The organism is Bradyrhizobium sp. CFUWI (assembly GCF_056429085.1).
The window spans coordinates 57,672-109,245 of record NZ_JBWJZE010000022.1; the positions used below are offsets into that span (position 1 = coordinate 57,672).

The following is a 51,574-nucleotide window of genomic DNA, read 5'->3' on the forward strand; positions in this document are numbered from 1 at the left end:
TATGGCGGCCTGTCCTCGCCGGCGATGATCGAGCATCTGAAGAAGCTCGGCGTCACCACGGTCGAGCTGCTGCCGGTGCACAGCTTCGTCGACGACCGCATCCTGGTGGAGAAGAAGCTGGCCAATTACTGGGGCTACAACACGCTGTCCTTCTTCGCGCCGGAGCCGCGCTACGCCCAGGACAATGCGCTCGATTCCTTCCGCACCACGGTGGCCCGCCTGCACGATGCCGGCATCGAGGTGATGCTCGACGTCGTCTACAATCACACCGCCGAGGGCAATCATCTCGGACCGACGCTGTGCTATCGCGGCATCGACAACGCCTCCTATTACTGGCTGAACCGCGAGAACCCGCGCTATTACGACGACTTCACCGGCTGCGGCTCGTCGGTGAACCTCACTCACCCGCGCGTGCTGCAGATGGTGATGGACTCCTTGCGCTACTGGGTCGAGGTCTGCCATGTCGACGGCTTCCGCTTCGACCTCGCCACCACGCTGGCGCGTGGGCCCAACGGCTTCGATCGCGGCATTTCGTTTTTGACTGCAATTCGCCAGGATCCGGTGCTGGCGACCGTCAAGCTCGTCGCCGAGCCCTGGGACCTCGGCCTCGGCGGCTACCAGGTCGGCGCATTCCCCTCGCAATGGTCGGAATGGAATGATCGCTATCGCAGCGCCATGCGCCGCTACTGGAGCGGTGAAGGCAGCCTGATCGGCGACATCTCCAGCCGGATGACGGCGTCGTCCGACCTGTTCAACCATGACGGACGGCGGCCGCGCGCCAGCATCAACCACATCACCGTGCACGACGGCTTCACCCTCGCCGACCTCTTCAGCTACAACGAGAAGCACAACGAGGCCAACGGCGAGGACAATCGCGACGGCTCCAACGACAACCACAGCAACAATTGCGGTGTGGAGGGACCGACCGACGATCCTCAGATCCTCGGCCTGCGCCGCCAGCTTCGCAAGAACGTGCTGGCCTGCCTGATGCTGGCGCAGGGCGTTCCGCTCATCCTCGCCGGCGACGAGGTCGGCAACTCGCAATCGGGCAACAACAACGCCTATTGCCAGGACAACGAGATCGGCTGGGTCGGCTGGGCCAATCTCGGCAAGGAGGGGGACGACATGGTCGATTTCGTCGCCCATCTCGCCGAGATCCGCCGCCGGTTCTCGCAGCTTCGCAGCCACCGCTGGCTCGATGGCCGCCCCGCCGACGGCGTCTCCTACGGCGCGTTGTGGCTGACGCCTGCCGGCGACGAGATGACGGAGAGCGACTGGAAATTCCCGGAGGGAAGATTCCTCTCCTACGTGATGGGACCGATGGAACCCGGCGGAGCCGCGATCTTTATCGTACTGAACGCCGCCCCCGAAGAGATCGCATTCAAATTGCCGAAGATGACCGAGTACAAGAGCTGGCAGCAGATCCTGAACACGACGGATGCCAAGCTGAACACGATCGACTTCCCGCCCGGAAGCGACAGCAAGGCGCCGCCGCGCTCCGTGCTCGCCTTCGCGGGGGCGCTATGAGGCCATCCTTCGGGGCGAAGCCGACGAAGGACGGCGTGTCGTTCCGCCTGTGGGCGCCTGGCGCGCGCCGTGTCGACCTCCTGCTCGACCGACGACACGCGATGCAGCGCCGGCAGGATGGCTGGTACGTGACCGAGATTGCCGGCCTCGCCGCCGGCAGCCCCTACAAGTTCAGGATCGACGACGAGATCGACGTGCCCGATCCGGCTTCGGCTTTCCAGCCCGACGACGTGTTCGGCCCGAGCGAGGTGATCGATCACGATGGCTTTTCATGGCGCGCGCGCGATTGGCGCGGCCGTCCCTGGGAAGAGACGGTGCTGATCGAGACCCATGTCGGCACCTTCACCTCCGAAGGCACTTACCGCGCCATGATCGACAAGCTCGATCATCTCGCCGCAACCGGCATTACCGCGCTGGAACTGATGCCGCTGGCGGATTTCGCAGGACGCCGCGGCTGGGGCTATGACGGCGTGCTATGGTATGCGCCCGACAGCGCCTATGGCCGCCCCGAAGACCTGAAGACGCTGATCGACGAGGCGCATCTGCGCGGCCTGATGGTGTTCCTCGACGTCGTCTACAATCATTTCGGCCCGGAGGGGAATTATCTCGGCCGCTATGCGCCGGCCTTCTTCACCGATGCGCACACGCCCTGGGGCAGCGCGATCGATTATCGCGTGCCGCAGGTGCGCGCGTTCGCGGTCGAGAATGCGCTGTGCTGGCTCAGCGACTACCGTTTCGACGGCCTGAGGCTGGATGCCGCCAATCACATCATGGCGGTGCCCGGCGAGCAGTCGATGCTGCAGGACCTCAGCGTTGCCGCCGGCGAGCTCGCCAAGGCGACCGGACGCCACATCCACCTCGTGCTGGAGAACGGCGACAATCGCGCCAGCCTGCTCGACGCCGCACAGGAGCCGCCGAACGGCAAATATCGCGCGCAGTGGAACGACGATTATCACCACGTCTGGCACGTGATGCTGACCGGCGAGCTCGCCGGATATTATGCGGATTATCAAACGCCGCGCCTCGATCTGGCGCGTGCGCTGGCGTCAGGCTTCGTCTATCAGGGCGAGGTCTCGGAGTTCTGGGGCAAGAAGCCGCGCGGCGAGCCGAGCGGTCAGCTGCCGCCGGCGACCTTCGTCAACTTCTTGCAAAACCACGACCAGATCGGCAACCGCCCGCTCGGCGACCGGCTCGAAAGCCTGGCATCGCCGCAGCAGATCGAAGCAGCGCTCGCGGTGACCCTGCTCGCGCCGATGGTGCCGATGCTGTTTCAGGGCGAGGAATGGGGCTCGACGGTGCCCTTCCCGTTCTTCTGCGATTTCCAGGGCGGGCTCGCCGACGCCGTCCGCAAGGGGCGCAAGCAGGAATATGCGTGGGCCTACGAAAAATACGGCGACGAAGTGCCCGACCCGCTCGATCCCGCGACGCTGCAATCGGCGGTGCTCGACTGGACCGGCCGCACGCCGCAGCAGGACGCGCGGCTTGCGCTGGTCCGAGAGCTGCTCGCGCTGCGCCGCAAGCAGATCATGCCGCGGCTGAAGGGGGCCAGCTTCGGCGAGGCCGAGGCGGCCGACAACGGCCTGCTCACCGCGCATTGGCGCATGGGCGACGGCATGACGCTGCGGCTCCTCGCCAATCTCTCGGACAAGGAGATCGCGCGTCCCGAAGCTGCCATGGGCACGCCGATTTGGGGAGAGGCAAGCGGCGACCGGCTGCAGCCCTGGTCAGTGGTCTGGCATCTCGGAGGTTAGCATGCCTCCTGCCATTCCGCTTGCGACCTACCGGCTCCAGCTCACCGCGGATTTCGGCTTCGACAAGGCCGCCGCCGTCGTGCCTTACCTCAAGGCACTGGGGATCACCCATCTCTACGCCTCGCCGGTGATGAAGGCGCGCAAGGGTTCGACCCACGGCTACGACACTGTCGATCACAGCCAATTCAATCCGGAGCTCGGCGGCGAAGCCGATTTCACACGCCTGAGCGAGGCACTCAAGGCGCACGACCTCGGCCTCATCATCGACTTCGTGCCGAACCATGTCGGCGTGCATTTCGCCGACAATCCGTGGTGGCTCGACGTGCTGGAATGGGGCCAGGCCTCGCCCCACGCCGTTTCCTTCGACATCGACTGGGACCTGCTGCCCTATCGCGCCCGCGGCGGCGTGCTGCTGCCGATCCTCGGCAAGTCCTACGGCGAAGCGCTGGAGGGCGGAGAGATCGAGCTCCGCTACGATCCGGATCAGGGCAGCCTCTCCGCCTGGTATTTCGAACATCGCTTGCCGATCGCGCCGGAGCGGTACGGCGAGATGCTGCGCATGATCGTGAAGGACGCGGATGCCGCGGAGACGGAAGCGGGCAAACGCCTGCTCTCGCTCGCGGCGCGCTACACCGGACTGCGCCGTCCCAGCCGCAAGGAAGCCCCCGCGTTCAAGGCCGAGCTCAAGGAAATTGCGGGCGCCGCCGGGATCATCACGCGCGGTCTTGCCGCCTATCGTGCCGCCAAGGATCGTCCCGCGCAGACGCTGGCGTTACATCACCTGCTCGAGCGGCAGCATTACAAGCTTGGGCACTGGCGGCTCGCCTCCAGCGACATCAATTATCGCCGCTTCTTCGACGTCAACGGACTCGCCGGTCTGCGCGTCGAGGATCCCGGCACGTTTGCCGCCACGCACCGGCTGGTGAAGCAGCTCATCGCCGACGGCAAGCTGCAGGGCATCCGGCTTGATCACATCGACGGCCTGCGCGACCCCGCGCAATATTGCCAGCGGCTGCGCCGCCTGGTGCGCGACGCGCAGGGCAACACCAAGCCGTTCTACACGGTGATCGAGAAGATCCTGTGCGAGCACGAACGGCTGCCGCACTTCGCGGGCGTCCAGGGTACCACCGGCTATGAATGGATGAACGTCATTTCCCAGGTCCTGGTCGATGAGAAGGGCATGGCGGCGCTGGACGAGACCTGGCGGCAGGTCAGCAACCGGCCACCGCGGCTTGCGCCTTATGTGAAGGACGCCAAGCGGCGCGTGCTGGAGACGCTGCTCACCAGTGAATTCACCGTGCTGACGCGCCTGCTCGCGCGGATCGCCAACGGGCATTACTCCACCCGCGATTTCTCCGCCGACAGCCTGCGGCAGGCGCTCGAACTCTATGTGCTGCATTTCCCGGTGTACCGCACCTATCTGACCAACAGCAGCCCGACGGCCTCCGACCGCAAGCTGATCGACGACACCATCGCGCACGCCCGCGCGGAATGGTTCGCCGCGGACGAAGGCATCTTCGATTTCCTGCGCGATGCCCTGACCATGGACCTGCTCAAGTCCGGCCGCCCTCCGCACAGCGCCCCGCGGGTGCGCCGCTTCGCGCTGAAGGTGCAGCAATTCACCGGGCCGATGATGGCGAAGTCGCTGGAGGACACCGCATTCTATCAATTCCACCGCCTGCTCGCGCTGAACGAGGTCGGCGGCGATCCCGCCAGCAACGGTCTTACGGTTTCCGCCTTCCACCAGACCATGCAGACCCGCGCCAGGGAATGGCCGCTGGGAATGACGGCAACCGCCACGCATGACACCAAACGCGGCGAGGATGCCCGCGCGCGAATCGCAGCGCTCAGCGAAATTCCGGGCGAGTGGACCAGCGCGGTTTCGCGCTGGAAGGTGTTGAACGCGCCGCACCTCACGCTCGAGGGCAATTACCGAGCGCCCTCGGCGACGTTCGAATACATGCTGTATCAGACCCTGCTCGGCGCCTGGCCGCTGGTTGAGACGATCGACGCCGGCTTCGTCGAGCGTATCCAGGCCTATGCGCTGAAGGCCGCGCGCGAGGGCAAGGAAGAGACCAGCTGGCTCAACCCGCATGAAGCCTATGAGAGCGGCATCAAGAGCTTCATCGACAAGATCCTCGACCCCACATTGTCAGGCGAATTCCTGGAGGCGCTGCAAACGCTGGCCCGCCGCGTCGCACTGCTCGGCACGTTGAATTCGCTGAGCCAGCTCACCCTCAAGGCTACGCTGCCCGGCGTGCCCGACTTCTATCAGGGCACCGAGTTCTGGGACCTGTCGCTGGTCGACCCCGACAACCGCCGCCCGGTCGACTTTGGCGCGCGGCAGGCGGGGCTGAACTCGCTGGACGACCCGGACTGGAGCGGCCTCATGACGCGCTGGCCGGACGGCCTGATCAAGCTGGCCTGGACACGGCGTCTTCTCGAGCTGCGCAATGCGCTCGCCGACGTCTTCGCTCAAGGCGATTACCAGCCGCTGGCGGTGCACGGCGCCGATGCGGACCATGTCGTCGCCTTCGCCCGCCGCCATGGCCGCAGCGCGGCGATCGTCGTGGTCGGGCGTCACTTCGCGCCGCTCACGCAAGCGGGCCGGGGATGGCCCGCGCCGGAGAGCTTTGACGCCACCATCGACCTGGCCGGCTACACCGTGCCCGGCCTTGCCAATGGTGAATTGCCGCTGGCGCAGGCGTTCCGGGATTTTCCCGCCTTCGTCAGCGAAGCCCGCACGGCAAGCGCCATCAGGCCGGCGCGACAGCGCGTGCGCGCCTGAAATTACTTCCCCCCATCCTTGGTCAGCAGCAACTGCCCGCGCTTCTTGATCGTGGCCTGCGCCATCTCGGCAAAGCGCTGCAACAGCCAGGGCAGCACCACCTCGACCCGGACTTGATCGTCGCCGACATCGACCTGCCCCGTCGCAATCTGCCCGAGCGCGCGAATCCGGAACGCCATGCTGTCGCCGGTCCAGCGCTCCTCCTCGACCTGCATTACGGGAATGCTGGCCGCGGCTCGGCCGAGCCCGGTCTTGAGGCGGCGCACCGCCTCCTCGCGGCCGAGACGGTGCGGAATTGAAACGACAAGCGGTGCTGACATGGCCCTCCCCCTACAGTGACTGATCCTCACATAGTCAACGCCGTCCGTCTGCACAAAGGTTCCATGCAAGTTGATCCGCCAACCGTGTTTCAATGCGGGAACTTTACAACCTGCGGCAAGTTGCCTCCGCACAACGGGACAGGTTGCAAGGACCCTTCAAGGAAGGGCTGGAGGAAATTCGCATGTCTATCGGTACGATCATTCTGATCATTCTCGTGATCGCCCTGCTCGGCGGCTTCAGCGGCATCGGCGGCGGCCCGTTCTACGGCACCGGCTATTACGGCGGCGGCGGCCTCGGGCTCGTCATCGTCATCCTGCTGATCCTGCTGTTGATGGGCCGGATCTAGCGGCATCCACGATGTCGTCGGGTGGGCAAGGCGCTCAGCGCCGTGCCCACCTGTTCATCGTCTCGAAAGAGATCGTGGGCACGCTTCGCTTTGCCCACCCTACGTCTTCCCCGCGAGCTTCTTGATGGCGGCTTTGATCGGTGTCGCCGCGTCGTCATAACCCTGCCACGCCTTCGACCGCGACAGCAGGCCCGGCACGGTCCGCAGCGTATAGCGCTTCGGGTCGAGATCGCCCTTCACCTGCGACCAGGTCAGCGGCATCGATACCGTGGCACCCACTCGCGCCCGCGGCGATAGCGGGGCCACCGCCGTCGACATGCGGTCGTTGCGGAGATAGTCGAGGAAGATCTTTCCCTCGCGCAGCTTCTTCGACATGTTGAGCAGATAGCGCCCGGGATCATCGTCGGCCATCCACTGGCAAACGCCCTGCGCAAAGGCCTTGGCCTCCTTCCAGCTCACCTTGTCGCGGGCGCCGTGAAGCAGCGGTACCACGACATGCAGGCCCTTGCCGCCGGTGGTCTTGCAGAAGCTCTCCATGCCCAGGTCGGCGAGCCGCTGCCGCATCTCCCTGGCCGCCTCGACCACGTCGGTGAACGCGACGTCCGGCGCCGGATCGAGATCGAACACCAGCCGGCCCGGCGTGTCATAGGCATAAGGCGCGCAATTCCAGGGATGCAGCTCGACGCCGCCGATCTGCGCCACGGCCGCGAGTCCCTCGATCCGGTCGATCTGCAGATAAGGCTTGCGGTCGCCGGAGACGCGCGCGAGCTCCAGAAGGTTGGACGTGCCCTGCATGGCGTGGCGCTGGAAGAAGCATTCGCCCTTGATGCCGTCCGGCGCGCGGATCAGCGAGCACGGACGGCCCTTCAGGTGCACGATCATCCACGCGCCGACGGCTTCGAGATAGCGCGCGAGATCGAGCTTGGTGACGGGAGCACCCTCGCCGTCATCAGGCCAGAGCTCCTTGTCCGGCTTGGAGATGATGACGCCCATCACCTCCGCGGTGCCGGCGTCCTTGGATCGCTTGGCTGTCTTCGCAGCTCGCTTCCCGGCTGTAGGTTCGGCAAGCTCCGTATCGACGGGCCTCTCCGCCTCTACCTCCCTGGCCGGCTTGTCCTGCCGCAGCCCCTTGAACGCGGCCTGGCGGATATTGCCGTCGGCGGTGAAGCCGGCGAACTCGATCTCGGCGACGAGCTCCGGCTTCAGCCAGTGCACCTCGCGCGTCTTCTTCGGGGCATTCTTGCCGCCGAACGGGCTTTCCTTGGCCGCCATCGCCTTCAACGACGGCATGATGTGCTTGACCTTGTCCGCGCCGAAACCGGTGCCGACCACGCCGACGAAGGCGAGATGATCGCCGCGCTGCACGCCGGCCATCAGCGAGCGGAATTTGCCGTTCGTGGTCTTGTAGCCGCCGATCACCACTTCGTGGCCGGCGCGACATTTCGACTTGACCCAGCTCTCGGTGCGCCCCGAACGATACGGCGCATCCAGCTTCTTCGACACCACGCCCTCGAGCTCGAGCTTGCAGGCCGATTGCAGCACGGCATCGCCGCCGCTCTCGAAATGCTCGACATAGCGGATCTGGGTCGATTTCCGCTTGCGGGCTTCCAGCAGCTGCTTCAGCTGCGCCTTGCGCTCGCCGAGCGGCAACCGCCGGTAATCCTCCCCTTCGGCGAACAGCAGGTCGAAGGCAAAGAAGATCAGCTCCTCGGTCTTGCCATCGGACAGCGCAGCCTGCAGCGAGGAGAAATTCGGTGCGCCGTTGTGGTCGAGCGCGACGATCTCGCCGTCGATCATCACGTCCGGCAGCGCGGCCGCCTCCTTGGCGATGGCGCCGAACTTGCCGGTCCAGTCGAGACCCTTGCGCGTCTTCAGCGTTGCCTCGCCGTCCTCGACCCGGAGCTGCACGCGATAGCCATCGAACTTGATCTCGTGGCACCAGCCCTCGCCGGCCGGCGGCCGCTCGACCAGCGTGCAGAGTTGCGGCGCCACGAAGTCCGGCATCTCAGCGACCTTCTTCGCATTGGTCGCCGTCGTGGCCTTCTTCGCCGCCTTGGCCTTGGGGATCTTGCCGGCCTTCAACGCCGCGCGCGGTGCCGGCTTGACCGTGCGCCCCTTCGCGTCCTCGGCACGGTTGGACTGCCAGACGGCATCGGCCTTGGCCCTGGCGCCCTTCGCCAGCATGAACGGCTTTGGCGCGCGACCCTTGCCTTCGGCGATCTGCTCCATCGCCCGGCCGGAGGCGACCGACTTGTCCTCGTCGAGGATGTCGTTGTCCTTGCCCTCGCGGGCATATTCGTCGCGGTGCTTGATCAGCAGCCAGTTGGTGCGCTTTTCGCCCCCGCGGTTGCGCATGCGCACAAGCACCCAGCTGCCCTGCAGCTTGTCGCCATGCAGGGTGAACTTCAGATCGCCCTTCTTGAATCCGGCTTCGGGGTCCTCGGCCTCCCAATAGCCGCGATCCCACAGCATCACCGTGCCGCCGCCATACTGGCCTTCCGGAATCGTGCCTTCGAAATCGCCGTAGTCGAGCGGATGATCCTCCACCTCGACCGCCAGGCGCTTGTCATGCGGATCGAGCGAGGGGCCCTTGGTCACCGCCCAGGACTTGAACACGCCGTCGAATTCGAGCCGGAGGTCGTAGTGCAGCCGGCTCGCATCGTGCTTCTGGATCACGAAGCGCCGCTGCTGCGATGGCGCTACCGCGGTCTTGCCCGACGGCTCGGGTGTCTTTTCGAAATCACGCTTCTGTCGGTAAGTGGAGAGTTTTTGCAGCACGACCGGTCCCGCTTCTCTTTCGGCATTGAGCCTATCACGGCCAAAGTCCCGCCCGGAACCAAAACCCTGTGGGAGGGTTGGGGTTCCAAAACGCCTTGAAAACGCTGGAGAATGGAATGGCCCCGCGCGCCTATTGGAAGGGAACGTTGAAGCTGTCGCTGGTCAGCTGCCCGGTCGTGCTCTACCCCGCGACCACGGCGGCGGAGAAGACGCGGTTTCACCTGATCAACCGCGAGACGGGGAACCGGCTCAAGCAACAGATGATCGATTCCGAGACCGGCGACGTCGTTGAGAGCGACCAGAAAGGCCGCGGCTACGAACTACGCAAGGGCAAGTACGTCGAGATCGAGCCGGAGGAGCTCGAGGCGGTCCAGATCGAGAGCAACCACACCATCGACATCGAGAGCTTCGTGCCGCGCGAGGAGATCGACCAGCGCTATCTCAACCATCCCTATTACATCGCGCCCGACGGCAAGGCCGCGGTCGACGCCTTCGCGGTGATCCGCGACGCCATGAAGGACCAGGACCGCGTGGCGCTCGCCAAGATCGTGCTCACCAACCGCGAGCATATCATCGCGATCGAGCCGTTCGGCAAAGGCCTGCTCGGCACCACGCTGCGCTTTCCTTACGAGCTGCGCGACGAGGACCAGTTCTTCGACGACATCAAGAGCCCGAAGATCACCAAGGACATGGTCGAGCTCGCCGGCCACATCCTGCGCACCAAGGCGGCGCATTTCGACCCCGGCAAGTTCAAGGACGAATACGAGACCGCGCTGAAGGCGCTGGTGAAGCGCAAGGCCAGCGGCAAGACGATCGAGCTGCCCGAGCCCGAGGAGCGCCCCAGCAACGTCGTCAGCCTGATGGACGCGCTGAAGCAGAGCCTGAAGGGACGCGGCGGCAAGAAGGCGGCAGCGAAATCTCATGCGCGCCGTGCGACCGGGCGACATCGCGCCGCGAAGAAGGCGCACCGGTCGACGGCGAGGCATCGGAAGGCGGGCTAGCTCGTCATTCCGGGGCGATGCGTCAGCATCGAACCCGGAATCCATCATGCCAAGCGTGACGGGCGGAGAAATGGATTCAGGGCTCGCGCTGGCGCGCGCCCCGGAATGACAGACATCGTAGGGTGGGCAAAGCGAAGCGTGCCCACGTCTTCTCTCTTTGGAATCACTGAAAGATGGTGGGCACGGCGCCTTGCGCCTTTGCCCACCCTACGGTCCGTGGAACGTCAATCCCCCGCCTTCAGCCGGTACCCGATCCCCGTTTCCGTCAGCACATATTGCGGCCGTTCCGGATCGGCCTCGATTTTCTGGCGGAGCTGGCGGACATAGACGCGCAGATATTGCGCGTCGGTCAGTTCGTCCCACAGCTCCTTCAGCAGGAACCTGTGCGTGAGCACCTTGCCGGCATGCTGAACCAGCACGCGCAACAGGTCATACTCCTTCGGCGACAGCTTCACCTCGCGGTCGCCGACCTTGACGATGCGGCGGACGAGATCGACCGAGATATCTCCGGTGCGGAACACCGGACGTTCGCCCTTGACCTGGAGCTGGTGGCGCAGCGCGGCGCGCAGGCGGGCCAACAGCTCGTCCATACCGAACGGCTTGGTCAGATAATCGTCGGCGCCGAGATCGAGCGCCTGCACCTTGCCGGCCTCGTCGCCCCGGCTCGACAGCACCACGATCGGCACCCCCTCGTCGCGGGCGCGGATGGTGCGCAGCAGTTCATGCCCCTGAATGTCGGGCAGGCCGAGATCGAGAATGATCAGCGCCGGCGCTTCCTCGAGCTTCTCCAGCGCGATCTTGCCGTTCGACGCCTCCAGGATTTCGTAGCCTTGCGTCGTCAGCCCCATCCGCAGCAATTTGCGGATCGGCGGCTCGTCGTCGATGACCAGGACCTTGATCGGCGCAGCGTTCATGCGGCGGTATCCAATGTGCGGCTCTCTGCCGGAACGGGAAGACGGACGGTAAGGACAGCGCCGCGCCGGTCGCTGCGGTTGGCGGCCGAGATCGTGCCGCGCATCGCTTCGACGAAACCGCGGGAGATGGCGAGGCCGAGCCCGGTGCCGGGACGGACATGATCGCCCTTCTGCACGCGGTAGAACTTGTCGAACACACTGTCGAGTTCGTCGGGCGGAATCCCCGCCCCCTCGTCCACGATCTCGAGCACGACATGATCGCGGTCGCGCCGGCCGCGGATCGAGACCGTCGTGTCGAGCGGCGAATATTTGGCGGCATTGTCGAGCAGGTTGAACAGCACCTGCTCGAACAGCACGGCATCGAGCTGGAGCATCGGCAGATCGGCAGCCAGCACCAGCTCGACCTTGTGGCCGTTGAGGATCTTGGCTGCGCGCCGCAGCGCGCTGCCGACGATCTCGCCGAGATCGTGCAGCGCGGAGTTGGGGACGATGGCGCCGGATTCGAGCTTGGTCATGTCGAGCAGATTGGCGATGAACCGGTTGAGCCGCTCGGATTCGTCGATGACGGTGGCCAGCAGGTCGCGCTTCTCGGTGTCGGACAAGGCCCCGGCAAGATCGCGCATGGTCGAGGCCGCTCCCAGCACCGAGGCAAGCGGCGTCTTCAGATCGTGCGAGATCGAGGTCAGGAGCGCCGAGCGCAGCCGCTCGGATTCGACGGTGCGCTTGACCCGGTCCATATCCTCGACCAGCAGCACGCGCTCGATCGCGAGCGCGCCCTGGTCGACCAGCGCATCGAGCAGACGGCGCTGGTCCGGCGTCAGCAGCGGGCCGGTGCGGTCGTTGTCGATGCCGATGACACCGATCGGGCCGCGCCCGGTCCGCATCGGCAGGAACAGCCGCTTTGCACCCGGCAACGTATCCGAGCCACGACCGGCGGGGCGGTCGTTGCTCCAGGCCCAATTGGCCGCGGCGAGATCGGCCTGGTCGAGGTCATCTTCGGGCGGGTAGCCGGATTTCACCGTGAGCAAGCCTTCTTCCGGCAGCAGAAGCACGACCCGGACCTTCAGCATCAACGCGATCTGGTAAGCCGTCGCCCACAGCACGTCGTCGAGCGTCGCGGTGCCGGCGAGCTTGCGGCTGAAAGCGTAGAGCTGCTCGGTCATCCTGATCCGGCCGATGGCGGCGTCGGCCTGGGTGCGCACGCGCGCGGCGACATTGGAGACGATCATCGCCACCACCATAAACAGCACGAAGGCGGCGACGTTGGTCGGGTCGGTGATCGTGAAGGTGTAGATCGGCGGTAGGAAGAAGAAATTGTAGGACAGCGAGGCGGCGACTGTCGCCAGCAGCGACGGCCATAGGCCATAGCGCACGGCAACCGCGACCACCGCCGTCAGCAGCACGAGATCGACGTTCTCGATGCCGAAACGGGGCTGGATCAACTCGGCAGCGCCGAGGCCGATCAGCACGATCCCGAGCGCCTTCAGATAGGGCAGCGGATCGAACGGCTCCGACCGCGCGGCGGTCTGCACCGCAGTCTTGGGCGCGGCCTCGCCGGGCATCTCGTCGCCGGCGATGACGTGGACGGTAATGTTGCCGGCGCGGCGCACCAGGTCGTGCACGACCGAGCCGCGCGTCATCTCGAACCAGCGCGAGCGCGTCGACTTGCCGATCACGATCTGGGTGACGTTATTGCCTTGCGCGAAATTGACGACGTCATCGGCGATACGGCGGCCGACCGCGGGAATCGTCAGCGCCTCGCCGCCAAGCGATTCCGCCAGTCGCAGCGTATCGGCCAGCCGGTCTCGCTCCTGGTCGGACAATTGCAGCGAGCGCCGCGTCTCGATCGAGAGCGCGGTGAACGGCGCATGCAGCCGGTCGGCCAGGCGCTTGGTGTAGCGCACGAGGCCAGCGGCGCGTGGATCCTCGCTGACGCAGACCAGGATGCGTTCGCCCGCAGCCCAGGGACCGGCAATGGCATTGGCCTGCATGTGGGTGAGCAGCTGCTCGTCGACCCGCTCGGCGGTGCGCCGCAGTGCGAGCTCACGCAGCGCGGTGAGATTGCCCGGCGAGAAATAATGCTCCAGCGCCCGCTCGGCCTGCTTGGGCACATAGACCTTGCCCTCCTTCAGGCGCTGGATCAGATCGTCTGGCGTCAGGTCGATCAGCTCGATCGCGTCGGCGCGGTCAAATACCGAATCCGGCACGGTCTCACGGACCCGAACATGGGTGATCTGGGCGACAACGTCGTTCAGGCTCTCGATGTGCTGGATGTTGACGGCGGTGTAGACGTCGATGCCGTGGGACAGCAATTCCTCGACGTCGAGATAGCGCTTGGGATGGCGGCAAAGGGGCGCGTTGGTGTGGGCGAGCTCGTCGACGAGCGCAATCTGCGGCCGGCGCGCGATCACCGCATCGAGATCCATCTCCTCGACAATCTGGCCACGGTACTCCAGCCTCTTGCGCGGGATCACTTCGAGGCCGCGCACCAGTGCCTCGGTCTCGGCGCGGCCGTGGGTTTCGACGAACCCGACCACGACATCGATGCCGGCCTTACGCTTGGCATGGGCGCTTTGCAGCATCTCGTAGGTCTTGCCGACGCCGGGAGCGGCGCCGACGAAGATCTTCAGCTTGCCGCTCGCACTCTCCTCCCGGCGCGCGGCTTCCAGCAGCGCTTCGGGAGAGGGACGTTGTTCGGGATCGCGGCGCTCTCGGACCATCTCGCCAATATAATCATCTGCGCGCCGCGAGCCTAGACTGCTACTTCGCGGCCATGCGATCGAGCGCGAGATTCAGCGCCAGAACGTTAACCCTGGGTTCGCCGAGCAGGCCGAGCAGACGGCCTTCGGTGTTGGCGGTCACGAGCTGCTTGACCTGATCCTCAGGCAGATTCCGCGCCTTTGCCACGCGCGGCACCTGGAATTGCGCCGCATCCGGCGAGATATCAGGGTCGAGGCCGCTGGCCGAGGTCGTCACCAGGTCGACCGGCACGGCCGCGTTCGGATTCTCGCCCCTGAGCTTGTCCACATCTTCCTTGAGCCGGTCGGCCAGCGCCTTGCTGGTCGGGCCGAGGTTGGAGCCGCCCGAATTGGCGGCGTTGTAGGGCGCCGACACGGTCTTGGTCGAATCATTCGGGTCCGGCGCAAGCGTCGCCGAGAGACGGCCATGGAAGTACTTGTCGTCCTTGAACTCCTGCCCGATCAGGGCGGAGCCGATCACCTTGCCGTCCTTCTCGATGAGGCTGCCCTGCGCCTGCACGGGAAACAACGTGCCGGCAATGGCGGTCATCGCGAGCGGATAGGCAAGGCCGGTGATGGCGGTGAGCGCCAGCAAGAGGACGATGGCGGGGCGGATTTCTCTAAGCATCTGAAGTTTTCCTTTCTTTCGTCATTGCGAGCGAAGCGAAGCAATCCAGGGGCGTTCTTGGGAGGCAGTCCGGATTGCTTCGTCGCTTCGCACCTCGCAATGACGGCGTTATGCCAAGTGCAAGGCAGTCACGACGAGATCGATCGCCTTGATGCCGATGAAGGGAATGACGATGCCGCCGAGCCCGTAGACCAAGAGGTTGCGCCGGAGCAACGCACCGGCACCGACCGCGCGATAGGCGACGCCCTTCAGCGCGAGCGGGATCAAGCCGATGATGATCAGCGCGTTGAAGATGATCGCCGACAGGATGGCGCTCTGCGGGCTGGACAGGTTCATGACGTTGAGCACGCTGAGCTGGGGGTAGAACGCCAGGAACATCGCCGGAATGATCGCAAAGTACTTGGCGACGTCGTTGGCGATCGAGAACGTGGTCAGCGCGCCGCGCGTCATCAACAGCTGCTTGCCGATCTCGACCACCTCGATCAGCTTGGTCGGGTTGGAGTCGAGGTCGACCATGTTGCCGGCCTCGCGGGCGGCCTGGGTGCCGGTGTTCATGGCGACACCGACGTCGGCCTGGGCGAGCGCCGGCGCGTCGTTGGTGCCGTCGCCGCACATGGCGACCAGCTTGCCCTTGGCCTGCTCGTCGCGGATCAGCTTGAGCTTGTCCTCCGGGGTGGCCTGCGCCAGGAAGTCGTCGACGCCGGCCTCCGCCGCGATCGCGGCCGCCGTCATCGGATTGTCGCCGGTGATCATGATGGTGCGGATGCCCATGCGACGCAGTTCTGCGAAGCGCTCGCGAATGCCGCCCTTGACGATGTCCTTGAGCTGGACGATTCCGAGCAGCTTGCCGTCCCTGGCGACAGCCAGCGGCGTGCCGCCCGACTTCGACACGTCATCGGCAATGGCCTGGATCTCGCGGCCGAGCTCGGAAAGCGCGGCAGGCTGCAACGCCCGCGCGGCGTTGCCGGAAGCGACCGCGGTCGGCGCGCCGCCGCCGACATAATTCAGCATGGCATCAACCGCACCCTTGCGCACCGACGAGCCGCCGGCATCGACGCCGCTCATACGGGTCTGCGCGGTGAATGGGATGAAAGTAGCACCCAATTCGGCCATGTCGCGGCCGCGGATACCGTACTTCTCCTTGGCCAGCACGACGATGGAGCGGCCTTCCGGGGTCTCGTCGGCGAGCGAGGCGAGCTGGGCGGCGTCGGCCAACTCCTGCTCGGTCACACCGCGCACCGGACGGAAGGCAGTGGCCTGCCGGTTGCCGAGCGTGATGGTGCCGGTCTTGTCGAGCAACAGCGTGTCGACGTCGCCGGCGGCCTCGACGGCGCGGCCGGACATCGCCAGCACGTTGAAGCGCACCAGGCGGTCCATGCCGGCGATGCCGATCGCCGAGAGCAGCGCCCCGATCGTGGTCGGGATCAACGTCACGAACAACGCGACCAGCACGACCACCGAGATCGAGCCGCCGGCATAGGCCGCGTAGCTCGGGATGGTCACGGTAGCGAACACGAAGATGATGGTGAGGCCGGCGAGCAGAATGTTGAGCGCGATCTCGTTCGGCGTCTTCTGCCGCTCGGCGCCCTCGACCAGCTTGATCATGCGGTCGATGAAGGTCGAGCCCTGGGCTGCCGTGATGCGGACGCGGATCCAGTCCGACAGCACCTGGGTGCCGCCGGTCACCGCCGAACGGTCGCCGCCGGATTCGCGGATCACGGGCGCGGACTCGCCGGTGATGGCAGCCTCGTTGACGGAGGCGACGCCCTCGACCACCTCGCCGTCGGAGGGGATGGTGTCGCCCGCCTCGACCAGCACGAGATCGCCGACCTTCAGGCTCGTGCCTGATACGAGCTTGTAATCGCGGCTCGCGCCGCTCAGGAGCTTGGCCTGGCTCTCGGTGCGGGTCTTGCGCAGCGTCTCGGCCTGCGCCTTGCCCCGGCCCTCGGCCACTGCTTCAGCGAGGTTGGCGAACAGCACGGTGAACCACAGCCAGAGGATGATCTGGAAGGTGAATCCGAGATTTTCTCCCCCGGTCAGGAGATCGCGCAGGAAGATCACCGTAGTCAACGCAGCGACGATCTCGACCACGAACATGACCGGGTTCTTGATCATGGCGCGCGGATCGAGCTTGGCGAAAGCCGCGCCGATCGCCGGCATCACGATCCTGGGATCCAGCATCGCCGACACCGGCATGCGCTTGTTGGGTTTATGGACGGATTCCATGGAGGTCACTCCGAAAGAGCTGGATCAGAACAGGTTGCCGGCGTTCATCGCGAGATGCTCGACGATGGGGCCGAGGGCGAGCGCCGGGAAGAACGTCAGACCGCCCATGATCAGGATGACGCCGACGACGAGGCCTACGAACAGGCCACCGGTGGTCGGGAACGTGCCCATCGACGGAGGGATCGATTTCTTCGCCGCGAGCGAGCCCGCGATCGCCATCGCCGGCACGATCATGAAGAAGCGACCGACGAACATCGCGCTGGCGAGCGTGAGATTGTAGAAGAAGGTGTTGCCGGTGAGGCCGGCGAAGGCCGAGCCGTTGTTGGCCGTCCCCGAGGTGAAGGCGTACAGCACTTCGGTGAAGCCGTGCGGTCCGGCATTCGCCATGGAGGCGACTGCCGCCGGATAGACCACGCCGACGGCGGTCCAACCGAGAATCATCAGCGGCAGGACGAGAATGGCGAGCATCGCCATCTTGACCTCGCGCGCCTCGATCTTCTTGCCGACATATTCGGGGGTGCGGCCGACCATCAGGCCGGCGACGAAGATCGCGAGGACGACGAACAGCAGCATGCCGTACATGCCGGCGCCGACGCCGCCGACGATGATCTCGCCGAGCTGCATGTTGATCAGCGGGATCATGCCGCCGAGCGCGGTGAAGCTGTCGTGCATGGCGTTGACCGCACCGCAGGAGGCGGCCGTGGTGATCACGGCGAACAGCGAGGACGCGACGATGCCGAAGCGGACCTCCTTGCCTTCCATGTTGCCGCCGGTCAGGCCCAGCGCGTGCATGGTCGAGGTGCCGTTGGCTTCGGCCCAATAGCAGACGCCGACGCCGGCAATGAACAGCAGGCCCATCACGGCGAGGATCGCCCAGCCCTGGCGCTGGTTGCCGACCATGCGGCCGAACACGTTGGTCAGCGCGGCACCGAGCGCGAAGATCGACAGCATCTGCACGAAGTTCGACAGCGCGGTGGGATTTTCGAAGGGATGCGCGGCGTTGGCATTGAAGAAGCCGCCGCCATTGGTGCCCAGCATCTTGATCGCGACCTGCGAGGCGACCGGGCCGACCGCGATGGTCTGCTTGGCGCCTTCGAGCGTGGTGGCCTCGACATAGGCCCCGAGCGTCTGCGGCATGCCCTGCCACACCAGGAACAGTGTGTAGACGATGCAGATCGGCAGCAGGATGTAGAGCGTGCAGCGAGTCACATCGACCCAGAAATTGCCGACCGTACGAGCCGAGGCGCGGGCAAAGCCGCGGATCAGCGCCACCGCGAGCACGATGCCCGTCGCCGCCGACAGGAAATTCTGGTGCGTCAGGCCGACCATCTGGGTCAGATAGGACAGCGTGCTCTCGCCGCCGTAGTTCTGCCAGTTGGTGTTGGTGATGAAGGAAACCGCAGTGTTGAAGGACAGATCTTCGGCGACGGCGCCCTGTCCGGCCGGATTGAACGGCAGCACGGCCTGGAGCCGCATCACGCCGTAGATGATGAGGAAGCCGCCGACATGGAATAGCAGCATGGCGACCGTGTAGGTCAGCCAGTGCTGCTCGCGCTTCTCGTCGACACCGGAAATCCAATAGATGCCGGCCTCGATCGGGCGCAGGACGGGCGACAGGAATGTGCGCTCGCCGTTGAACACGCGCGTCATGTACCAGCCGAGCGGCTTGGTCAGCGCGACGATAATGACGCAAAAGAGAATGATCTGGAGCCAACCGATCACAGTCATGGAATCAACCCTTCAGGCCTGGTTCCCGACGCAAAAGCGGCAGGAGCACCGAAAGCAGGCAAGCGACGAGTACAGCGTCCGCCAGCAACAATTCGACGAGCAGCAGCACGGGTCAGAACCGCTCGGGCCGCAGCAGCGCGTAGGTGAGATAGAGCAGGAGGCCGAACGAGACGGCGCCGGCGAGCGTATAGTCGAAGATCATGGCCCGCTCCGTCACAGCCGTTCGCAGGCGTAGGTGTAGCCGATCGCGAGCGCGAAGAAGCCGAAGCCCAGCGCCAGCATCAGAAGGTCCATCATGACGATACTCCTCAGTTGAGACGTTTCCGGCATAGCCCGTCTCCGGATTCCGGCAGGCCGCTTGCTGCGATCGAAGGCGGCGCGGCCGGGGACTTCACCGCACTGACTTGCCACCGCGCACATAGGTTTTCGAGATGGAGCCTATGGCGACGTTATAGGAATCTCATAAAGGGCGGCTCGCCATGACCGGCGGCGACGTGACACCGGCAATGCATTCCAGGCGGTCGTTCCCGGCCGGCAGCGCAGCGGCGCGGCCCACCATCGCTCTCGCAATCGTGGTTACAGCAAGCCGTGTCCAAGGTCTTTTCAAAAAGCCCTTCTTCTATAAGTCCCCACCTTCGGCAGAGATGACAGTCGAAGATCCGGCGCGCCTGGACGGAAGACTCCGTGCACTTATGAAATCCCTATATCTCTCGCCCGATCCCTATCTCGTTTTCAAATGCCCTCCGGGCCATCTTGGAGAAGCCGGCCGACTGACCGACGCCAACTCCAGGAGGCCTGACATGACCGCTGCTCTCCGACGCTACGATCCGCCATCACTCGGCGACCGCTTGCGCAATGCGCAGGCGATGACGCGACCGTTGATGATCGAGATCATCGAAACGGCCTGCCGGCGCATCCCCTCGCTCGGCCCGACCGAGCGTACGGCGCGTCTCACCCGCTTGATCGACGCCGAGGCATGGGCCGATGCGGCGCTGGCGCTGATGGAGCTGGAGCTGCCGATGTGGCAGGTTCGTCGCATCGCCTATGACGAGGGCGAGTGGCATTGCGCGCTCTCGCGCGAGCGAGAGCTGCCGGACTGGCTGGACGCCGCGGTCGAGGCGCGCCACGCCGACCTCGCGCTCGCCCTGCTGTCGGCGTTCCTCGACGTCCGGGCGCTGGCGGTTGATGTATCGCGGCCGAGTATTCCTTCCGTTCGTCCCGTCCCGGATCCGCTCTATGAGCCGGTCGCCTGCGACAATTTCAGCTAAAGCATGATGCGATGAGGCCTGATTGCCCCGATGATGGAGGTGCACTCCCTCTCCCGCTTGCGGGAGAGGTGAACGCCCCTGCGGCTATCGGTTCAACCTAAAGCCACCCCGCTCTAGACCCGCCCGTCGGAGAGACACCATGCCGCAAGCTCCGGACATGCCGCGCATGCTGACCCGGCGCGCGTGATCGCGCGTTTCGCCGTCCGCCTCGCGCTGCTCATGGGCTTTGCGGCATTCGGCAGCGTCGGCTTCGGCCGGAGCCTCGCCGTCCTGCTCTGGATGTCGATCATCCTGTGCGCGCTCGCCAGCCTCGTCAGGCGGGAGCCGCTGTTCGGGGCTGCGCTCAATCATTGGGACGAGGCTGTCGCGTTCGGCGCGCTGTTCGCGCTGGTCCACGTCGTCAATAATCCGGCTTTATGATCTTTCTATGAGATCGCTGCGCACCCGCCCTCGAAATCATATTCGCGACTGAGGATATTGAGCACGCCGGAGAGGACCTGCGTCCGAAGCCGGCGTCGTTCAGAAGGATCAAACCCGTGAAACTCGTCGAACCTCCCTCGTGCCGCTCGCTTTCGACCATCGTCTTCATCGGCCGCAATCGCCGGGGACAATGGGTCGCTCAGGAGCAGAACGGCCTCTATGGCGGCCTATTCGTCAGCCGCGCCCAGGCGATCAAATATGCGCTGTTCGAGAACGGACAGCATCCGGAAACAATCGTCGAGCTGCCGCGCGAGATCGAGCTCGACATGGGCAAGAGCCCCAATACCATCGTCGCGCAGCGCGCCGCCTGAGCAAGCGCCAACAGGGGAAAATCATGCTGGTCCCTCCCGCTGCCTGGTTCACCGGATTCATTCCGGATCTGCCGACCCCGTTCGACGCGGCAGATGCGATCGATCTCAAGGCATTCGCCGCACTGTGCGAGCGACAGGTCGCGGCCGGCGTGCCCGCCATCGTGGTCTGCGAGACGGCCGGGGAAGCACCGACGCTTTCGCCGGCCGAGCAGGAGCTCGTCATTCGCACCGCGGTCGACGTCGCTCGCGGCCGCGTTCGGGTCATCGCGGGCGCGGTATCCAACGCAACCAGCCGCGCCGTCGAGCTTGCGCGGCGCGCGGAAGCGGCCGGCGCCGATGCCGTCATGTCGGTCGTGCCCGCCTACAACAAGCCGATGCAGGAAGGCATGCTCGCGCATTTCCGCACCATCGCCGGTGCGACCGGACTGCCCGTGATCCTGCACGACAATCCTTCCCGCACGCTGCGCCCGCTCGCCGACGAGACGCTTCTGCGTCTGGTCGAGTCGCGCCAGTTCGTCGGCCTGCGCGATGGGAGCGGTGACATCACCCGTCCGATGCGGCTGTCCCGCAACTTGCCGGCAAATTTTCGGCTTCTCTCCGGCGACGACACCACCACGTTCGGATTCATGGCGGACGGCGGCGACGGCGCGATCTCGGAAGTCGCCAACATCGCGCCGGATCTCTGCCGCACGATCTTCTCGCATCTCAGGCAGGGCCGGCTGCAATCCGCCCGTTATCTGCACAAGCGCCTGATCCCGCTCATCGCCTGCCTGTCCAGGGAAAGTCCGGCCGCGCTCAAATATGCACTCAGCATCCTTGGCCTCATGTCGACCGCGACGCGGCTTCCGATCGTGCCGCTGGACGCAGCCGCGCAGCGAGGCGTGGTCCGCGCATTCGCTGCGGTCGCCGACGAAGAATTGATCGACGGCGTCGGAGCCTGAGGCGCCGAGGCCGTCGTACTTGCATGCTCAATCCGGTCGATGGATCTGACAGGCTATTCCATGCCTGGAAGCTGGCGCTGCTGCGCTTTGCCGTGACGCGGGACGGATGTCTTCAGAGGGCTGCCGGCGGGGATCGGTATCTTTATGAAATTCCTATGCGGGCGCGCCGGCGCTCATCTCGCAATCCTACGCAACGATGGACATCATCAGCGGCAGATTGGCGCGGCGTCTCGCTGCGCCAAGGACAAGGACTTCCGCGATGTCGATCCTGACACATGGTTTTGACCGGCCGTTCGCGGCCGAACGCACGATACGCATCTCAGAGGCGCGCAAGGCTCAGCTCAAGCGCATCGCGCTCCAAGCGCTCGGCCTGCTCTCGATGGGCAGCGTGCTCACCGCGCTGATCGCGCTGAGAACCGCAATTTATGTCTGGCATCTCCCCGCCTGACCCGCACGGCAGGCGTCATGACCTTGCAGATGTATGAGGAGGCCGCCATGGCCGCGATCGCCTTTCAAGCCGTTCACCGCCTGCCGGAATCGCGACCGATGGCGCCTGAGATCGGCGCGGCGACGGCACTCAGGCCGCTCGATCCCGATGTCGTCAGCGCCGCCATTCCCGCTTTCTTCATCGGACGCAACCGTGCCGGGCTCTGGGTGGCCCGCGAGGCGCGGGGCCGCTCCGGCGGTCTCTTCCTGTTCAGGAGCTCCGCGATCGATTTCGCCAATCGGCGGAGCGCTCCGGCACGATGCGCGCTGGTGTTTCCGGCCGAGACTTTCGAGCTTGATGTCGAGAACAAGGGCAATCCGCTGGTCGCGCTGGCGGCGCGACCGCTGAGCTGGCTCAAGCGGCGCGTACCACGCCTTGCGAGGTAACGACATGGTCGAGCTCAAGATCATCATCATGGTCGCATTGATGGGCGCATTGCTGCTCGGAATGCGCGTCGGTGCGAAGCCGGCCTCGGACGGCTAGCATGCAGCCCTTCAGGGGAACTCTGGAGCAGGCAGTCACCGTGACCATTCTGACGATGACGCTGAGCTTGGTCTGGGGCGGCATCCTGACGCTCGTGATCACGCTGGTGGCGCGCGGGCTTGGAGTCTAGCTCATCCGCTCCGCTTCGATCAGCCGTGCCAGCTCGCCCGCCGTGACCTCAATCGGCCGGCGGCTACGCTCGACGCGGGCAAATGGATAGTCGCGCCGCATAGGCCTTGCGACCGGCGTCGGACACGGCCCGCTCGCGCGGCGCAAGCTCGAGCAGCACGGTCGTGATCGGACAGCCATTGCGAAAGCCGGAGCCCTGCATCCAGCCTGAAAGCAGCCTCGCATGGGCGCGCAAGAGATCGGCGGTCGAGCCGCACTCCTCCGCGAGCTTGGCGACCGGCGCCGCGACGCGGCGACCCGCCTGCCCCCGCGGAAAAGACCCGGCCGATCTGGCGCAACTCCTGGGAAACGTGTAGAGCGTTTTCATGAGCACCAGCAACGTCAATGTCGTCGTCCACCCCCTGGTCCAGCACAAGCTCTCCCTGATGCGGGAGAAGGACCGCTCGACCAAGAGCTTTCGCGAGATCCTGAACGAGATCGGGATGCTGCTCTGCTACGAGGTGACGCGCGATCTGCCGCTGGAGCTGGTCGAGATCGAGACGCCGATCGCGCCGATGCGGGCGCCCAAGATCGCCGGCAAGAAGCTCACGCTGGCGCCGATCCTGCGCGCCGGTGTCGGTTTCCTCGACGGCATGCTGGCCCTGATGCCCTCGGCGCGCATCGCCCATATCGGGCTCTACCGCGACCCCGACACATTGCAGGCCGTGGAATATTACTTCAAGGCGCCGCAGGATCTGTCCGACCGCACCGTGATCCTGATGGACCCGATGCTGGCGACCGGCAACTCAGCCTGTGCCGGCGCCTCCCTGCTCAAGGCCCGCGGCGCCCGCGACATCCGCTTCGTGTGCCTTCTGGCCGCGCCAGAGGGCATCGCGCAATTCCAGAGCGAGCATCCCGACGTGCCGATCTGGACCGCCGCGATCGACGAGCGGCTCAACGACCACGGCTACATCGTGCCGGGCCTGGGCGATGCCGGCGACCGGATGTTCGGCACCAAGTAGACAGGTCTGCACGATCGGGTTACTCCGGTTGCCATGAGTGCCAATGCGTTATCGCTGCAATCGCTGGTCCGGGCCGAGGCCGCCGCCGATCCCGCCTTCGTATTCGACGGCACGCCGGTCTCGCGTGCGGAATTCGCAGAAAGAATCGAGCAGACCGCCGCCTGGCTGACAGCGCAAGGCATCGGCAAGGGGGACGTCGTCGCGGTCTGGCTGGTCAACCGGATCGAATGGATCGCCCTGCTGTTCGCCGCCGCCCGATGCGGTGCGATCGTCGCCGCCGTCAATACGCGCTACCGGAGTGCGGAAGTCGCGCATCTGCTTCGCTTGTCCGGCGCCAGGCTGATGGTGATGGAGGCCGCATTCCGCACGATCGACTTTGCCGCGATCCTTGCCGGGATCGCCGAACACGACATCCCCGCGCTGCAACGGCTCGCGGTGGTCGGCGCGGATGCGATCCCGGCGCATTGGCCCTGCGTGCGCTTCGATGCCTTCGACAGGTCCTATCCGCCCGCTCCGCCGGCCGAGGACGACATCGACCTGCCGGTGCTGCTCTACACCACGTCGGGCACCACCAAGGGACCGAAGCTGGTGGCGCATTCGCAGCGGACGCTGGCGGGCCATGCCATCGCCGTCGCCAAGGCGCTTCGGCTTGATGCGCAGCGCCATTCGCTGCTGGCCATGCTGCCGTTCTGCGGCACGTTCGGCATGACGAGCCTGCTCGGCTTCGTCGCGGCCGGTGCAACCATTCATGTGCTTGATGCCTTCGAGGCGGCACCGGCACTCGAGATCCTCCGCGGGCACGGCATCACGCACGCCTTCGGCTCCGACGAGATGTTCCGGCGCATTCTCGCCCTCACCGATGCGCCGCGCCCGTTCCCGCATCTGGAAGTCTGCGGCTTCGCCGCGTTCCAGCCCGGCTGGCGCGAGCTTGCCGCGGAGGCCGAAACGCGCGGCCTGCCGCTGTTCGGGCTCTACGGGTCGAGCGAGGTCCAGGCCCTGTTCGCGATCGCCCGACCCGGCGATGCCTTCGCCGATCGCATCGAGGGCGGCGGCTGGCCGATGTCACCCGACGCAAGAGTGCGCGTGCGCGACACCGAGACCGGCGAGCTTGCAGCCAGCGGCGTATCCGGCGAGATCGAGATCAGCGCCCCGTCACGCTTCCTTGGCTATTTCCACAACCCGGATGCGACGCGCGAGGCGATCACCGCGGACGGCTTCTTCCGCACCGGCGACATCGGCCGGCTGCGCGGCGACGGCTCCTTCGTCTACGAGACGCGCGCCGGCGATGCCATGCGGCTCGGCGGCTTCCTGGTCGCGCCCGGCGAGATCGAGGATGAACTCAAATCCTGTGCCGGCGTGAGCGATGCCCAGGTGGTTGCGGTCGATCTGAAGGGCCAGGCGCGCTGCGTTGCGTTCGTGATCCCCGCAAGGGAGCCGCCGATGCAGGAGAGGTTGATCGCGCATCTGCGCGAGCGGCTCGCAGCCTACAAGGTACCGGCGCGAATCTATTTCGTGGACGCCTTTCCCGTCACCGACAGCGCCAACGGCGTCAAGATCCAGCGCGCCAGGCTGCGCGCCATGGCGATGGAGCGGATCGCCGCCGAATAGGCTATTTCAGGTAGCTCGCGAGATTGATGCTCAGGATCTTCCCGAGAGCAGAATAGGACGCCGTGAGTTGCGTCTCGTAAGTCGAAAGCTGCGCCGTAATGGCGGCGACGTCGACGCTGGTCAGGTCATTCGACAAGGTCTCCGCATAACCCTTGTAGTCGGCCTGGCGAGCGCTCGCGGTCTCGATCGATGACGCGGCGCCGGACAGCTTTGCCTGCACGGCGGCGGTGTCGTCGAGCGCCGTGCTGGCGAGATCCAGCGCGCTGGTGATGTCCGCAGACGACAGCGTCGTGCTGTTGGCCACAAACTTCAGGACGCGCATCACCTCCTCGAACGCCGAATTATCCGCGGTGACGCCGTAAGACACGGTTTCATTGGCGGCAACCCGTACCGAGGCGATCTCGCTGTCGCCATTGTAGTAGCTGGTGTCCGCAGTCGTGGTCGAACCAGTACCAGACGAAAAGCTCGTGAGATCGACCGGAGCCGTGTCGGTCTTGCCGCCGGCAAACACGTATTGGCCGTCATACTGTGTGTTCATCAGCGAACCCATCTGCTCCAGCATCTGCTGGGCTGAGCTGATCGCCGAGTTCACCTCGGTCGAGCTTCCGGTCGAGGCGGCGCTGAGCTGGGAGCGCAGCTGCGTGAGGATGTCGGTCACCGAGCCGACCGCCGAATACATCACCTGGACCTTGCTGCCGGCGAGCGTAGCCGCGTCGATATAGGATTGCGCGCGCGTCACCGAGACCTGAAGGTTGATGACGTGCTGCGCGTCCGCGCCATAGCCGCCGAAATCCGTCGAGACGACGCCCGTCGATTCCTGGATCTGCTTGGTGGCCATGATCGACTCCACGCGCATGGCGTCGGCGATCATTCTGTTCGACTGGGCGAAGGTGGCCACACGCATCGCGACCATAATCGTACTCCCTTACGTCGACTGCACGGCGGTGAGCAGCGCCGAATACATGGAGTTGATGGCCTGGATCAGCGCCGACGCTGCCGAATATTTGTTCTGGAGCGTGCTCAGATTGGCCGATTCCTCGTCCAGATTGACGCCGGACTGCGACGACAGGGAATTCGCATAGGTCGACTGCGCGGTCTCCTTGGCGGTGTAATCCGCGGAGGCCTGCGAAGCCTTGCTCGATACGTCGGAGACGATGACCGAGGCGTAGTCGGCGAGCGACCCGGTGCTGGCGGCAAGCCCGCCCATCGATGCAAACGTCTGCGAGGCCGTCAACGCATCGTAGAAGGCATTGATCACGGTGGCGGAGCCGGACGACAGCACCGAACTTCCGACAGTCAGGCTCGACGACGAGTCCAGCGTCGCAAGCTGGAGCTCGTTCGTGCCGGACAGAATCTTGCTGTTGACTGCGATGTCCGAAGCGCTCGTTCCCGTCACCAGATCGTTGAGGCCGAAATATTCGGAGAATCCCTCGCTGGAGCTTCCGACCGAGCTCGTCATCTCGTTGATGGCGACGCCGTTGCCAGATCCGGTCGCCGTGATCGAGAGATGGCCATCCGAATCGATCGAGGCGGACAAGCCGGAGATGCCGTTGATGGCGGTGACGAGATCGCCGACCGTCGCGTAGGACGACAGGTCGAGATCGGCGTAGGAGACCAGGTTGCCGCTCTGGTCGGTGGCCGCGATACGCACCGAGCCAGAGGCGGACAGGGCAGAACTGCTGGTGACGGCCGTCGTCCCCGTCAGGCTGGTCGGCGCCGGCACCGAAGAGGCGCTGTTCGAGACGTTGTTCATCACGGACGCAAGCTGCTGCGCCAGCTGGTCGAGCTGGGACTGCGCGTCCGGCAGAGTGTCGTCACGGAGCGTGATGAGTGCGCCGATATCCCCACCGGTGATCTGGGAGGTGATGTCCACCCCGTTCACGGTGATCGCGCTGAAGCCGCTCGACGAGGAGCCGCCGGTGTACGTCGTTGACGCCGTCACATTGGACGCAGCCGTATAGTTGATCGTATGCGCGGAACTGTCGACCAGTGCCTGGCCTGATTTGGTGTAGATCTGTATGTCGCCGTTCGAAGCGGTGAAGTAATTGATGTTCATCTTCGAGGCGAGGTCCTGAAGCGCGGTGTTGCGCTGGTCCTCGAGGTCGGCGGTGGACTGGCCGGAGGCGGCCGTCTGCTTGATCTGGGTATTCAGATCCGCGATCTGCTGCAGGTCCGCGTTGACGTCGTCGATCGAGGACGCGATGTCCTGATCGGCGTCCGACCGGAGCTTCTGGATCCCGCTGGAGGTCTCCCGCAACTGGCTCGCGACGTCGTCAAGCGCGCTGACGACGTTGGATTGCAGCGAGGCGCTGCTGGGCGTGCTCGCCAGCGACGACAGCGCCGATTCCAGCGAGGCGATGCTGTTGGCGAGCGAGGTCCCGGACGAGGAATCATCGCTGCTGCTGATCGAGCCGTAGAGCTGCTGGAGCGACGTCAGGTAGGTGTTGGTGGTGTCGGCCGCGCCGAGCTCGGAATCCGCGCTGACCAGCGACCTCAACAGCAGCTTGTCGACGGTCGAGGTGATGCCGGTCACCGTGACGCCGGTGCCGACGCCGTTGGTGACGCTGCTCGACTGGGTCGCGGACTTCCTGGTATAGCCGGTCGTGTCGGCGTTCGAGATGTTTGACGACGTCACGCTGATCTGCACGGACGTCGCAGACAGCCCGCTGAAAGCGACCGATCGAGCGATATCGAGCGACACGGCGGCCTCCCCCGTTCCGTCAGGCGCTGCGGCTGGTGCCGCTGGACACTGCACGGGCGGCAGCGACGCGGCCGGATGCACCGTAGGGCGAAACGGCGACGATCTGCTCGCGGATCGCCTGCATGACGGCCTCGATCCGGCGGTTGCTGGCCTCGATCGCAGCGCGCAGACGCACCAGATTCTTGTCCATCTCCGCCCGCAGCCTCAGGATCCGCTCCAGCAGCTGCTCGCGCAGGATCCGGTCCCGCACCGTCAGGCTGGTCGTGCCTGCCGCGCACTCGGCAACGGTTCGCTCGAAGATCTCCGCTAGCTTGTTCTTCTCGTCGACCTGCTTCAGGCGCGAGGCCGGCAGGCCCTTTGCAAGCTCCGCGTTCTCCTCCGCGATCAATGCAGTCAGGGTGTCGATCAGCGTGATCAGCGACTTGATCCGGGCATCGCCGTTCACGGCGCTCGTCCTTGTGGCTTGGGCTACAGTCATGGTCATCGCCTTCTTCTAGTTATTCCGTTTGCCGCGGCCGCCTTGCGAGTTGCGCAGGTAAGCGCCGATCGCGGCCGTCCTGGCAGTCGTCTGCCTCATCTCACCGTCGATTTCCGCGGCTTCCCGCACGAGGCCACGCCGCGTCGTTTCCACGTCGTCGAGCAGCACGAGCAACTGCTTGCGGTCGCTGCCCTTGACGGTTGCGGCCCGTGCCATCAGCCGCTTGAGCCGGCGCAGCAGCGCCTCCCCAACAGCGTTCGCTTGCTCACCGCGCATCGCTCACCTCATCGCCGAGATCAGGGTGTCGTACATCTCGTTGACGGTGGAGATGATTTGGGACGCAGCGGAATAGGCCTGCTGCGCCGAGATCATGTCCGAGAACTGGCTGGAGGTGTCGGTGGTCGATGATTCCAGCTCGCTGCCGTAGATCGTGCCCGCTCCGTTCTCGCCGGAGCCCTGCAGCGCGGCATTGCCCGACGTCACGGTCGCTGAATAGATGCCGTTGCTGGAGGCGGCGAGTCCGCTCGGATCGGCGAAGGTCGCCACCGCAATCTTGTAGATCGCGATGGTCTGACCGTTGGAATAGGTCGCGTTGACGAGGCCGTCGTCACCGATCGAGATGCTGGACAGCTTTCCGTAGGACAGGCCATCCGAATCGATGCTGGTGACGTTGACTGACGGCGTGGTTTCGCCCGACGCATATTGCGTGAGGCCGTCGGTCTTGCCGGCGGTTCCGAGATTCATGGTGATGGTGCTGTTCGCCGCACCATCGGTCCAGCCGGTGATCGAGACGGTGGCCGGATTCGGGCTGGTACTGGCGAGCGAACCGTCGCTGTTGAAGGTGATGTTGATCGTGCCTGAGGCCGTTCCGGTCGCAGTCGTGGTATCCGATGCCGAGGTCGGATTGGCGAAGCTCGCGCTCCAGGTATTGGTACCGCTCTTGGTCCAGGTAACCTGCATCGAATTCGCCGCGCCGAGCGAGTCGTAGACCGTCATCGAGCTGGTGTAGGTGGCGCCCGTCGCGGCGTCCGACGGCAGGTTCGCAGCGATCGTGGTCTTGGTGGTGGCGCTGCCGCTGGTCGATGCGACCTGGGTGTTGATGGCTTCGAGATTGCTCGCCGACTCGCTGCCGACGACATTGCCATCGGCATCGGTGCGCCATCCCTCGAGATAGTAGCCGTTGTTCTGGAGATAGCCGGCATTGTCGGTGGTGAAGGCGCCGTTACGGGTGTAGGCGACCGTGCCGCCCGACTTGGCGTCGGTCACCACGAAGAAGCCCGAGCCCTGGATCGCGACGTCGGTGGCGTTGGAGGTCGCGGCGAGCAGGCCCTGCTGGGTAATGTTGACCCGGCCCGAGACGGTGACGCCACCAGAAGCGTAGGAGGTCGTATTGCTGGAGGCGGTCACGAGCGCGTCGAACATTCCCGACGTCGTCTTGTAGGCGGTCGTGTCGGAATTGGCGATGTTGTCGCTGATCATCGACAGGGACTGACTCTGGGCGCTGAGCGCCGAGATCGCCGATGACAATGCGCCGGTGAGACTCATGATGAAGCTCCGAGAAGATCAGGATTTGAGATCAGGATGTGACGCCGAGGATGTTGGCGGCGCTGACCGCGACGCCGTTCACCGTGAGCGAGGGCGTGGACGTCGAGGTGTCGATGCCGGTCACCGTGCCGGTGACGGTCGTGTAATTGAGGACCGAGTTGCCGGCGGTATCCGTCGCCGTCACCGAGATGCTGTACTTGCCACCGTCGGAGAGCTGGTTGCCGCTGGAGTCCTTGCCGTCCCAGGTGAAGCTGTTGGAACCGGAGTTGCCGGTGCCGGTGCCGGTATAGACGACGTTGCCGGAGGAATCCGAGATACTGATCGAGACGTCCGAAGCGGTCGACGACAGCGAGTAGCCATAGGTCGCCGAACCGTTGCTCAAGGTCGCCGTATCGGACTTCGCCTCGACAGTGTGGCCGATGTAGTTCACCGAGTTGAGCGTCACGAGGCTCGAGAACGAACTCGCCAGCGACGACAAGTTGGAGTTGATCGACTGCTGCGAGGTGAAATTGGCGTAGGACGTGAGCTGATTGACGAGGTCGGTGGTCGAGGTCGCATCCAGCGGATTCTGGTTCTGCAGCTCGCTGACCAGAATGCTCAGGAAATCGCTGGATGTCAGCGTCGAGTTGGACGACGTGCTTGACGACGACGATGTCGTGGTGGTCGCAGTCGTTGCAGAACTCACGGCGGAAACGGTCATCGGAGACTCCGGCCTTCTCTTGCTGCCGGCGAGCGGTGTCGGCTCGCGGCGCTTGAAATCTGTGTGCTGATGAAACGGCCGGCCGCGCGGATTCAGGCGGCGATTCACGCCTGCCGAAATGGCTTTCGACACGGCAAAATCTGCCGTGTGCAAGTCTCAAAAGAGCAGTGAGTTCAAGTTGATTTGGCGCGGCGGTCGCAGTGCACTCCCTCGTCCCGCTCGCGGGGAGAGGGTTGGGGAGCGAGACTCGCCACGGGGGAGGTGACAGTTGGACTCGTGGAGAGTCCCTTTCACCCGGAGTGCATCTTCGATGCAATCCGACCTCTCCCCGCAAGGGGCAGGGCAATCGCATATGGGAGTGATCTCGCCTGTGGCCATCCTTCGAGACGCCCGCCGTTGGCGGGCCCTCAGGATGAGGACCGCATGCGCTTCGCTGGTTTCAACGGGCACCGGTGCCGCTTAGCCTCACCCTGAGGGACCGCGAAGCGGTCGTCTCGAAGGGCGAGGCGCGCGCTCAGGTCTTTCAAAAACCCATATGCGATTGCCCTGCCGCAAGGGGGCGAGGTGAAGGAAGCGACGATTCAGAGCAGAGCCGCTCAGCTCCCAGCCGTCTCGCCTTCGGTGCGCGGCTCGGCGGCGTCATCTTTCATTCTCGCGGCCGCAGCGACGATGCGGTCGGCGAGGCCCGCCGGCGCGCGCACCGGCGGTGCCGCGAGCGCGAGGCGCAGGGCGCGCGCCTGTTCCAGCAGGGCCTGCGCGGCGGACGATCGCGACAGCAGCTCTTCGGCGGGCAAGCGCCGATCGTCGGGCCAGAGGGAGATATCCTCGCCCAGCCGATCGATCAGTTCCTCAAACTCGGTGACGTCCATCGCCCGCCGATCCCGCCTCGGTCAGGCCGTCATAAAGCATTGCAAGCGCGGCGGAAACCGGATTTCAGCGGCTTCGCGCGCCAAATGTGCCCGCAGCACTACGGAAAGCGGTGGAAACGGCGACCGTTCCGGTGCCCGCCCTTCCCCGTCGCGGAGGAGCAGGCAGCTTCAGCCCTTGCGGGCCGAATCGGCCGGTCCAGGCTTGCCGCCCCGCACGGTCGCGTCGACGAACTCCCAAGCCTCCCGCAGTTCGGTCAGCCCGGCGATGATGCGGCCGAAATTTTGGCGAGCGTGCGGACGGCCATAGGCCTTGTGGCTCGCCAGAATCATCGCGTGGTAGGTCTGGAACAGCCGCTCCGCCACGTCGCCGCCTTTGGCGAAATCGAGATTGTGGCTGAGCCCACGCAGGATCGCGGTCGCCTTCATCAGGTGCTCGTGCCCTTCCTCGAAACGCCTTGCCTCCTGGGCGGCGAGCGATCTCTGGAGAGAGATGATCGTGCCGCCGAGCAGCAACGAGACCGCCTTGAGCGGCGGCACGGTCGTTGCCGTCCCCCGATAGGCCTGGTTGGCCATGTACGCCATCGGATTATGCATCATCAATCACTCGAGCTGTTGAGCAGGGCCTTGAGATAGTCGAGCGTGCTGTTCGCACTCTCGATCGCGGCTTGGTATTTCGCGTACTGCGTCTGCAGCTGCGACTGCAGCGTCGCCGCGGCGCTGTTGATGTCATCGACCTTTTGCTGGAGCTCGTCGTCGCGCGTCGTCAAGCTGGTGATCTGCGTTTGCAGCGCGCCGGTCGATGACGAATAGTCCTTCGCAAGCTGGTAGATCTGCGATGCAATCCCGGTGCTCGAGGTGACCGTGATCGACTGCGAAGTCGAGCCGGTATAGGTGAAGGCCATGCCGGCATAGATCGAGCCGGACGCGCCGATGATCGTGGTGCCGCTGACCGTAAACAGCGAGGAGTCGCCGCCGACCGAGGCCGAGGACAGGTTGCCGTCGGAATCGACGGTCAATTCCAGGGTGAAGGATTGCGGCGACGTCCCTGTGTTGACGACGCTGAGCTGGCTCGACGACGTCGTGGTTTGCGCCGATAGCAGCTTGGTCACGCCGCTTAGGTTGGTGCTCAGGATCTCCGACAGCGTGCTGGTGTCGAGCTCCAGTTCGTTCTTCTCGTTGAAGGACAGGCCGAGATCGGCCATGGTCATGCCGCCGACGGTGCTGTTGAGGGCGTTCTGAAGCGCATCCATGATGTTGCGCATGGTTCCGTCGCCGAACAGGACCGCGCTCGAGTCTGCGGTGCCGTCGGTCGTGGTCGCCTGCTGGGCGATGACCTCGTCGCGAAAGGCATTGTAGTTGGTGACGAAGGTCTCCAGCGCCGATTGGATCTGGCTGGTGTCGGTCTCGATACTGATGTTCAGCGAGGTTCCGTCCGGGGTCGCCTGAAGCAAGCTGAAAGTGACCCCGCTGAGAACGTCGGTGATGTCGTTGGTGTCGCGGGTCATCGAGATGCCGTCCAACGTGAATTCAGCCGACTGCGCCTCCTGGATGACGTTGGTGAAGCTGCCCGAGCTGTCGATCACGCCGAGCTCGTTCAGGATATCGTCGCCGGACGTGCTCGAATAGGTGATGTCGGCGGCATCCTCCGTGCCTGTCAGCACCATCTGGAAGGACGTGCTGGAGACCTGCACGATGGAGGCCTGGACGTTGGTCGTCGAGATCTGGGCATTGATGGCATCGACGACGTCCTGAAGCGACATCGTGCTGGTGATGGTGATATCGGACGTAGCCCCGCCGTCCAAACCGATGGAAAACGTGCCGGAATAGCCGAGCTCGTCGGTCTGGCTCGATTGCGAGGTGCCGACCACCTTTTGTGCGGCCGCGAGCTGACTGATCGTCAATGTATGGTCGCCGATCGCGGCCCCGTTCTTGATCGTCATGGAAAGCGCCGAGGAGGCACTCACGTCTCCGGTCGAGCTGATGCTCGCCGCGCGCGTCGCGAATGCGCTGGTGGAGAGCGAATTGACCACTGCAGTGGACAGTGACGACAAGCCGGAATACAGCGTCTGCAGATCGCTCTGAAGCGTCTGATAGGCCGAGATCTTGGCTTCGTTGTTCGTGATCGTGGTCGAGATCGTATCCGCCTGCGCGGTCTTCGCGTCCACGGCCGACTGTATCAGCGCTGACCAGTCGATACTGCTCGAATTGGTCGACCCGCTCGTGGTGACGGTGACACCCGAGCTTGCGCTGCTGGTTGAGCTGACGCTGGCCACTTTGGTTGACTATCCCCTGTTAGTGAGCGGGCCGGCCTCATGCCCGCCCGCCCGGATCATCATCAGCTCAGCAGCTGGAGTAAGTACTGGGGCATCTGGTTAGCCGCGGCGAGCGCCGACACGGCAGCCTGTGTCTTCACCTCGGCCGAAGACAGCTTGGATTGCTCGGCCGCGATGTCGACGTCCTCGATCGCGGAGTTTGCCGCCTGGAGGTTCTGCGTCTGGGTCGAGATCGAATCCGACGAGAAGTTGAACCGCGATTCCTGAGCGCCGATCGAGGCGCGCGCGGCGGAAACGGTGTCGATCGCAGTATCGATGGCATCGAGCGCCGATGTCGCGCCGGACTGAGTGCTGACGTCGAGCGTGGAGACAGCAAGAGAGGACGCTGTCAGGCTGGTCAACTGGATGTCGATCGTGTCAGAGCCGTCCGAGCCGACCAGCACGGACACGCCGGACGAGAACACGCTGGATCCATCGAGCAAGCTCTGGCCGGAATACCGGGTGCCGGTCGCGATCGAGTCGATTTCGGAGTTGAGTTGCGAGAATTCCGATTGGATATAGGCGCGACTGGAGTCGGTCACGGTGCCCGACGCGGATTCGGACGCCAGCGACTTCATACGGGCGAGAATGTCCGAGATGTTCGACGCGCCGCCGTCGGCGGTCTGGAGAATCGCGGTCGCCTGCGAGGCGTTGGTCGCGGCCTGCTGAAGCGTGGTGACGTCCGAGGAGATGCGCGTGGAGATCGCAAGGCCCGCGGCGTCGTCGGATGCCGAGGTGATGCGCGATCCGCTCGACAGCTTCGAGAGCGAGCTGCTCTCCTGCGCGGCGTTGATGTTGAGGTAGCGAACCGCGGCATTGGCCGCTGTATTGGTGTTGATTGCGGGCATTGAAAGCTCCTGTGCTGATGGGCATGGCGTGCCGCATCGTTGAAATCGACTTACGACGACGCGGACCGCAGCCCCGTCCGTTCGCTCAAACGACGGAGCGCAAGGAGATCAGGCGCGAAAGTTTTCCCAGGCGCGATTTTATGGTTAGCAATCGGTAAACGCGGTGCGGATGTCGCGCTCGTGCCTGCGCAGGAGCTGGCGAAGCTGCTGGCGTCCGCGCTTGAGCAGCGACTCGACGGCAGCCACCGTCGTGTCCATCACCTGGGCGATCTCGCCGTTGCTCATGTTCTCATGGTACGAGAAGATCACCGCGATGCGCTGCTGCTCGGGCAGGCGCTGCATCGCCAGTTCCAGCATGTCGTTCAGCTCGTTGCGCTCGATGATCTCGACCGCGCCGGGCTGACCGTCGGCGACCTCCGGCACGGTGTCGACGTTCTCGTTGCGCGGCTTGCGGCGCAGATCGATGCAGCGATTGGAGATGACACGGTAGAGCCAGGTCGAGAACTTGGCGCGGCCGTGCTGCCAGCGCCCACGATGGCTCCAGATCTTGAGCATGGTGTCCTGCACCACGTCCTCGGCGTCCGCCGCGTTGCCGACGATGCGCAGCGCGATTGCATAGGCGCGGTCAATGTGACGCCCGACAAGCATACGGAAGGCGGCCTCATCGCCGGTCGCGAGCTTGTCAAGCAGCTCGCTGTCTTCATCGTAGACGACATCGTCGGCGACAGGCGCGCCGTCCGGCGCGAGCGGCGCGGACGGCATCATCGGCACCGTCGCTTCGGCCGGCACCGTCGCCTCGGCGGGCGCCATGACATCAGCAGCGTAACTCATCCCGCAACCTCCAACCCACAATGCCGGGGGCGCACCTGCCACACGGCTTCCAGGCGTTGAACGGGCCGGCGAAACGATCCAGGCGGAGAATTTTTGTTGTTTTTCAAGATGTTAGCAGGTCACTTTTGCCGAGTGCCGGGCAACAATTGCCGACTGCGCGGAAAGCCCGCGCATCGATCCTGCAATCGTCACATCGTCTCGCGCCATGGCGGATCATTCATCCCGAGCAGATGGATGTGGAAGAAAACGCAGACATTACGCGGCACTAGGCGATCGAACGCGACGCGCGCGTAGCGCATCAAGACGCGATTGTTTCCGAGTGTGAACGAACGCGAGACGACTTCCGCACTCGGCAATTTTTTCCGAATCACCTTTTTCGAACCTAGCGATTTTTTTGAATCTGTCAGTTGCGACGAACGCGATTTTGAATCGCGCATGAAGTTTTTTGCATTCGTGGCGCCTGACTCGACGCATGCGCCCGTTAATCATCCTGGTGGGCGGGGAATTGCAGCATGAAGATCGCATTGGCCGGCGCGGAGCGCCGCGCTCAAATTGTTTCTGCTTGGTCGTTCGATGTTTTCGATACATTTCTGCTGCGCGCATGCACGACGCCGGATGGCGTGTTTGAAAGGACTTACGAGCTATCCGGCATTTCACGATCAAGTCCGAATGTTTCCGCGAGTTTCGTTCAACATCGCATCCAGGCCGAATCGCGCGCGCGCCGGACCGCGAAGGAGAAGCGCGGTGCGGGCGAAGTACGCATCGAGGAGATCTATTCCTATTTTCCATTCAAGCTGTTCGGCCTGTCGCGAGCCGACCTGAACGATCTGGTCGAAGCCGAGTTCGGCGCCGAGGTCGAGCTTTGCCGCGCCAACCCGGACATGGTCGGGCAATATCTGGACATGAAGCGCGCGGGCCATCGCGTCGGATTCATCTCGGACACCTATTGGGACTCCGGCCGGCTGGCCCGGCTGCTGCGTGCCTGCCGTCCCGGCCTCACCTGGGACTTCCTCTATGCGTCCTGCGACCATGGCAGCGGCAAGAGCGAAGCCTTGTTCGCCACCTACCTCTCCGAGCAGGGCATCGAGGCCGGCGCCTCCTTTCACGTCGGCGACAACGAGAAGGCCGACATCAAGGGGGCGAGGCGCCACGGCATTCATCCCCGCTATTATCCGCAGGCAACCGCGCAGCTCGCCTCGAAGTTTCAGCGCGAGACGGCACTGTTCGAGCTGCTGTGCACCGGCGCGCCATCGCGTCTCGATCATGGTGCGCGAACGCTGCGGCGCATGGCCGCCGCGCGCAGCCCGGAGGGGTCGCAAGCCTTCCACCTCGGCCTGACCGCGCTCGGCCCGGTGATGGCCGCGTTCGACGCCTTCGTGACGCGGCGCTGCGTGGAGGTTGCAGGTCCCGGCCGGAAGGTCGCGCTGGGCTTTCTCGGCCGCGACGGCTTTCTGTCGCACCGGATCCGGCAGCAGCTGCATGACGCCACATCGGCCTATCTCGAGATCAACCGTCGCGTCAGCCTGATCGCCTCGGCCGATACGATGCAGCCGCTCCTCGATCTGCTCGGCAAGGTGCTGAAGATCGATGCGCCGACCTTCCACGACATGGTGAAGATCATGCCGGCGAAAGTTGCCGCATTCTTTGCCGGGCTTCCCGACGGGATTGCCTCCGGCCAGGAGCTGGCCGAGGTGCTTCCCGGGCTGGTCGATCCGGCCGAGATCGTCGCGCTTGCCGCGGGCCTGCGCGCCCGGCTGCTCGCCTATCTCCGCCAGACCATCCCCGGCTTCGACGACTGCACCGACCTCGTCCTCGCCGATCTCGGCTATTCCGGCAGCGTGCAGAAGGCGCTGCGCCGAATCTTCGACCTCGAAGGCATCGCGATCCGTCTCCACGGCGCCTATCTGATCTCGCTCGACGACGCCTTCGACGACCTTGCCGGGCAGGACAGCGCGGCGGGCTTGATCTCCGACCTCGTCGTCACGCCTCACGTCAAGCGCATGCTGATCCGCAATGTCGCGTTGCTGGAGCAGATCTGCTGCTCAGCGGACGGTTCGGTGCGCGATTACGACGGCGGCGCGGTGCTGCGCGAAATCAATCCGCGTCCCCCGGAGCAGGTGGCGCTAGCCGCGGAGATCCAGGCCGGCGCGCTGGCTTTCGCAGGCCGTGCGGACGGCGTCGCGCGCGACTACGACCTCGATCCCTATGCCGCCCCCGATGTCGCGGCGCGCTGGTGCGCGGCGACGCTGGCCCGGCTTCTGCTGCTGCCTGACGATGACGAGCTTGCGCTGCTCGGCGCGCTGAAGCACGACGTCAATCTCGGCACCCACGCGCTCGCGCCGCTGCTCGACGGACCGTTCGTGCGCAACCAGATCACCGCCCGCGGCCTCTCGGCAGCCTGCACGGCGGCGGCGCCGCCGATGTGGCTCGCCGGCAGTTTCGCCGGCCTGTCGCCATCCTACAATTATCTCTACGTGCTGTTCGGCGCCAACCGCCTGCCCGCTGACGTCTTTGAGGAACGGGCCTCGGGCCCGGTCCAGGTCGGACTGTTCCGCGCCGACGGCGGTGCAGCGCTGGAGGCAGTGACCGTTCACCGCACCGGTCTCGGCGAGCTGCGTCTGCGCATCCCGCTGTCGCGCGGCATGGCCATCACCATGATCGCACTGCCGCTGGCGAAATTTGCGCCCGAGGGCTTGCTTCACGGCGTGACCCTGCAGCGGGGCGACGACGTTCGTGGCGCCTCCGAGAGCCAGGAGGTTGTCGCCATCGCGACCGACGGGCTGATCTACGCCGGCGTTCAGTGGAGTGGCAGCCACTATCGCGCCGAGACTGAAGACGGCTGCCTGCTGATCCCGGTCGGCCCGATGACGCAGGAGATCGCGGTCTACTCCGTCGCGATCACCGCGCTCGGGGCCGGCCCCAAATAGTGCGCCTGATCTCCCCGCCCCGTCCGTTGAAGTCCCAGGGCTTACGACGGGGCAGGGAATTGCGGGACGCGACGCAGGCGAATCTTGATCAGGTGCTGCAATCGGGCGGCATCAAGCTCGGCCGGGCCCAGCACGACCGCCTGGGCTGGCTGGTCGGCCAGTACGGTGCTCCGACGCTCGATGGCGTCCCGCACGGACGGCATAACGGCGTCTTTGTTCTCAAGGAACCACCAAGCGGCGCTGCGGCCGAGCTGTTCTACCGTTCGCTCAATCCCGCCTGCGCCGTCGTCATTCCCAGAAGCGAGAACCCCGGCTTCGATTTCCTCAAATCCAAGCTGACCGAGTTCGGCACCGTCGCCCCCTGCGGCGCCGACGGCCCGCACGAGATGTGGTGGGGCGGCATCGGCTGGTCGCGATTCCTCGCCGCCGCCGACGCCTCCACGCTCCGGCCGCGGATCGTCTCCTGCCATCCGTGCGGCGGCGACGAGACTGCGTCCCTCCGCCTCCGACATTCGCTCGAGCGCCTGCAGCTCGATTGTCATATCGAACCGATCGACACCCAGCTGGATGACCGCCTGCTCTGCTTCGAGAAGGCGGAGTTCATGACGCGGATGTGGAACACCTATCGCGAACCGCTGCTGTTCGTCGATGCCGGTGCGACCTTGCGCGAGGCGCCGCTGCTGCCCTCCTTCCTCGGCTGCGACGTCGCCTTGCACAAGTGGAATCGCTGGGAGATGTCGGCGCGCACGCTCTATCTCGGTCGCTCCGCGCGCGCGGAACGGCTGCTTCGCGCCTGGCAACAGCTTGCGGCCGCCTATCCCGCGATCTGGGAAGGCTATTTGCTGGATCAGGCCTGGAGCCTGACATCGTCGCAGGTGCCGCTCGATACCGTGTGGTTGCCGCGATCCTATCACGCATTGCAAGGCGATCTCGGGGCCTCGCGCGCCACGATCCTGCATGACCGTCAGACGACGACGCTGGAGCTCGGTCCCGATCCCGGCTTTGCTGGCATCGCGCGCGCGGCTCGCCGCGCCGGCCGCACCGGTGCCCGCGACGCCTTCATGGTGATGACCTCGAAGGCCGAGACCGGGGGCGGCATCGCCGTGATCCTGCGCGATATCTCGGCCAGCGACGCGGCCGCGGTGGCCGCAACCGTCGAGGCCGTAACCGGCGCCTATGCCGCCGATTGCGGCGGATACGGCCGGCTGGAGCTGTCACTCTGCGCCTGGCAGGACGACGTCGGTGCCGCGCGAGAAGCCGCTGGCTTGGCGCGATACCGCATCCTGGAGATCGCACCGGGGCAGCGTATCGCCAACGACTTCTTCGCCGCACACGCGTCCGACGATGCGGTCATGACCGCCCGCCGGCGTTTCTCCTAAGGGACCCTCAAGATGCTCAAGACCATCATCCTGCTCACCGACACCGTGCAACAGCAGCAGCCGCTGGCCAGTCTGCTCCGCGAGCACAACCGCGACCTCGCCTTCTGCTCGGCGCTCCGCGCATCGGACCTCAGCGCGCTCGACCCGGACGTGCTGAGCGGGGCGCGGCTGGTGTCCTTTGCCGCCGATGTCGCCGTGCCCGAGAAGTTCCTGCTCGAGCTCGGCTATGGTGCCTACAAATTCTACGCCACGCCGACGCAATATCCGGGCCTGCCACCGGCGCCGGACGAGAGCGATGACGATCCGCGCTGCTACTCCGTGATCGCGCAGTCGATGACGATCTGGCCGGATTTCAAGAAGGTCGTCGGGCTGGAAACCGTCACGATCCCTGACGGCACCGTTCCTGCCGAGCGCGAGCGGATGGTATTCTCCCGCCTCGCCTACCTGTTCTGGGGCATGTCGCACATGATCGCGGGCGGGGCGACGGATCTTCCGGGGGTCATCGGATCCAGCGAGTGCCAGCGTCCAACGGCGGCGATGATGAACTGAGTTAAAGCTAGTACGATTTGGCGAGCCCCAGCACCTTTTCGGCGATGAAGCTGAGCGCGAGCTGCGGGCTGACCGGCGCGATGCGCGGGATCAGGACTTCTCGCAAGTACCGCTCGACGTGGAATTCCTTGGCATAGCCGAAGCCGCCATGGGTCATCACGGCCTGCTCGCAGGCCGAGAAGCCGGCCTCGCCCGCGAGATACTTTGCGGCGTTGGCCGCGGCACCGCACGGCATGCCCTTGTCGTATTGCCAGGCCGCCGACATCACCATCAGCCAGGCCGCCTCGAGCTCGACCCAGTTCACCGCGAGCGGATGCTGGATCCCCTGGTTCTTGCCGATCGGACGGTTGAACACGACGCGCGTCTTGGCGTATTCGGTCGCGCGCGACAGCGCCAGCTTGCCGAGGCCAACCGCCTCCGCCGCGATCAGGATACGCTCCGGGTTCATGCCCTCGAGGATGTACTCGAAGCCTTTGCCTTCCTCGCCGATACGGTCTTCCATCGGGATCTCGAAATCCTCGAAGAACAGCTCGTTGGAATCGACGACCTTGCGGCCCATCTTCTCGATCTCGTGGACTTTGATCCTGTTGCGGTCGAAATCGGTGTAGAACAGGCTGAGACCGTGGGTCGGCGAGCGCACTTCCTCCAGCGGCGTGGTACGTGCGAGCAGCAGGATCTTGTGCGCGACCTGCGCGGTCGAGATCCACACCTTCTGGCCGTTGACGATGTAGCGGTCGTTCTTGGCGACCGCGCGGGTCTTGAGCTGCGTGGTGTTGAGGCCGGTGTTGGGCTCGGTGACGGCGAAGCAGGCCTTCTCGCGGCCCTCGACCATCGGCGGCAGCATGCGCTTGCGCTGCTCCTCGGTGCCGAACACCACGACGGGATTGAGCCCGAACACGTTGATGTGCACAGCGGATGCCCCGGACATGCCGGCGCCCGATTCCGCGATGGTGCGCATCATGATCGCAGCTTCGGTGATGCCGAGCCCCGAGCCGCCGTAGGCTTCCGGCACGCAGATGCCGAGCCAGCCGGCGTCCGCTAAGGCCTTGTGGAAGTCGTGCGGGAAGCCGCCGTCGTGGTCTTTCTTCAGCCAATAGGCATCCGGAAAGCCTTCGCAGATCTTGGCGATGGCATCGCGAATGGCTTCCTGCTGCTCGGTGAGCGCGAAATCCATGGTCTTGGTCTCCTTCTTGGGAGCCGCGACCGCGCCATCTCCCGTCTCGTCGCGTTCCCCACGCAAAAGCCGTGGCGGCTTGCTGCGCCCGACGTGCCCTCGCCTGCGTTCTTTAGCTCGAAATCCCGGGTGCAGATACGTGAATTTGTCTATCGACTGTGTCTACCATGCATAGGCTCATGCGGCGTGACGCCAAGAGCGCCGCCGTTATTTCGCATGGAGGAAACCGCGATGGCCGGGCTTTATTTCGAGGACTTTTCCGTGGGCCAGGAGTTCAGGCATCCGCTGACGCGAACCGTCACGGAGATGGACAACACCATGTTCAGCCTGCTGACGCTCAACCCGCAGCCGCTGCATATCGACGCGCATTTCGCCGAAAAGACCGAGTTCGGCCAGCGCATTTTCAACAGCCTTTACACCCTCGGCATCATGATCGGCATGACGGTCTATGATACGACCTTGGGTACAACCGTCGCCAATCTCGGCATGACCGACGTCACGTTTCCCAAACCGGTCTTCCATGGCGACACCTTGCGGGCGACGACAAAGGTGCTTTCGTTGAGGGAATCCAAATCGCGCCCGAGAGCGGGCATCGTCGAGTTCGAGCACCATGCCTTGAACCAGAACGACGAGATCGTCGGCAAATGCCGCCGCATGGCGATGATGCACAAGAGGCCGGTCTGATGCGTTCGATGCTGTTCGTGCCGGGCGATTCCCCGCGCAAATTCGAGAAGGCGAGCGAAGGCAAGGCCGACGCGCTGATCATCGATCTCGAGGATTCCGTCGTCACCGAGAAGAAGCAGCAGGCGCGCGGGTTGACGCTTCAGATGCTCAAGAACCGTCCCGCCCCGCACCAGCTCTATGTCCGCGTCAACGCGCTCGACACCGGCATGACGCTGGCCGACCTCGCGGCAGTGCTGCCGGGCAGGCCCGACGGCATCGTGCTGCCGAAATCGCAAGGGGGCGACGACGTGCGGCAGGTCGCGACCTGGCTGGAAGCGCTGGAAGCTGCGGCCGGCATCGCGATCGGCGCGACGCGCATCGTCTGCGTCGCGACGGAGACCGCCGGCTCGATCTTCGGCCTCGGCAGTTACAAGGGCTGCTCCCCCCGCCTCGCCGGCCTGATGTGGGGCGCGGAAGACCTCTCGGCGTCGCTCGGCGCCACCGAGAAAGCCTCGGGCGGCGTGTTCCACAGCCCCTATCGCCTCGCGCGGGATCTATGCCTGATGGCGGCGGCCGCGGCCGAGGTCGCGCCGATCGACACCGTCTATACCGACATCGACAACCTCGCCGGCCTCGAGCAGGAGACGCGCGCGGCGCGGCGCGACGGTTTTTCGGCGAAGGCGCTGATCCATCCCAAGCATGTCGACATCGTCAACGCGGCGTTCGCGCCGACGGACGCGGAACGGATCTGGGCCGAGAAGGTGATCGCGGCGTTTGCCAGCAATCCCAATTCCGGCACGCTCCGGCTCGACGGCCAGATGATCGACAAGCCGCATCTTCGCGCCGCGAGGAAGATCCTGGGCCAGTCCTAGGTCGGGCGCAAGCCCGCCGGGTCGAGCGGCTCAACCGAAGGCATGGGCTTGAGGAAGCGGTCTCAGTCGAAGCCCTGAACGGGCGGCGTCGAGGTCTGCGCCGGCGCGGCGGGCGCGGCTTGAACCGGCGGCGGAGCCGGATTGGCGGCAGCTCTCATCTGGCCATTGGCCTCCATGGCCTGGCGCGTGCGCGTTGGGCTCGCGGCCGCGCGGCGCGGAGGCGGCCGATGTCCTGCCGAGTGCGACCCTCTCATGCCCCAGGAGCGGGCGATCGACGGTCCCGCGGTGTAGCCGATCAAAGCTCCGGCGACCGCCCCGACCGGGCCCAGCACGACCGCGCCGGATACCGCGCCGAGCGCCGCATCGCCGGCGCGCTCCTGCGCAACCGCGCTCACGGGCACACAGGCCAGCATTGCGACAGCAGTGATCAGAGCTTTGGTCATCGGAGCGCCTCCCTCACGGGAAACCACTCCTGCTCAAATATGGCCGCACGAGGTTCGCTTGCCGGCCAACAAAAGGCAATCGACCGGCGGAACCCGCCGTCGCGGGGCTGCCACCGCCAACCGACGGTTGCGGCGGCGGCGTGACAGCTACACGATCTTGATCGACATGTCCGGCAAGCCTTCGAGCTTGCACCGCAGCACGTCGCTCTTGACGACGAGACAGACATTCTCCGGCGTGCCGGAACATCTTGACACCGGTATCGCGCCGAATATTTTTTCGGCGAGAAAGCACTTTCTCACCCTCGAAAAATTCAAAGGATCCAAGGCGACCGTCTGGAGAGACGACGATGCTCGATGAGAATCTGGCCCGCATACGTGCGCACCGCAACAACATCCATCGCTATCGGCGGCTGCTGAAGACGAAGCTGTCGCAGCTGGAGCGCAATTTCATCGAGAGACGCCTGGCAGAAGAGAAGTCGGCGCTCGATGCGCTGACCGCCGCGACCTTCCCCGTCGGCTTCCGAGCCCCCGGGGCCGGGCATCGCATAACGCTTTAGCGAACGAGGCGATTGGGGCCTGCAAGCGCACTGCTGGATTGGTTCGACGGCGCCACGCGCACCGTGGCGGTCAGCGGCGCCCCGTTGCGCAACAGAGTGAGCCTCACCTCCTCCCCGACGCGTGCGAGGCCGATCGTGTTGCGGAGCTGGGCGGCGGTGCGGATCGGACGCTCGTCGGCTGCGGTCACGATATCGCCCTTGCGCAGGCCGGCCCTCTCTGCCGGCGAGTCCGCAGCGATCTCGGCGACGACGGCGCCTTGATTCAGTCCCTTGTTGATCGACGGATGCAGATCCTTCAGCGAGACGCCGATGCGACCGCGCTCGACGCGGCCGCTCACGATGATCTGCTCCATCACCTTGCGTGCCATGTTGACCGGAATGGCGAAGCCGATGCCGACATTGCCGCCGGCGGGCGAGATGATCGCCGAGTTGATACCGACCAGCTCGCCGCGCAGGCTCACCAGCGCCCCGCCGGAATTGCCTGGGTTGATCGCAGCATCGGTCTGGATGAAATCCTCATAGCCCTGCTTGCCAAGACCGGTGCGGCCCAGCGCGCTGACGAGGCCGGATGTCACGGTCTGGCCGAGCCCGAAAGGATTGCCGATCGCAAGCACAAAATCGCCGACGTCGAGCGCATCGCTGTCGCCGAAGGGAAGCGCCTTGAGGCCCGCCGGGTTCTGGATCTGGAGCACGGCAACGTCGGTCGGTGGATCGCGCCCGACGACCTTGGCGGAAAACTGCCGGCCGTCCTTGGTCGTGATCTGGACGGCGGTTGTGCCTTCGACCACGTGGTTGTTGGTCAGCACATAACCGCGCTCGGCATCGACGATCACGCCGGAGCCGGTCGCGTTGACCTCCTTTTCGATCTGCCGGGGAACGTCGAAGAATTCGCGGAACAGCGGATCGCGATAGAGCGGGTTGTCCTCGCGGACGCGGCCGTGCACGGAAATGTTGACCACGGCGGGTGTCACCCGGCGCACCAGCGGCGCCAGGGTCGGCACCTGGCCGCCGGTTTTCATGTCGGGGATCTGGCCGGCGGCAGGCTGTGACGCCGTGAGCGTCAGCACCAGCATCGCCAGCAAGAGCGGACGCACAGCATTCATCTTTTTTCCTGCCGCCTTGTATGGAGATCGGAGAGTGGAGTGGCTTCACGCGTCGGGTGACGCGACGATCCAGCCTTGCATGGCCAGGAACGGAGCGGCGAAGGCCGCCGAGGCCTGACCGAGCAGCACGAGTCCCAGAACGGTCTGCGTGAGCATCATGGGCTTGCCCCCTCTGCGGCGGCCCAGGGCCGCCGCAGCCGCATCGGCACGCCGCCGCCGCGCGGCGGATCGTCATTGTCGTTGTCGCCGTCGAGCTTGCGCAGGCAAGTCAGGATGTCGGCGAGCCGGACCGTATGGCTCATCCCGGGGATCTCGCGCAAGGCGGGACAGGATTCGACTGCGTACATGTCGGACGCCCAGGACGACAGGATGATGCGCTTCTCCGGCGGAGAGAGCTCGGTCGCGTTCAGAACGTCGGCAGGCGAGTCGTAATGGGCCGCGGGATGAAACAGCGGATTGAGAGTGCCGGTGTTGGTATTGACGTTGGTCATTTCTGGACCTCCCCTCATGCTCCTTTCCAAGGGACGGGCTTGTTGACGATGAGACGGCGGCGGCAACCGCCGCCGTCCGCTTTCACTTACTGCGTGTTGATCGCAATGCGCTTGACGCCTTCACGCGCCTTCTCAGATTTCGGCAGCGACACGGTCAGGACGCCGTTCTTGAACGACGCTTCAGCCTTGTCCTCCTCGACACCGTCGAGCGGGATCTGACGTTCGAAGGCGCCGTAATAGCGCTCGGTGAAGTATTTGCCTTCGCCGTTGCGCTCCGCCTTCTTCTCGCCGCGGAGCGTCAGCACGCCATTGGCAATCTCGACCTGGACGTCCTTCTCGGTGAGGCCGGGAAGCTCGGCCGAGACGGTCAGCGTCTTGTCGGTCTCGTTGAGCTCGACCTTCGGCCAGCCGAAGCGGCCTTCCATCAGCGGCGACAGGCTGCCCCCGCCGAAGCCACGGAAGACGTCGTCGAACAGACGGTTCATCTCGCGATGAAGCGTCAGGAAGGGATCGAAATTGTCGCGCCCAGGCGCAAGCTCCTGTTTGCCTGACCAGGGAATGAGATCACGAAAACCCATGGTTCTCTCCTCCATGCATCGGGGAAGCGCGGCCCACGCATCGCGCGCCGCGCTCCGCCGCCTCGCTTGCTCGAGAGCTCAAGCCGCTTTCTTCTGCTCGATCTGCGACGCCGCGGGCGCGGCAGCCGAGATCGGAATCCGGCGCGGCTTCATCGCTTCCGGAACCTCGCGGACCAGGTCGATGATCAGCAGCCCGTCCTGGAACGAGGCCTGCTTCACCTGGACATAGTCGGCAAGGTTGAACACACGCCGGAACGGACGCGCGGCGATGCCCTGGTACAGATATTCCCGCGCGGCGGTCTCGGGCTTCCTACCCTCGATGGTGAGCGCGTTCTGTTCGGCCGTCACCGTGATGTCGCTGGCGCCGAAGCCCGCCACCGCAAGGCTGATCCGGTAATGGTCCTCGCCGGAGCGTTCGATGTTGTAGGGGGGATAATTGTCCTCGGTCGCCTGGCGCAGCGTGCTGTCGACGAGGTCGGCCAGATGATCGAAGCCGATGGTGGAACGCCACAGGGGCGCGAAGTCGAAACTGGTCCTCATAACCAAGTCCTCCTGAGAGCAAGATGGATACGAAGGAGCGCAGGACAGGGTCTCGGACGGGATCCGAAGACCGGCCCGGCGCCCGTACCGGACCCGATCTGGCATCCGGCACACCGCTCTCGCGGCGAAAAACGACTTAGAAAACCGGAAATGCGTTTCAAGAGGCCGATCAGAAAAAATTTCAAGGCCCGTCGGCCACCGAGCTCGGGCTCCTCATGAAGCCACCTACTGTCAGCCCCGTCATTGCGAGGAGCCCTTGCGACGAGGCAATCCAGACCGGTTCCGCACAGGGATTCTGGATTGCTTCGCTTCGCTCGCAATGACCGGTGTTGAGGCGGTTCTTCCGATCCTCGGCCACCGAGTTCGTGGCGCTATTCGTTATTGACAAACTTGTTCGTTTATATCTAATTTACCGCCAGAGCGATCGACCGCGCCATGCGGCCAATAAAAGAGAGGAAACAACGATGAGAGGGCTTCTGGCCTGCGCCATGCTCGCGGCTATGACTTCGGCTGCCGTGACCACAGCGGCGACCGCGCAAGTCTCCGACGATGCGGTGCGGATCGGCGTGCTGACGGATCTGTCGAGCTGGGGTCGCGACAATTCAGGGCCGGGCTCGGTCGAGGCCGCCAGGATGGCGGTGGAGGAGTTCGGGCCGACCGTGCTCGGCAAGCCGATCGAGATTATCGGCGCCGACCATCAGATGAAGACCGATGTCGGCGTGCAGATCGTGCGCGGCTGGTTCGACAACGGCAAGGTCGACGCCGTGGTCGACATTCCCAATTCCGGCATCGCCATCGCCGTGCACAACATGGTGCGCGAGCGGGGCAAGATCGCGCTGCTCTCCGGCGCCGGCGCCAGCTCGCTGACCGACGAGCTGTGCAGCCCGAACACCGTGCACTTCACCTACGACACCTATGCGCTGTCCAAGGTGACGGCCTCCGCCGTGATCAAGGAGGGTGGCAAGTCCTGGTACTTCATCACGGCCGATTACGCCTTCGGCCAGCAGCTCGAGAAGGACGCCACTCGCTTCGTCAACGAGATGGGCGGCAAGGTGCTCGGTGGCGTCAAGCATCCGACCAACACCGCGGACTTCTCCTCCTTCGCGCTGCAGGCGCAGAGCTCCAGGTCCGACGTCGTCGCCTTCGCCAATGCCGGCCAGGACACCGACAATGCGATCAAGCAGTCCGGCGAGTTCGGCCTGGTTCAGGGTGGCCAGAAGCTGGTCGGCCTCCTGATGTTCGACACCGACGTGCACGCGATCGGCTTGAAGGCCGCGCAGGGCACCTACATGACCACGGCCTCCTACTGGGCCATGGACGAGGCCACGCGTGCCTGGTCCAAGAAATTCTACGAGCGCACCAAGGTGATGCCGACCATGATCCAGACCGGCGTCTACGGTTCCGTGCTGCATTATCTCAAGGCCATCAAGGCCGCCGGCACCGACGAGTCCGCCAAGGTGATGGCGAAGATGCGCGAGCTGCCGATCGAGGATATCTTCGTCCATGGCGGCAAGTTGCGCGAGGACGGCCGGGTCATCCGGGACATGTACCTCGCCAAGGTGAAGACGCCCGAGCAATCGAAGGAGCCGTGGGACTATCTGGACATCGTCAAGACCGTGAAGGGTGAAGACGCCTTCCGCCCGGTCTCCGAATCCAAATGTCCGCTGCTGAAGAAGTGAGGTCCAGATGACCGGCCACGAGCATGGCGCAAGCGAAACCTACGAGTGCGATGTGCTCGTGGCCGGATCGGGCTGCTCCGGCATGTCGGCCGCGATCACCGCCCGGTCCCGCGGCCTCGACGTCCTGATCGTCGAGAAGGAGCCGCGCTTCGGCGGCACCACCGCCCGCTCCGGCGGCTGGCTCTGGATTCCCGGCACCTCGCTGGCGAAGGCCTATGGTATCGAGGAGACGCCGGAGCAGGCCCGCACCTATCTCCGGCACGAGGCCGGCAACAACTTTGATGCTGCGCGCGTCGATGCATTTCTCTCGGCCGGCCCCGAGGCGGTCGATTTCTTCACCACCAAGACGGCGCTGCGCTTCGACATGCCGCTGGTGTTTCCGGACTATCACGCGGAGGCACCGGGCGGCGCGCAGGGTGGCCGTTCCATGGTGACGCGTCCGTTCGACGGCCGCGAGCTCGGCGACCTCATCAAGTCGCTGGGCATGCCGCTGCCCGAGCTCACCGTGTTCGGGATGATGCTGGGAAGCGGCAAGGAGATCATCCACTTCATGCGCGTGACCAAGTCGCTGACGTCGGCGGTCTATGTCGCCAAACGCCTGTCGCGGCACCTGATGGACGTGCTGCGCTACGGCCGCGGCATGACGCTCACGAACGGCAATGCGCTCGCCGGGCGCCTCGCCAAATCCGCGCTCGACCTGAAGATTCCGATGTGGCTGTCCTCGCCGGTGCGCGAGCTGACGGTCGAGAATGGCGCTGTCACCGGCGCGATCGTGTCACGCGAGGGACGCGAGGTCCGCGTCCGCGCCCGCCAGGGCGTCGTGCTCGCCTGCGGCGGCTTCCCGCACGATGTGGAGCGGCGCAGAAAATTGTTTCCGCACGCACCGACCGGCAATGAGCATTTTTCGCCGGGGCCCACCGGCAACACCGGCGACGGGCTGCGTCTTGCAGAATCCGCAGGCGGGCATGTCGAGGACCGCCTGCCGAACGCAGCCGCCTGGGTGCCGGTGTCGCTGACCACGCGCAAGGACGGCTCGAAGGGCGTGATGCCGCATTTCATCGACCGCGCCAAGCCCGGCGTGATCGCAGTGATGCGCGACGGCAAGCGTTTTGCCAACGAGGGCAATTCCTATCACGACTTCGTCCAGGCCATGGTCAAGGCGGCCAAGCCCGGTGAGGAGATCACAGCCTTCCTCGTTTGCGATCACAGGACGCTGCGCAAGTACGGCCTCGGCTGCGTGCCGCCCTTCCCGATGCCGCTGGGCCATCACCTCAAGACCGGCTATCTCATGCGCGGCGACACGCTGCAGGCGCTGGCGGCGAAGGCCGGCATCGACGCCAAGTCCTTCGTCGAGACCGTCACACAGTTCAACGCGACGGCGCCGCAAGGCCATGACGCGGCCTTCGGCAAGGGCTCGAAGGCCTATAACCGCTACCAGGGCGATGCGCTGCATGGCCCGAACCCCTGCGTCGCACCGATCGGGAACGGGCCGTTCTATGCCATCAAGATGGTGATCGGCGATCTCGGCACCTATGCCGGCATCGTAACCGACGCGAATGCGCGGGCGCTCGACGCCGAGGGTCGCGTCATTCCCGGGCTCTATGCCGCCGGCAACGACATGGCGAGCATCATGGGCGGCAATTATCCCGGGGCCGGGATCACGCTTGGGCCGGCGCTGACCTTCGGTTACATTGCCGGCCGTCATCTCGCCGAGAGCGCCGCCAAGCGCGAGGCGGCGTAAGCCCAGCGCATCGGAGGCGCATGAAGAGAGAGAGCCGCGGCATCCAGTCCATCGAGGTCGGCGGAGAACTGCTCCGCGCGCTCGCAAGGTGCGGCGAGCCGATGATGCTGCGCGATCTCGCGCGCGAGGCCGGCATGGCGCCGGCCAAGGCGCACCCCTATCTCGCCAGCTTCTCCCGCATCGGGCTGATCGAGCAGGACGAGACCACCGGCCGCTACGAGATCGGCGCGCTGGCGCTGGAGCTCGGGCTGATCAGCCTGCGCCGGCTCTCCGGCGTGCGCATCGCAAGGCCGAGGATCGCCGCGCTCGCCAGCCAGATCGGACATGCGGTGTCGCTCGCGGTTTGGGGCACGCACGGCCCGACCGTGGTCCAGCTCGAAGAGCCGGCCCAGCCGGTCCACATCGTCATGCGCGTCGGCTCGGTGATGGCGCTGCTGGAGACCGCGACCGGCCGGGCCTTCGCAGCGTTCCTGCCGGAAAAGACGATCACCGCCGCGCTCGAGAGCGGGCTCGACCGCCACGGCGTCGGCTACAATCCGAAGCGCGTGGTCAAAGGCGTCAAGGTCGCGGAGATGCTGACCGAGGTGCGCAAGCAGGGCCTTGCCCGCGCACTCGGCGATCCCCTGCCCGGCGTCAACGCCTTCTCGGCCCCGGTGTTCGACCATTCCGGCCATGTCGCGCTGGTCATCACCGCGATGGGCCCCGAAGGCACGTTCGATGCGCGCTGGGACAGCCCGATCGCGCATGCGCTGCGGGATTGCGCCGGCGGCATCTCGAAGCGGCTCGGCCACGGCATCACGGTCGCGGCGGAGTGAAGGGCAAACGTCCCGCAACCGCCGCTGTCATGCCACGCGAAAGCGGGGCATCCAGTACGCCGCGGCTTCTCGATATAATCACAGGCGTCTCGGAGTACTGGATCGCCCGGTCAAGTGTTTAGCCCGGACAGATCACTGACGGGTGTTCGGAGACATAGCTGACACATCAAAATGGGCTGGATTGGTCGATTCGGGAGACCGTCCATGCCCTGGAACGAGGTGTCGGTGATGGATCAACGACGAGAGTTCGTGTGGCTTGCCATGCAGGAGGGAGCGAACCGGCGTGAGTTGTGCCGGCGGTTCGGCATCAGCCCAGATGTGGGCT

50 protein-coding genes and 2 pseudogenes (1 of these 52 running past the window's edge) are annotated in these 51,574 nt (G+C 65.1%); 24 read left to right on the top strand and 28 right to left on the bottom strand.

Annotation, left to right across the window (positions count from 1 at the left end):
- The 3 genes in view from glgX to treY are tightly spaced (at most 1 nt apart) and all read left to right on the top strand, a layout consistent with a single transcriptional unit that may run on beyond the window.
- Window positions 1-1,527 carry the 3' portion of a glycogen debranching protein GlgX gene (gene glgX, locus AC066S_RS32340; protein WP_126255125.1) on the top strand. The gene continues 552 nt to the left of window position 1, outside the view, so only the last 1,527 of its 2,079 coding nucleotides appear in the window; its start codon lies off the left edge, out of view; the stop codon is at window positions 1,525-1,527.
- Complete coding sequence (gene treZ, locus AC066S_RS32345) at window positions 1,524-3,278, top strand: malto-oligosyltrehalose trehalohydrolase (RefSeq protein ID WP_478271522.1); 1,755 nt, start codon at window positions 1,524-1,526, stop codon at window positions 3,276-3,278. Before glgX ends, treZ begins: the two co-directional genes overlap by 4 nt.
- A 1-nt stretch (window position 3,279) precedes the next feature.
- Complete coding sequence (treY, locus tag AC066S_RS32350; RefSeq protein WP_478271523.1) at window positions 3,280-6,066, top strand: malto-oligosyltrehalose synthase; 2,787 nt, start codon at window positions 3,280-3,282, stop codon at window positions 6,064-6,066.
- Window positions 6,067-6,068: 2 nt separating this feature from the next.
- On the opposite strand, the gene AC066S_RS32355 is transcribed toward treY, so the two are convergent.
- On the bottom strand, window positions 6,069-6,386 hold the full coding sequence (locus tag AC066S_RS32355; protein ID WP_126255122.1) for a polyhydroxyalkanoic acid system family protein: 318 nt from the start codon (window positions 6,384-6,386) through the stop codon (window positions 6,069-6,071).
- Window positions 6,387-6,568: 182 nt separating this feature from the next.
- Here AC066S_RS32355 and AC066S_RS32360 point away from each other — a divergent pair, with 182 nt between their 5' ends.
- Entirely contained in the window at window positions 6,569-6,733 is a 165-nt protein-coding gene (locus tag AC066S_RS32360; RefSeq protein WP_018318514.1) for a DUF3309 family protein, read from the top strand.
- A gap of 99 nt (window positions 6,734-6,832) precedes the next feature.
- Here the strand turns inward: AC066S_RS32360 and ligD are convergent, their stop codons facing one another.
- The gene (gene ligD, locus AC066S_RS32365; protein WP_478271524.1) at window positions 6,833-9,511 is read right to left on the bottom strand and encodes a DNA ligase D; all 2,679 of its coding nucleotides are present in this window, start codon (window positions 9,509-9,511) and stop codon (window positions 6,833-6,835) included.
- A gap of 116 nt (window positions 9,512-9,627) precedes the next feature.
- Between ligD and ku the strand changes: the two genes are divergently transcribed.
- The gene (ku, locus tag AC066S_RS32370; protein ID WP_478271525.1) at window positions 9,628-10,512 is read left to right on the top strand and encodes a non-homologous end joining protein Ku; all 885 of its coding nucleotides are present in this window, start codon (window positions 9,628-9,630) and stop codon (window positions 10,510-10,512) included.
- Between the two features lie 224 nt (window positions 10,513-10,736).
- Here ku and AC066S_RS32375 read toward each other — a convergent pair whose 3' ends face one another.
- The 6 genes from AC066S_RS32375 to AC066S_RS32400 form a co-directional block, all read right to left on the bottom strand.
- Window positions 10,737-11,426, bottom strand: a complete 690-nt coding sequence (locus AC066S_RS32375) for a response regulator (RefSeq protein ID WP_478271526.1) — start codon at window positions 11,424-11,426, stop codon at window positions 10,737-10,739.
- Window positions 11,423-14,146 (bottom strand): DUF4118 domain-containing protein, encoded by a 2,724-nt coding sequence (locus tag AC066S_RS32380; protein ID WP_478271527.1) that lies wholly within the window; start codon window positions 14,144-14,146, stop codon window positions 11,423-11,425. The genes AC066S_RS32375 and AC066S_RS32380 overlap by 4 nt, the downstream gene beginning before the upstream one ends.
- Window positions 14,147-14,186: 40 nt before the next feature.
- Window positions 14,187-14,792, bottom strand: coding sequence for a K(+)-transporting ATPase subunit C (locus AC066S_RS32385; protein ID WP_478271528.1), 606 nt, complete (start codon window positions 14,790-14,792; stop codon window positions 14,187-14,189).
- Between the two features lie 108 nt (window positions 14,793-14,900).
- On the bottom strand, window positions 14,901-17,018 hold the full coding sequence (gene kdpB, locus AC066S_RS32390) for a potassium-transporting ATPase subunit KdpB (RefSeq protein WP_478271529.1): 2,118 nt from the start codon (window positions 17,016-17,018) through the stop codon (window positions 14,901-14,903).
- A gap of 24 nt (window positions 17,019-17,042) precedes the next feature.
- Entirely contained in the window at window positions 17,043-18,746 is a 1,704-nt protein-coding gene (gene kdpA, locus AC066S_RS32395; RefSeq protein WP_478271530.1) for a potassium-transporting ATPase subunit KdpA, read from the bottom strand.
- A gap of 112 nt (window positions 18,747-18,858) precedes the next feature.
- The gene (locus AC066S_RS32400) at window positions 18,859-18,948 is read right to left on the bottom strand and encodes a K(+)-transporting ATPase subunit F (protein WP_126255114.1); all 90 of its coding nucleotides are present in this window, start codon (window positions 18,946-18,948) and stop codon (window positions 18,859-18,861) included.
- Window positions 18,949-19,546: 598 nt separating this feature from the next.
- Between AC066S_RS32400 and AC066S_RS32405 the strand changes: the two genes are divergently transcribed.
- From AC066S_RS32405 to AC066S_RS32435, 7 genes are all read left to right on the top strand, one after another.
- On the top strand, window positions 19,547-20,014 hold the full coding sequence (locus tag AC066S_RS32405; RefSeq protein ID WP_478271531.1) for a hypothetical protein: 468 nt from the start codon (window positions 19,547-19,549) through the stop codon (window positions 20,012-20,014).
- Window positions 20,015-20,197: 183 nt separating this feature from the next.
- On the top strand, window positions 20,198-20,434 hold the full coding sequence (locus AC066S_RS32410; protein WP_478271532.1) for a hypothetical protein: 237 nt from the start codon (window positions 20,198-20,200) through the stop codon (window positions 20,432-20,434).
- Window positions 20,435-20,550: 116 nt separating this feature from the next.
- Window positions 20,551-20,805 carry a hypothetical protein gene (locus AC066S_RS32415; protein ID WP_164718309.1) on the top strand — a complete coding sequence of 85 codons (255 nt, stop codon included), beginning with the start codon at window positions 20,551-20,553 and terminating at the stop codon, window positions 20,803-20,805.
- A 23-nt stretch (window positions 20,806-20,828) separates the two neighbouring features.
- Entirely contained in the window at window positions 20,829-21,746 is a 918-nt protein-coding gene (gene dapA, locus AC066S_RS32420) for a 4-hydroxy-tetrahydrodipicolinate synthase (RefSeq protein WP_478271533.1), read from the top strand.
- A 259-nt stretch (window positions 21,747-22,005) separates the two neighbouring features.
- Entirely contained in the window at window positions 22,006-22,194 is a 189-nt protein-coding gene (locus AC066S_RS32425; RefSeq protein ID WP_126255110.1) for a hypothetical protein, read from the top strand.
- A 17-nt stretch (window positions 22,195-22,211) separates the two neighbouring features.
- A complete protein-coding gene (locus AC066S_RS32430; RefSeq protein ID WP_135168684.1) occupies window positions 22,212-22,619 on the top strand; it encodes a hypothetical protein in 408 nt (135 codons plus the stop codon).
- 98 nt (window positions 22,620-22,717) lie between these two features.
- Complete coding sequence (locus AC066S_RS32435; protein ID WP_283810144.1) at window positions 22,718-22,846, top strand: hypothetical protein; 129 nt, start codon at window positions 22,718-22,720, stop codon at window positions 22,844-22,846.
- Between the two features lie 63 nt (window positions 22,847-22,909).
- On the opposite strand, the gene AC066S_RS32440 is transcribed toward AC066S_RS32435, so the two are convergent.
- The gene (locus tag AC066S_RS32440) at window positions 22,910-23,212 is read right to left on the bottom strand and encodes a hypothetical protein (protein WP_478271534.1); all 303 of its coding nucleotides are present in this window, start codon (window positions 23,210-23,212) and stop codon (window positions 22,910-22,912) included.
- Here AC066S_RS32440 and upp point away from each other — a divergent pair.
- Entirely contained in the window at window positions 23,211-23,846 is a 636-nt protein-coding gene (upp, locus tag AC066S_RS32445) for a uracil phosphoribosyltransferase (protein WP_135162675.1), read from the top strand. The genes AC066S_RS32440 and upp overlap by 2 nt on opposite strands.
- A gap of 33 nt (window positions 23,847-23,879) precedes the next feature.
- Window positions 23,880-25,454 (top strand): AMP-binding protein, encoded by a 1,575-nt coding sequence (locus tag AC066S_RS32450; protein WP_478271535.1) that lies wholly within the window; start codon window positions 23,880-23,882, stop codon window positions 25,452-25,454.
- Between the two features lies 1 nt (window position 25,455).
- On the opposite strand, the gene AC066S_RS32455 is transcribed toward AC066S_RS32450, so the two are convergent.
- The 12 genes from AC066S_RS32455 to AC066S_RS32510 all read right to left on the bottom strand — a co-directional run bounded on the left by AC066S_RS32455 (window position 25,456) and on the right by AC066S_RS32510 (window position 36,175).
- Window positions 25,456-26,367 carry a flagellin gene (locus AC066S_RS32455; RefSeq protein ID WP_478271536.1) on the bottom strand — a complete coding sequence of 304 codons (912 nt, stop codon included), beginning with the start codon at window positions 26,365-26,367 and terminating at the stop codon, window positions 25,456-25,458.
- 12 nt (window positions 26,368-26,379) lie between these two features.
- On the bottom strand, window positions 26,380-28,155 hold the full coding sequence (gene flgK, locus AC066S_RS32460; protein WP_478271537.1) for a flagellar hook-associated protein FlgK: 1,776 nt from the start codon (window positions 28,153-28,155) through the stop codon (window positions 26,380-26,382).
- Between the two features lie 19 nt (window positions 28,156-28,174).
- Window positions 28,175-28,639, bottom strand: a complete 465-nt coding sequence (locus AC066S_RS32465; protein ID WP_478271538.1) for a flagellar protein FlgN — start codon at window positions 28,637-28,639, stop codon at window positions 28,175-28,177.
- A gap of 9 nt (window positions 28,640-28,648) precedes the next feature.
- On the bottom strand, window positions 28,649-28,909 hold the full coding sequence (locus AC066S_RS32470) for a hypothetical protein (RefSeq protein WP_126255103.1): 261 nt from the start codon (window positions 28,907-28,909) through the stop codon (window positions 28,649-28,651).
- Window positions 28,910-28,912: 3 nt separating this feature from the next.
- The gene (gene flgE / locus AC066S_RS32475; RefSeq protein WP_478271539.1) at window positions 28,913-30,178 is read right to left on the bottom strand and encodes a flagellar hook protein FlgE; all 1,266 of its coding nucleotides are present in this window, start codon (window positions 30,176-30,178) and stop codon (window positions 28,913-28,915) included.
- A 31-nt stretch (window positions 30,179-30,209) separates the two neighbouring features.
- Window positions 30,210-30,878 (bottom strand): flagellar hook assembly protein FlgD, encoded by a 669-nt coding sequence (locus AC066S_RS32480; protein ID WP_126255101.1) that lies wholly within the window; start codon window positions 30,876-30,878, stop codon window positions 30,210-30,212.
- A 596-nt stretch (window positions 30,879-31,474) separates the two neighbouring features.
- Window positions 31,475-31,747: a hypothetical protein gene (locus AC066S_RS32485; protein ID WP_126255100.1), complete on the bottom strand. Its 273-nt coding sequence runs from the start codon at window positions 31,745-31,747 to the stop codon at window positions 31,475-31,477.
- A 168-nt stretch (window positions 31,748-31,915) separates the two neighbouring features.
- Complete coding sequence (locus AC066S_RS32490) at window positions 31,916-32,344, bottom strand: flagellar export chaperone FliS (protein WP_478271540.1); 429 nt, start codon at window positions 32,342-32,344, stop codon at window positions 31,916-31,918.
- On the bottom strand, window positions 32,344-34,020 hold the full coding sequence (gene fliD, locus AC066S_RS32495; protein WP_478271541.1) for a flagellar filament capping protein FliD: 1,677 nt from the start codon (window positions 34,018-34,020) through the stop codon (window positions 32,344-32,346). The genes AC066S_RS32490 and fliD overlap by 1 nt, the downstream gene beginning before the upstream one ends.
- A 62-nt stretch (window positions 34,021-34,082) precedes the next feature.
- A complete protein-coding gene (locus AC066S_RS32500) occupies window positions 34,083-34,907 on the bottom strand; it encodes a flagellin (protein ID WP_126255097.1) in 825 nt (274 codons plus the stop codon).
- Between the two features lie 144 nt (window positions 34,908-35,051).
- Window positions 35,052-35,738 (bottom strand): RNA polymerase sigma factor, encoded by a 687-nt coding sequence (locus AC066S_RS32505; RefSeq protein WP_478271542.1) that lies wholly within the window; start codon window positions 35,736-35,738, stop codon window positions 35,052-35,054.
- 188 nt (window positions 35,739-35,926) lie between these two features.
- Entirely contained in the window at window positions 35,927-36,175 is a 249-nt protein-coding gene (locus AC066S_RS32510; RefSeq protein WP_478271543.1) for a hypothetical protein, read from the bottom strand.
- Window positions 36,176-36,250: 75 nt separating this feature from the next.
- On the opposite strand from AC066S_RS32510, the gene AC066S_RS32515 reads away from it, so the two are divergent.
- The 3 genes from AC066S_RS32515 to AC066S_RS32525 are packed head-to-tail and all read left to right on the top strand — an operon-like array spanning window position 36,251 to window position 40,593.
- Window positions 36,251-38,665, top strand: a complete 2,415-nt coding sequence (locus tag AC066S_RS32515; protein ID WP_478271544.1) for a hypothetical protein — start codon at window positions 36,251-36,253, stop codon at window positions 38,663-38,665.
- 59 nt (window positions 38,666-38,724) lie between these two features.
- Window positions 38,725-40,044 (top strand): hypothetical protein, encoded by a 1,320-nt coding sequence (locus tag AC066S_RS32520; protein ID WP_478271545.1) that lies wholly within the window; start codon window positions 38,725-38,727, stop codon window positions 40,042-40,044.
- A 12-nt stretch (window positions 40,045-40,056) separates the two neighbouring features.
- Window positions 40,057-40,593 (top strand): hypothetical protein, encoded by a 537-nt coding sequence (locus tag AC066S_RS32525; RefSeq protein WP_478271546.1) that lies wholly within the window; start codon window positions 40,057-40,059, stop codon window positions 40,591-40,593.
- 7 nt (window positions 40,594-40,600) lie between these two features.
- Here the strand turns inward: AC066S_RS32525 and AC066S_RS32530 are convergent, their stop codons facing one another.
- On the bottom strand, window positions 40,601-41,767 hold the full coding sequence (locus AC066S_RS32530; protein ID WP_135168695.1) for an acyl-CoA dehydrogenase family protein: 1,167 nt from the start codon (window positions 41,765-41,767) through the stop codon (window positions 40,601-40,603).
- Between the two features lie 231 nt (window positions 41,768-41,998).
- Between AC066S_RS32530 and AC066S_RS32535 the strand changes: the two genes are divergently transcribed.
- Together AC066S_RS32535 and AC066S_RS32540 are read left to right on the top strand one after the other, a co-directional pair.
- Window positions 41,999-42,451, top strand: coding sequence for a MaoC family dehydratase (locus AC066S_RS32535; protein WP_126255091.1), 453 nt, complete (start codon window positions 41,999-42,001; stop codon window positions 42,449-42,451).
- Window positions 42,451-43,302 (top strand): HpcH/HpaI aldolase/citrate lyase family protein, encoded by an 852-nt coding sequence (locus AC066S_RS32540; RefSeq protein ID WP_478271547.1) that lies wholly within the window; start codon window positions 42,451-42,453, stop codon window positions 43,300-43,302. Before AC066S_RS32535 ends, AC066S_RS32540 begins: the two co-directional genes overlap by 1 nt.
- A gap of 62 nt (window positions 43,303-43,364) precedes the next feature.
- Here AC066S_RS32540 and AC066S_RS32545 read toward each other — a convergent pair whose 3' ends face one another.
- Window positions 43,365-43,745, bottom strand: a complete 381-nt coding sequence (locus AC066S_RS32545) for a hypothetical protein (RefSeq protein WP_164718305.1) — start codon at window positions 43,743-43,745, stop codon at window positions 43,365-43,367.
- Window positions 43,746-43,892: 147 nt separating this feature from the next.
- Window positions 43,893-43,988, bottom strand: a pseudogene (locus AC066S_RS32550) (fumarylacetoacetate hydrolase family protein); the annotation flags it as partial.
- Between the two features lie 104 nt (window positions 43,989-44,092).
- Here AC066S_RS32550 and AC066S_RS32555 point away from each other — a divergent pair.
- A complete protein-coding gene (locus AC066S_RS32555) occupies window positions 44,093-44,302 on the top strand; it encodes a hypothetical protein (protein WP_135168698.1) in 210 nt (69 codons plus the stop codon).
- Here the strand turns inward: AC066S_RS32555 and AC066S_RS32560 are convergent.
- The 4 genes from AC066S_RS32560 to AC066S_RS32575 all read right to left on the bottom strand — a co-directional run bounded on the left by AC066S_RS32560 (window position 44,299) and on the right by AC066S_RS32575 (window position 47,014).
- Window positions 44,299-45,405 (bottom strand): trypsin-like peptidase domain-containing protein, encoded by a 1,107-nt coding sequence (locus tag AC066S_RS32560; protein ID WP_478271548.1) that lies wholly within the window; start codon window positions 45,403-45,405, stop codon window positions 44,299-44,301. The two genes, AC066S_RS32555 and AC066S_RS32560, sit on opposite strands and share 4 nt — an antisense overlap.
- A gap of 155 nt (window positions 45,406-45,560) precedes the next feature.
- Window positions 45,561-45,896: a hypothetical protein gene (locus AC066S_RS32565; protein WP_135168700.1), complete on the bottom strand. Its 336-nt coding sequence runs from the start codon at window positions 45,894-45,896 to the stop codon at window positions 45,561-45,563.
- Between the two features lie 86 nt (window positions 45,897-45,982).
- Complete coding sequence (locus AC066S_RS32570) at window positions 45,983-46,474, bottom strand: Hsp20/alpha crystallin family protein (protein WP_126255084.1); 492 nt, start codon at window positions 46,472-46,474, stop codon at window positions 45,983-45,985.
- Between the two features lie 78 nt (window positions 46,475-46,552).
- The gene (locus AC066S_RS32575; protein WP_478271549.1) at window positions 46,553-47,014 is read right to left on the bottom strand and encodes an Hsp20 family protein; all 462 of its coding nucleotides are present in this window, start codon (window positions 47,012-47,014) and stop codon (window positions 46,553-46,555) included.
- 464 nt (window positions 47,015-47,478) lie between these two features.
- Between AC066S_RS32575 and AC066S_RS32580 the strand changes: the two genes are divergently transcribed.
- The 4 genes and pseudogenes from AC066S_RS32580 to AC066S_RS32595 all read left to right on the top strand — a co-directional run.
- Window positions 47,479-48,693: an ABC transporter substrate-binding protein gene (locus tag AC066S_RS32580; protein ID WP_478271550.1), complete on the top strand. Its 1,215-nt coding sequence runs from the start codon at window positions 47,479-47,481 to the stop codon at window positions 48,691-48,693.
- 7 nt (window positions 48,694-48,700) lie between these two features.
- A complete protein-coding gene (locus AC066S_RS32585; RefSeq protein ID WP_478271551.1) occupies window positions 48,701-50,434 on the top strand; it encodes an FAD-dependent oxidoreductase in 1,734 nt (577 codons plus the stop codon).
- A 20-nt stretch (window positions 50,435-50,454) separates the two neighbouring features.
- The gene (locus tag AC066S_RS32590; RefSeq protein ID WP_126255081.1) at window positions 50,455-51,249 is read left to right on the top strand and encodes an IclR family transcriptional regulator; all 795 of its coding nucleotides are present in this window, start codon (window positions 50,455-50,457) and stop codon (window positions 51,247-51,249) included.
- Window positions 51,250-51,453: 204 nt separating this feature from the next.
- Window positions 51,454-51,574, top strand: a pseudogene (locus AC066S_RS32595) (IS481 family transposase); the annotation flags it as partial.

What these genes read in the sequence shown, in the direction of transcription:
- AC066S_RS32375 (WP_478271526.1), bottom strand. Translation starts at nt 11,426, where the DNA reads ATGAACGCTGCGCCGATCAAGGTCCTGGTCATCGACGACGAGCCGCCG.
- AC066S_RS32405 (WP_478271531.1), top strand. Translation starts at nt 19,547, where the DNA reads ATGACCGCTGCTCTCCGACGCTACGATCCGCCATCACTCGGCGACCGC.
- AC066S_RS32515 (WP_478271544.1), top strand. Translation starts at nt 36,251, where the DNA reads ATGAAGATCGCATTGGCCGGCGCGGAGCGCCGCGCTCAAATTGTTTCT.
- treZ (WP_478271522.1), top strand. Translation starts at nt 1,524, where the DNA reads ATGAGGCCATCCTTCGGGGCGAAGCCGACGAAGGACGGCGTGTCGTTC.
- kdpB (WP_478271529.1), bottom strand. Translation starts at nt 17,018, where the DNA reads ATGGAATCCGTCCATAAACCCAACAAGCGCATGCCGGTGTCGGCGATG.
- AC066S_RS32490 (WP_478271540.1), bottom strand. Translation starts at nt 32,344, where the DNA reads ATGATGCATAATCCGATGGCGTACATGGCCAACCAGGCCTATCGGGGG.
- AC066S_RS32585 (WP_478271551.1), top strand. Translation starts at nt 48,701, where the DNA reads ATGACCGGCCACGAGCATGGCGCAAGCGAAACCTACGAGTGCGATGTG.
- AC066S_RS32535 (WP_126255091.1), top strand. Translation starts at nt 41,999, where the DNA reads ATGGCCGGGCTTTATTTCGAGGACTTTTCCGTGGGCCAGGAGTTCAGG.
- treY (WP_478271523.1), top strand. Translation starts at nt 3,280, where the DNA reads ATGCCTCCTGCCATTCCGCTTGCGACCTACCGGCTCCAGCTCACCGCG.
- kdpA (WP_478271530.1), bottom strand. Translation starts at nt 18,746, where the DNA reads ATGACTGTGATCGGTTGGCTCCAGATCATTCTCTTTTGCGTCATTATC.
- flgE (WP_478271539.1), bottom strand. Translation starts at nt 30,178, where the DNA reads ATGAGTCTCACCGGCGCATTGTCATCGGCGATCTCGGCGCTCAGCGCC.
- AC066S_RS32465 (WP_478271538.1), bottom strand. Translation starts at nt 28,639, where the DNA reads ATGACCATGACTGTAGCCCAAGCCACAAGGACGAGCGCCGTGAACGGC.
- AC066S_RS32455 (WP_478271536.1), bottom strand. Translation starts at nt 26,367, where the DNA reads ATGGTCGCGATGCGTGTGGCCACCTTCGCCCAGTCGAACAGAATGATC.
- AC066S_RS32470 (WP_126255103.1), bottom strand. Translation starts at nt 28,909, where the DNA reads ATGCGCGGTGAGCAAGCGAACGCTGTTGGGGAGGCGCTGCTGCGCCGG.
- dapA (WP_478271533.1), top strand. Translation starts at nt 20,829, where the DNA reads ATGCTGGTCCCTCCCGCTGCCTGGTTCACCGGATTCATTCCGGATCTG.
- AC066S_RS32430 (WP_135168684.1), top strand. Translation starts at nt 22,212, where the DNA reads ATGACCTTGCAGATGTATGAGGAGGCCGCCATGGCCGCGATCGCCTTT.
- AC066S_RS32590 (WP_126255081.1), top strand. Translation starts at nt 50,455, where the DNA reads ATGAAGAGAGAGAGCCGCGGCATCCAGTCCATCGAGGTCGGCGGAGAA.
- AC066S_RS32570 (WP_126255084.1), bottom strand. Translation starts at nt 46,474, where the DNA reads ATGGGTTTTCGTGATCTCATTCCCTGGTCAGGCAAACAGGAGCTTGCG.
- AC066S_RS32480 (WP_126255101.1), bottom strand. Translation starts at nt 30,878, where the DNA reads ATGACCGTTTCCGCCGTGAGTTCTGCAACGACTGCGACCACCACGACA.
- AC066S_RS32385 (WP_478271528.1), bottom strand. Translation starts at nt 14,792, where the DNA reads ATGCTTAGAGAAATCCGCCCCGCCATCGTCCTCTTGCTGGCGCTCACC.
- AC066S_RS32360 (WP_018318514.1), top strand. Translation starts at nt 6,569, where the DNA reads ATGTCTATCGGTACGATCATTCTGATCATTCTCGTGATCGCCCTGCTC.
- AC066S_RS32435 (WP_283810144.1), top strand. Translation starts at nt 22,718, where the DNA reads ATGCAGCCCTTCAGGGGAACTCTGGAGCAGGCAGTCACCGTGACCATT.
- AC066S_RS32505 (WP_478271542.1), bottom strand. Translation starts at nt 35,738, where the DNA reads ATGAGTTACGCTGCTGATGTCATGGCGCCCGCCGAGGCGACGGTGCCG.
- AC066S_RS32565 (WP_135168700.1), bottom strand. Translation starts at nt 45,896, where the DNA reads ATGACCAACGTCAATACCAACACCGGCACTCTCAATCCGCTGTTTCAT.
- AC066S_RS32400 (WP_126255114.1), bottom strand. Translation starts at nt 18,948, where the DNA reads ATGATCTTCGACTATACGCTCGCCGGCGCCGTCTCGTTCGGCCTCCTG.
- AC066S_RS32530 (WP_135168695.1), bottom strand. Translation starts at nt 41,767, where the DNA reads ATGGATTTCGCGCTCACCGAGCAGCAGGAAGCCATTCGCGATGCCATC.
- AC066S_RS32425 (WP_126255110.1), top strand. Translation starts at nt 22,006, where the DNA reads ATGTCGATCCTGACACATGGTTTTGACCGGCCGTTCGCGGCCGAACGC.
- AC066S_RS32355 (WP_126255122.1), bottom strand. Translation starts at nt 6,386, where the DNA reads ATGTCAGCACCGCTTGTCGTTTCAATTCCGCACCGTCTCGGCCGCGAG.
- ku (WP_478271525.1), top strand. Translation starts at nt 9,628, where the DNA reads ATGGCCCCGCGCGCCTATTGGAAGGGAACGTTGAAGCTGTCGCTGGTC.
- AC066S_RS32380 (WP_478271527.1), bottom strand. Translation starts at nt 14,146, where the DNA reads ATGGTCCGAGAGCGCCGCGATCCCGAACAACGTCCCTCTCCCGAAGCG.
- AC066S_RS32560 (WP_478271548.1), bottom strand. Translation starts at nt 45,405, where the DNA reads ATGAATGCTGTGCGTCCGCTCTTGCTGGCGATGCTGGTGCTGACGCTC.
- AC066S_RS32555 (WP_135168698.1), top strand. Translation starts at nt 44,093, where the DNA reads ATGCTCGATGAGAATCTGGCCCGCATACGTGCGCACCGCAACAACATC.
- AC066S_RS32540 (WP_478271547.1), top strand. Translation starts at nt 42,451, where the DNA reads ATGCGTTCGATGCTGTTCGTGCCGGGCGATTCCCCGCGCAAATTCGAG.
- AC066S_RS32545 (WP_164718305.1), bottom strand. Translation starts at nt 43,745, where the DNA reads ATGACCAAAGCTCTGATCACTGCTGTCGCAATGCTGGCCTGTGTGCCC.
- AC066S_RS32440 (WP_478271534.1), bottom strand. Translation starts at nt 23,212, where the DNA reads ATGAAAACGCTCTACACGTTTCCCAGGAGTTGCGCCAGATCGGCCGGG.
- upp (WP_135162675.1), top strand. Translation starts at nt 23,211, where the DNA reads ATGAGCACCAGCAACGTCAATGTCGTCGTCCACCCCCTGGTCCAGCAC.
- AC066S_RS32500 (WP_126255097.1), bottom strand. Translation starts at nt 34,907, where the DNA reads ATGCCCGCAATCAACACCAATACAGCGGCCAATGCCGCGGTTCGCTAC.
- AC066S_RS32525 (WP_478271546.1), top strand. Translation starts at nt 40,057, where the DNA reads ATGCTCAAGACCATCATCCTGCTCACCGACACCGTGCAACAGCAGCAG.
- AC066S_RS32450 (WP_478271535.1), top strand. Translation starts at nt 23,880, where the DNA reads ATGAGTGCCAATGCGTTATCGCTGCAATCGCTGGTCCGGGCCGAGGCC.
- AC066S_RS32580 (WP_478271550.1), top strand. Translation starts at nt 47,479, where the DNA reads ATGAGAGGGCTTCTGGCCTGCGCCATGCTCGCGGCTATGACTTCGGCT.
- AC066S_RS32510 (WP_478271543.1), bottom strand. Translation starts at nt 36,175, where the DNA reads ATGCGCGATTCAAAATCGCGTTCGTCGCAACTGACAGATTCAAAAAAA.
- AC066S_RS32485 (WP_126255100.1), bottom strand. Translation starts at nt 31,747, where the DNA reads ATGGACGTCACCGAGTTTGAGGAACTGATCGATCGGCTGGGCGAGGAT.
- AC066S_RS32575 (WP_478271549.1), bottom strand. Translation starts at nt 47,014, where the DNA reads ATGAGGACCAGTTTCGACTTCGCGCCCCTGTGGCGTTCCACCATCGGC.